Here is a 55,241-nt window from a genome sequence, read left to right as displayed (position 1 = left end):
ATTACGCCAAGGTCGCCAAGGCCGACGCGCCCGATCCCCTCACTGTCCGCTTCGATCTTGCGGGGGCCAATGACCGCGAGCTGCCGCTGATCCTCGGCCTGATGCCGGTCCTGCCGAAGCACGCGGTCGACGTCGCAACCTTCGAGGAGACGACGCTATCGGGGCCGATTGCCTCGGGTCCCTACCGCGTCACGGCGGTGAAGCCCGGTGCCAGCGTGACGCTCACGCGCAATCCCGATTATTGGGGCCGCGATCTTCCGGTCAATCGCGGGCTGTTCAATTTCGACGAGATCCGGCTCGATTATTATCGCGAGGCCAATGGCCAGTTCGAAGCCTTCAAGCGCGGCCTCTATGATTTCCGCGTCGAGAACGAGCCGCTGCGCTGGCACAGCGGCTATGATTTTCCCGCCGCCATGAGCGGCGAGGTGATCCGCGACACCTTCAAGCCCGGCGTGCCACAGCCTTCGGAATTTCTGGTGTTCAACACCAGGCGTCCTTTATTCGCGGACATCCGCGTGCGCCAGGCGCTGACGCTGCTGTTCGACTTCGAGCTGGTCAACCGCAACTATTTCTTCTCGCTCTATTCGCGCGCCGCCGGTTACTTTGCGGGCTCCGAGCTGTCGGCCTATGCACGGCCCGCAGATGCGCGCGAGCGCGAGCTGCTCAAACCGTTCGCGGCACAGATTCCCGAAGACATCATGGATGGCAGCTATCGCCTTCCCGTCACCGACGGCTCGGGCCGCGACCGCAACACGTTGCGCGCGGCGCTGAAGCTGTTGTCGGACGCCGGCTACGATCTCGACGGCACCGTGCTGCGCAACCGCGTGACCAAGGCGCCCTTCACGTTCGAAATGCTGGTGACGACCCGCGACCAGGAGCGCATCGCACTCGCGTTCCAGCGCGACCTCAAACGCGCCGGCATCGATCCGAGCGTGCGCGCCGTCGATCCCGTGCAGTTCGACCAGCGCCGGCTGGCCTACGAGTTCGACATGATCCAGAACCGCTGGGACCAGTCGCTCTCGCCCGGCAACGAGCAGTCCTTCTATTGGGGTAGCGCGGCCGCGGACAGTCCGGGCACCCGCAACTACATGGGCGCGAAGGACCCCGCGGTCGACGCCATGATCAAGGCGCTGTTGGAGGCCCGTGATCATACGGATTTCGTCGCCGCTGTGCGGGCACTGGACCGGTCCCTGATATCAGGCTTCTACACAATCCCCCTGTTTAACGTGTCCGAGCAATGGATCGCGCGATGGAATCGGATAGAACGACCATCGACCACCGCGCTGTCCGGCTACCTGCCGGAGACCTGGTGGTCGAAGGGTGAGCCTCAAGCCAGTCCAGCGAAGTGACGCCGTGAACCAGCCAGCCGTATCGCCGACGCTCGACACGCTGTTCCAGCGGACGCTGATGCGGCAGCCGCACGCGCTCGCTCTGCTCGATCCGCTCAACAAATCCCGCATCACCGGCCACCAGCCTCGGCGCATGTCTTACGCCGAGGCCGACACCGCCATTGAGGCCCTGTCGGCGCATTTTGTCGAATCGGGCCTGCCGGCCAATTCGGTGATCGCGATCCAGCTGCCGGCGACGGTCGAGTTCGTGCTGACGGTGCTTGCTGCCCATCGCGCCGGCCTCGTGGTTGCGGTGCTGCCGCTGCTGTGGCGGCAGGCGGAGCTCGCGGTCGCGCTCAACCGCACGGCGGCACGCGCCATCGTCACCATGAGCAAGGTCGATAGCGTCAGCTACGCCGACCTTGCCATGCACGCAGCCGCCGAGGCCTTCTCGATTCGCCACGTTTTCGGCTTTGGTGCCGATCTGCCCGAGGGCATGGCCTCGCTCGACGAGGTGTTGGCGCGTCCGCCCGGCACCACGCGTGCCGTGATCCAGGACGGCCGCAAGGCGGCGATGATCTCCTTCGACGTCACGGCCGAGGGTTTCCGCCCGGTGCCACGGCCGCATTTCAGCCTGATCGCAGGCGGGCTGGCGATGTCGCTGGAAGCCGACATCCAGCAGGGTGCGACCGTCATGGCCGCGTTCGCACCGATGTCGTTCGCGGGCCTCGCCTCTTCGCTGGCGGTGTGGCTGCTCTGCGGCGGTGCGCTGGCGCTGCATCATCCGTTCGAGAGCGAGGTGCTGGAGCAGCAGATCAACGAGCACAGATGCGACGTGCTGATCGCGCCGGCGCAGCTTGCTTTGCGGCTCGGCGATTCCGGTCCGGCGGCGCGGATGCCGACCTTGCGCAACGTCATCGGGCTCTGGCGCGCGCCGGAGCAGGTGGCCACCAGCGAAGCCTGGATCGCGCCGCATGCGCCGCTCACGGACGTCTATCTGTTCGGCGAGGCCGGGCTGTTCGGGGCCCGGCGCGGCGAGGACGGCATGCCTGTCGCGGTGATGCCCGGGCCACACGGCGCGCCCCGCGAGCAATCCGGCTCTTCGATCGCGGGTGATATCCTGCTGACGCCGAAGGGCACGCTGGGCCTGCGCGGCCCGATGGTGCCGATTGCCGCCTACGCGCCGCCCCAGCCGGTCGGAGAGACGCTGACGGCGCAGCCGCCGCGCGACTATGTCGACACCGGCTATGCCGCACGGATCGACCGCGCCAGCGGCGCCATCTGTATCACCGCACCTCCATCAGGTATCATGGCCGTTGGCGGCTACCGGTTCCTCTCCAACGACCTGCAGGAATGGGCGCGCCGGCTCGGCCAGGGCGCGCTGCTCACCGCCCTGCCCGACCGCCTCTCCGGCCATCGGCTGGCAGGCCGGGCCCAGGACAATGCCCGCGCCCGTGAGGCGCTCAGCGAGCTTGGCCTTAACCCCCTGATGGTCGAGGCTTTTCGCGACCGCTCGGGCCCGGTCTAGCCACAGTTTTGCTGGGAACATTGACGCCGCATTAAGGCGGCCGGACTACATTGCGCAGCATTGACCGCGTGAACAGAGTCTTCGAATGTCCCAGGCGGGCCCGATCCTGTTTGTCTCCAATGCCGAGCGCCCCGCCTTCCTTGCGGCGCTGGACGAAGCCCGTCTCTTTCCTGTCGTCGACAGCGATTGGTCGAGCGCTGCGCGCGCCGTCGACGAGGTGCAGCCGGCTGCCGTGCTTGCCGCGATGTCCGGCGGGCACGAGCCGCATATGCCGCTCCTCGCAAAGAAGATCGCCGATCAGCCGCTATACCTCCCGCTGGTCGCGCTGGATGCACAGGGATCGCTCCCCCACAACGCACTCCCCTTCGCAACGCGCGCCAATGCTGCCGAGCGCCTGATTGCACGCCTGCGCGCGGCAATCCGCGTTCGCACGCTTCATGCCACCGTGCTGCGTCGCCTGCCGGAGGCGAAGGTCACGCTGCCTGAGAGCGATCCGGTGCGCGATGCAATCGTGCTTCTGATCGGCCGTGGCGCGTCCTATCCTGCGCTGTCCGTGAAGCTTGGCGAACGCGCTGGCGTCGTCGGCGCGCTCTCGATCGAGGCTGCGGCAAAGCATCTCAACACAAGGGACATCGACGGCGTCGTGCTCACTGACGGGTTTACGCCGCGCGTCACCGATGCATTCCTCACCGTGCTCGCGGAAGACACCCGCTTCCGCAACCTGCCCGTGGTCGTTACCGCGCACCAGCTCACCCAGAGCTACGACCTGCCCAATCTCGAACTGATCGCAGGCGAGCCCGCCAAGGTCGCGGCCAACGCGCTGCCCTTGATCCGCCAGCATGCGATGGAAGCGCAATTGAGCCGCACGCTGCGCTCGATCGATGCCGGCGGCTGGCTCGATCCGCGCACCGGTCTGTTGACGCTCGAAGCCTTCGCCCGTGATTTTTCCAATGCGGTCGAGCAGGCGCTTGCCCGAGGCGGCGGCCTGTCGGTGGCGCGCTTCGCCTTCGATCCCGGCAACCCCCGCGCGCAGCTCGATGCCGCCCGTATCCTCAGCCGGCTGATGCGGCAGATGGACTTTGGCGCGGCGCAGAAGGATGGGTCAGTGATCGTGGTGTTCGCCGAGACGGATTTCCGCACCGCGCACATGATCGCCCGCCGCTTGTCGGCGGTGATGAAGCACACCTCGAACGGCAAGCACGAGATGCGCAGCGACCCCGTCGTCAGCGTGGATTCGCTGTCGCCGTCGGATACGGCACGCTCGCTGCTGGGGCGGCTTTCGGCCGACGCCTCGCGGGCGGCGTCATAGTTTTTGCCGCACCTGATTTTGCGAGTCGCCCATTCACGGGACCTCGACTGCCCATGAGATCCCACAAATCCGAAAAACAACCCCATGCAAAGTACCGTCAATGGCAAAATGGGAGCTGCTACGGATTTTGCGAATTCTATTTGACGCGTCGGGCAAAACACCAGTATAGTGGCATCATCGAAACAGGTCAGTTGGCCCGCGCGGAGAAATCCGATGCGGGCTTTTTCATTTTGCGCAGGAGAAATCTGCATGCCGACGATTGAGAAAAAGCCTCTACCGCCGATCGGCTCCGGGTCTGTCGCGATCAATCCGTCAGACAAGGAAGACATTACCGGTCGCGCGCGCGACGTCATCGATCACTACGTGTCTGGCAAGGGCTCCTGGTGGGACGAAGGACCGCGGAAATCAGCTCAGCAGACCATCGAGGACCTCAATCGATTTAAGGACAGCGTTCTTGCTTCCGAGCAATATGTCGATGACCCCGGCTCGGTACTGAGTTCTGTAAAGAAGATGATTGACGAGGCTGTCCAGCAGGTCAGCAACGCAATGCCCAGTCTAGATGCCGACGGCCATAGCGAGATCCGTCCGCACGACCCGAACGATTCGATCATGCGAGCGCGCCCACCAATCTTTGCCCCGCCAGCGACTAACGGGAGAATACCAATTCTTGCAACGCCGAGAAATCAGGGCGTGCTCTCGACAACTTCGGCCAATCGCCCTCTCCTCGTATCCCGAGTCGAGAAAGCTCCGGATCGTGCCGACCCGAACATCCGTGTTCTCCGTCGGATCGTCCCGGATTGAGATAGTTATCAGATGATGGGGCACCCTTAGCGACATCAGCGCTGTCGCCAAAGCGCTGACTTCCTGAACCGATTGACAGCGTTCCCCATATGTTCCACAATGAGTTCGTGACAACCTTTGGGTGAAAAAACGTATGACAGTTGGATGCGCCTCAATGTCTTGTCCTGCGGCGCGATCTGTGAAATTCGCATCAGCATTCATGGCTGCGGCTCTGCTCATGGCGTCTTCCGCCTACGCAAAGGATTACAGGATAGACTACGGCATTGAAACGGCAACCGGGAGCGATGCGGGGGCGACGGCCTGCCCTTATGAAGTTTGCCATGTGAAGGTCGACAAGCTGAATCTGACGATCATCATTTTCCTGTCTCGCAATGACCTTAGCCATGCGCGCATTCAAATCGAGGGCAAGCCCGGCTGCTGTTTCTTCGAGCTTGGCGCGCGATCACAGGGGATCGTACTCAGCAACCCGCCACCGAAGCTTCGCTTCTTTACCGGCACGGCGGCGCGAGGGCTCTTGTATTTCCAGAATGAGCCGGCTGGAACCCTTTACCTGAGATTTCACTTCGATTGATCGTCTCAGCGGCGGTTCGGGCGTCGTCGCGTGGGAACTAAGACGGAGATTCTTACGCCGCCTTTTTTCGGCGCGGGCGGCGTCGTAGCCATCTGCCAGCGTTTCGCTGCCGTCGACTTCGAACGCTCAAGTCATCCTGAGCTTGCTCAGCGAAGCGGTGGCGCGCCCCCGGATGCCGGATCAGCGGGCCCGGCCGCGATCTTCCGGGCTTTCGACAGTTGCTTCGGCTCAAGGCCCGGCTGCGTGTTGCGGACCGCCTCGGTCAGCATCAGGCGCAGTTCGGCCTTCGTCATGGGTGCTTGTCGCGTGGTCGATTTCTGCCAATTTGTCATCGGCTCTATATGGGGATCCCGGCGGCCAAGCGCCACCATTCGCATTGTCAGTCGCGATCAGCGGCAACCCACGCAAAAAACCCGCGGCCGATGAACGGTCGCGGGTCCAGAAATCAGAAGCTCTGCCAGTACATCCGTGGTCAAAGCAACGTCATCGCGATTGCGGCAGCCTATACGGCGCGCAGATCATCGGCAGCAGACTTGCCGGTGCGGCGGTCTGCAACGATTTCGAATGAAACCTTCTGCCCTTCATTGAGGGTATTCATGCCGGCGCGTTCAACGGCGCTGATATGAACGAACACATCCTGGCTGCCCTGGTCCGGCTGAATGAATCCAAAACCCTTTTGGCTGTTAAACCACTTCACAGTTCCCGTCGTCATGGGGGTCGTCCTTTGAGATAGATAAGCGTTTGGCCGCGCTAAAAAACGCGGTCGGTGTCGTCGAGATCTGGAGGGAGGGTCGTCAGTCAGGCACGCTCGAAAGCGGCGAGGCCAAGTCGTTCGGCCGAAACTCGATAAGTGCAATATGACCGCTATTCGCTCATTCCGCAAGTGGCCATTCGCCGCGGTCCTCAAATAGATCCGTTCTCGTTAATGAGACCTCTCAGCTACGCCGCCTTCTTTTTCTGCGCGAGCTGGGCCAGCTGGCGCATGATCTCGGTCGTTCCGACGAGGCGCTCTTCCGGCGTCTCCCAATCTTGCAGGAACACCACCTTCATGTCGGGCCGCACCTTTGCCGCCTGACCGTAGCTGCGGATGAAGCTCACCAGGCGATCGGGATAGGCGAACGAATTGTCGCGGAAGGTGATCACTGCGCCCTTCGGGCCGGCATCGATCTTCTCGACATTGGCCTGGCGGCAAAACGCCTTGATGGCGGCGACCTTGAACAGATAGCGCACCTCGTCGGGCAGCACGCCGAAACGGTCGCGCATCTCGGCACCAAAATTCTCGATCTCCTCCTCGCTGTCGAGATCGGCGAGGCGCCGATAGAGCGACAGCCGCACCGAGAGATCGCCGACATAATCCTCCGGAATGAGCACGGGCATGCCGATGGTGATAGTCGGCGACCAGCGATCGGCGGCGGGCTCGGAGACGCCAGCCTTGAGGTTGACGATCGCCTCCTCCAGCATCGACTGATAGAGCTCGAAGCCGACTTCCTTGATGTGGCCGGACTGCTCCTCGCCAAGCAGATTGCCGGCGCCGCGGATGTCGAGGTCGTGCGAGGCGAGCTGGAAGCCGGCGCCCAGCGTTTCCAGCGATTGCAGCACGGTGAGGCGGCGCTCGGCCTGCGCCGTGATCTTCTGCTGTGCCGGCAGTGTGAACAGCGCATAGGCCCGCAGCTTCGAACGACCGACGCGGCCGCGGAGCTGGTAGAGCTGGGCGAGGCCGAACATATCGGCCCGGTGCACGATCAGCGTGTTTGCGTTGGGAATGTCGAGGCCGGATTCCACGATCGTGGTCGACAGCAGGATGTCGAACTTGCCGTCGTAGAACGCGGTCATGATGTCCTCGATCACGGCGGGCGGCATCTGCCCGTGCGCGACCGCGACCTTCATCTCCGGCAGGTTCTTGTCGAGGAAGTCCTTGACCTCGGCGAGGTCATCGATGCGCGGCACCACGTAGAACGCCTGGCCGCCGCGATAGCGCTCGCGCAAGAGGGCCTCGCGGATCATCAGGGGATCGTGCGGGGCAACGAAGGTGCGGACGGCGAGACGGTCGACCGGCGGCGAGGCAATGATCGAAAGCTCGCGCACGCCGGTCAGCGCCAGCTGCAGCGTGCGCGGGATCGGCGTTGCCGACAGCGTCAGCACGTGGACCTCGGCGCGCAGCGCCTTCAGCCGCTCCTTGTGGGTGACACCGAAATGCTGCTCCTCGTCGACGATGACGAGGCCGAGGTCGCGGAACTTGATGGCCTTGCCGAGCAGCGCATGGGTGCCGACGACGATGTCGACGGAACCATCGGCGATGCCCTTCTTGACCAGGTTCAGCTCCTTGGCCGGGATCAGGCGCGAGGCCTGCGCCACGTTCACCGGGAAGCCCTTGAAACGCTCGGTAAAGGTTCTGGCGTGCTGGCGCGCGAGCAGCGTGGTCGGCACCACGACAGCGACCTGCTTGCCTTCGAGCGCGACGGCAAAGGCGGCACGGAGCGCAACCTCGGTCTTGCCGAAGCCGACGTCGCCGCAGATCAGCCGGTCCATGGGACGGCCGAGCTCAAGGTCTTTCAAGGTGGATTCGATGGCCCCTAACTGGTCCTCGGTCTCGTCATAGGGGAAGCGTGCGCAGAACTCGTCATAGAGGCCCTGCGGAACCAGCAGCTTGGGTGCCTCGTGCAGATGGCGCGCGGCCGCGATCTTGATCAGCTCGCCCGCGATCTCGCGGATCCGGTTCTTGAGCTTCGCCTTGCGGGTCTGCCAGCCGGAGCCGCCGAGACGATCGAGCTCGACCGTGGTCTGGTCGGAGCCGTAGCGAGACAGCAGCTCGATGTTCTCGACCGGCAGGAACAGTTTTGCGTCGGCGGCATAGTGCAGCTCGAGACAGTCATGCGGCGCGCCGGCGACGTCGAGCGTCTGCAGGCCGACAAAACGGCCGATACCGTGATCGGCGTGGACGACGATGTCGCCCGCGGTGAGGCTCGTGATCTCCGAGATGAAATTGTCGAGCTTGCGGCTGGCCTTGCGTGTCCGCACCAGGCGATCGCCGAGGATGTCCTGCTCGCTGATGACAGCGATCTCGTCGGTCTCGAAACCGGCCTCCAGGCCGAGCACGGCGAGCATGGTCTCGTTGCGCGGGGTCGCCTGGACCGTCCGCCAGGCGTTGACGCTGGTGGTGTGGGTCAGCTTGTGGTCGCGCAGCATCGAGGTCATGCGGTCGCGCGAGCCTTCGCTCCACAGCGCGATCACGACCTTCTTGCGTTGGGCCTGCAAAGCCATGACGTGCGCGACAACGGATTCGAACACGTTGACCGTCGAGTCGTTGCGTTCAGGCGCGAAGTCGCGGCCCTTGCGGGCGCCGGCATCGACAACACTCACGCCATCGGCCGGCACCGAAAATGCCGTCAGCCGGATCAGCGGCACGTCGCGTTCGCGCCTGCCCCACTCGTCCTCGGTCAGATAGAGCCTGTCAGGCGGCAGCGGCTTGTAGATGGCGCCGCCACCCGGATGCTCCATCGCATCGCGGCGGGCCTCGTAATAGTCCTGGATCTGCTTGAAGCGCTCGCGGATGGCGTCCTCGGCCTGCGGCTCGATCGCAACGGCCGCCCCCTGCAGATAGTCGAACAGCGTGTCCATCCGGTCCTGGAACAGCGGCAGCCAGTGCTCCATGCCGGGATGACGGCGGCCTTCGCTGACCGCCTCGTACAGCGCGTCATCGCGCTCGGGCGCGCCGAACTCGGCGACATAGCCCATGCGGAAGCGGCGGATGGTGTCGGTGACGAGCTGGAATTCGGAGACCGGCACCAGATCGAGCGAGCGCATGTCGAGCATCGTGCGCTGGGTCTCGGCGTCGAAGGAGCGGATCGATTCCAGGCTGTCGCCGAAGAAATCGAACCGCACGGGCTGGTCGAGGCCGGCCGGAAACAGGTCGAGGATGCCGCCGCGCACGGCGTATTCGCCGGGCTCGCGCACCGTCGACGAGCGGTTGTAACCATTGTGTTCGAGCCAGGCGATAATGGTGTCCATCGGCACGACATTGCCCGGCGCGACCGACAGCGCCTGCGCCGCAACGAGCTCGCGCGCGGGCACACGCTGCACGATTGCATTCACCGTCGTCAGCACGATCAGCGGCTTGTCGCTGCCGGTGAGCGCTGCGAGCCGCGCCAGCGTGGTCAGGCGTTGCGCCAGAATGCCGCCATGCGGCGAGACGCGGTCATAGGGCTGGCAATCCCAGGCCGGAAACGTCAGCACCGGCAGATCGGGCGCAAAGAATTGCAGCGCGCGTTCGAGCTGCTGCATGCGCCCGCCATCGCGGCAGACCACGGCCAGGCTGACCGCCGGCTTCTTCGGCCGCGCCGCGATGGCGCGCGCCAGATCCGAGACGACGAGGCCCTCGGCACCTTCTGCGACATTGGCAAGCGTCAGCGCGCGGCCGGGCGTGAGCAGCTCGGCCGGAGATTTCATCCCTTGCTTCATAAATTGCCGTCCGCGATCGGATAGGCCTTGATGCGAGCGAACAACGCGCCGGTGACATCAGCTGGCAGCTGCTTGTCACCGGTGATGGCGGCGTAGAGATCGGGATCGTTGACCTCGAGCAGGGTCTCGAGCTCGGTCAGCTCGGCGTCGGAGAGATTGGCGATCTCGGCGTCGGCGAAGCGGCCGAGAATCAGGTCCATCTCGCGCGTGCCGCGGTGCCAGCAGCGGAACAGGAGCCGCTTGCGGCGGTCGTCCAGGCCCTTGCTCGATCGTGTTGTTCCCGTCATGTCTCAAATCCAGTCAAACGCCGAAAGCCCGGACGTGCCGGGCCGGGGTGATATAGCCATTCGAACCTGCCGTGTCAGCCCTCGATTTGGCATGGCCTGATGCCCGCCAAGGACCGCGAAAAAAGCCGTGGATGCCCGGCATAAAGCCGGGCATGACGGGCCGAAACGATCCTAGATTCGCATCCATGCGCCCCAGCCTGCTCAATCCGCTGTTTGCTCCCGTGACCAGCCTGCCCGGCGTCGGTCCGAAGCAGGACAAGCTGCTGCAATATCTGCTCAGCCGGAGCGAGACGCCGCGGCTGGTGGACCTGCTCTTGCATCTGCCGAGCCAGGTGATCGATCGCCGGGCACGGCCGAAAGTCCGCGATGCAGCCGTCGGAACCATGGTGACGCTGGAGGTCACCGTCGACCGTCACCGCCCGCCCCCGCCGCGCAATCCGCGCGCGCCTTATCTGGTCTTTGCCAGCGACGATACCGGCGACGTCGTGCTGACGTTCTTTCGCGCCAAGCCCGGCTACGTCGAAAAGCTGCTGCCGGTCGGCGAGAAGCGCTACGTCTCCGGTACGCTGCAGATGTATGACGGCATCCCGCAGATCGTGCATCCCGACCGCGTGCTGGACGAGGAGGCGATCTCGAAGCTCTCGGGCATCGACCCCGTCTATCCCTTGACGGAGGGCCTCGCACTTGGCTCGCTCCGCCGTGCGATCGCGCAGGCGCTGCAGAAGCTGCCGGCGCTGCCCGAATGGATCAGTCCGGAGGTGCTCAGCCGCTGCAATTTCCCGCCGGTCGCAGAAGCGCTCAATCGCGTGCATCAACCGGTCGAGCTCACCGACATCCTGCCCGACCAGCGCTACTGGTCGCGCCTGGCCTTCGACGAATTGCTCGCCGGCCAACTCGCGCTCGCTCTGATCCGCGCGCAGCTGCGGCGGCCTGCCGGCGTCCGCAATGCAGGCGACGGGCATCTGCGCCACAAGATCATCGACGCCCTGCCCTACGCGCTCACGACCTCGCAACGCGATGCCGTGGCGGCGATCGCCAACGATCTGAAACAACCGGTGCGCATGCTCCGTCTGCTCCAGGGCGACGTCGGCTCGGGCAAGACCGTGGTGGCTCTGCTGGCAGCCGCAGCCGCGGCCGAAGTCGGCAAGCAGGCCGCGCTGATGGCCCCGACCGAAATCCTGGCGCGTCAGCACATCAAGACCATTGCGCCGCTCGCCGAACGCGCCGGCATGAGGGTCGCCATCCTCACCGGGCGCGAGAAGGGCAAGGAACGGCGCGAGATCATCGCGCAGCTCGCCGAGGGCGAGATCGACCTCCTCGTCGGCACCCATGCGCTGATCCAGGACGATGTGATCTTCCATGATCTGGCGCTCGCCATCGTCGACGAACAGCACCGCTTTGGCGTCCGCGAGCGCCTCGCGCTGACGGCGAAGGGCGAAGCCGTCGATGTTCTCGTGCTCAGCGCGACGCCGATCCCGCGCACGCTGGTGCTGACCTATTTCGGCGACATGGACATCAGCGAGCTGCGCGAAAAGCCGGCCGGCCGCCAGCCGATCGACACCCGCGCCGTCGCCATGAGCCGGCTCGGTGAGGTCATGGATGGCGTCGGGCGTGCGCTGGACTCCGGCAAGTTGGTCTACTGGATCTGCCCGCTGGTCGAGGAATCCGAGGCCGAAGGCACCGAGCACCTCACCAACGCGACCAAGCGCTTCGAGAGCCTGCAAAAGCGCTTCGGAGATCGCGTCGGCCTCGTCCACGGACAGATGAAGGGCACGGAGAAGGACCGCGTCATGGGCCAGTTCGCGGCGCATGAGATCGGGCTGCTGGTCGCCACCACCGTGGTCGAGGTCGGTGTCGATGTGCCGGCCGCGACCATCATGGTGATCGAGAACGCCGAGCGTTTTGGTCTCGCCCAGCTGCACCAGCTCCGCGGCCGCATCGGACGCGGCTCGGAAGCCTCGACCTGCATCCTGCTCTACAGCGAGCCGCTCGGCGAGATGTCGAAGGCGCGGCTGAAGGTGATCCGCGAGACCACGGACGGCTTTCGCATCGCCGAAGAGGACCTGAAGCTGCGCGGCGAGGGCGACGTGCTGGGCGTGCGCCAGAGCGGCCTGCCCGGCTATCGCATCGCGCGCTCGGAGGTGCACGGCCAGCTCATCACCCAGGCGAGAGACGAAGCGCTGCGGATCATGAAGGACGATCCGAAGCTGAAGGGCGAGCGCGGCGAAGCGCTGCGCTGCCTGCTGTATCTGTACGAGCGCGACGAGGCGATCCCGCTGATCGGGGCGGGCTAACTCGCGGTCTTTTGCCACCCGGCGTATGCGTCGCGCCTTCAGCCATCGCATCCCAAGAACGGCAAGGAGAAAGCCCAAGCTTTCGCCACATCCGATTTCGTGAAAATCTCCTGGCATGCGCCGGATTATCGTCGTTGGCAGCCAGGGAAGCGGCAAAACACGTCTGGCCCGAAGACTCGGGCGAAAGCTCGGCCTGCCGGTCATTCATCTCGACGTGCTATATTGGCGGCCCGGATGGACGCCGTCCGACACGTCGAGCTTCCGCGCGCGCGTCGCTGAGGCGATCGCGAGCGACGCGTGGATCGTCGATGGCAGCTTCTCGGGGCTCGCCTTCGATCTCACGCTTGCGCATGCCGAGCTGCTTGTCGTCATTGAACGACCGCGCTGGCTGTGCCAATGGCGCATTCTCTGGCGCTCGGCCTTCCATCGCGACACCGCGCGACCCGACTTGCCGGCGGGATGTCCGGAGCAGTTCGACTGGAAATTGATGCGGGAGGCCTGGCGCTATGATGTGGAACGCGCGCCGGTGATCGAGGCAGAACGCATACGGTACAATGCTGGTGTCCCGGTCGTACGCTTGAGAAGCGACCGGGACATCGCGGAGTTCGTGGCGGTCCTCATTCGAGGTCAGGACCCGTCTTGACCGGCTGCGGCGCGGAGTCGCGATCCATGACCGCACGGCATCCAGGGCTGAGCTCGGACTTGTGTTGGATCATGCAGGCCGTGATGCGCGGGATGTTCGGGATCTCGGAGCTGCAAAGACGGAAGGCGTCGCTGGTGCACATCTGCTGGGCTTCCGCCGTATAGGCTTGCGCCGTCGTTGACACGGCAAAAGCGGAAGCGGCAAAAGCGATGGCGAAACCGATCTGACGAACTGAATTGCTCATAATCGACCCCATTGTTGATGGAGCCGACATTAGTCGGAACAGATTTCCCGGTATCTTCGCGGCCGCCAGGAATGAGCTTCGCCGGGCGTGAAAACGGCTTCTTCGGATCGCGCAATGCTTCATCGGGCTGAGGTCACGAAGTCCCCTCACGGGTTCGCGATTGGGTTCTCACAAGGTCAGCAGGACTGACGTTTTTGGACGCACCGGGCGCCCGGGAGTTCACGCACCGGGTGCGACTGCGAAGCTTTGCGGTGGGGCGCCCTGCTGCCAGGTCTCCCACATCGTGAGATAAGCCTGTTCGATGTGGCGGCGGAAGCGATCGGCATCGAACAGCGGATGGGTAAGACGGTTCGCCGCGAGCCGGGTGCTGAAGTCATCGAGCAGAGCGGGCGTCGTCGCGAGGCGGAGGGCAAGCGCTTCGTAGTCCCCGATCGTATGGGTGACGAGCTCCGGCAGGCCGACAGAGCTCACGAGGCTGGCTGCGACGCGACCTGCGAATGCCTGGCCCAGCTGTGTCACCACCGGCAGACCGGCCCACAACGCCTCACTTGCCGTCGTGTGGGCGTTGTAGGGGAGCGTGTCGAGGAAGAGGTCGGCAAGCCGATAGCGCGCGAGATGATCGGCGGGCGCCACCCTGCCCGCGAAAACGAGCCGGTCGGGATCGACGCCATGCGCTTCGGCCGCCCGGCGGAGATTGGCAACGGCGAATTCGTTGTCGCGGAAAAGCCAGAGCACACTGCCGTCAACGGCCCGGAGCAGGCGCATCCAGACCGCGAAAATGTCAGGCGCAATCTTGTAGCTCTGGTTGAAGCAGCAGAACACGAACCCCTGCTCCGGAAGGCCCAATTCCTGTCGCGTCGGCGTCAGCTCGGCGATCTCGCGCTTGGTGTCGTTGGCCTGATAGGCGTCGGGCAGCTGGACGATCCGTTCGCTGTAGAATGGCTGGTGCGCGAAAGGCGCTATGATCGGATCGGCAATGATGTAGTCGATGAAGGAGGCTCCGATCGTGCCGGGATAGCCGAGATAGTTGACCTGGATGGGTGCGGGCCGGAAGGCCAGAATGCCGGGGCGCGCATCTTCGGTGTGCCCCTTCAGATCGACCGCGATGTCGACCTGCATCTCGTGCAGGCAACGCGCGACCGCTTCGTCGCTCATGGCGCTGACGTCGATGAACCGGTCGAACGCCGCGACGAGCCGCGCGCGCATCGCGCTTGCGTCGTCTATTCCGTACGACACGGCGATCACTTCGAAGCGAGCACGGTCATGCCGCTCGAACAGCTCCGCCATCAGTTGCGCCGTCGCGTGCAGATGAAAGTCGGCGGAGAGATAGGCGATCCGGATCCTGTCATTCCGCCAGGTCCCGCCGCCCCACATCGGCGGCGGCATCGCGGAAAAACGCTCTGCGACGAACGTTTCCGCGCAGCGCCGCTGCAGCAGCGGATCGTCGAAAGTACCGACGGCCGCAAATGGAAAAACGCCCACGGTCCCCTCGGAGATGCGCGCGGCGAAATCCGCCGCGAGCGCGGTTCGACGTTCGAAATCGCACATCGCGTTGACGATGGAAGCGATCTCGCCGAACGCCTTGGCGTGATCCGGTTCGACTGCAACCGCTTGCTCGAAGCTCCTCAGTGCCTCGTCCAGGCGCTTCAAGCGGCGCAGCGCCACGCCGCGATTGTGCAGGGCGTCGGCAAAGGCCGGCCGCAAGGTCAGCGCCCTGTCGTGACAGGCAACAGCCTCTTCATCGCGCTTCAACTGCTGCAGCGCGCAGCCGAGATTGTTGAGCACCTCGGTACTGTCGGGCCGAAGATGCAGCGCCCGGTGATGGAAGGCGAGCGCGTCGCCGGGCCGATGCAGCGCCTGCAGGACCGAGCCGCGGCCATCAAGTGCGTCGGCATAATCGGGCCGAATCCCCAGTGCCGCGTCGAAACCGGCAAGCGCCGCATCGAATTGGCCAAGCGCCTGCAGGACGGTGGCGCGATAAGAGTGCGTCTCGGCAAGCCCAGGATTGATCGCGAGCGCACGGTCATAGCTCGCAAGCGCCTCGTTGAACCGATTGAGGGAGAACAGCGCAACGCCGCGATTGTGGAGGGCCTCCACATAGTCCGGCCGCAGGGCCAGCGCCTTGTCGCAGCTCGCAAGCGCCGCCTCGAAACGGCCGAGAGCCAGCAGCGTGACGCCATGGTTGCACACGGCCTCCGCGAAATCGGATCGCAACGAGAACGCGCGCTCGAAGCTCGCGAGCGCGTCGCTCGTCCGATCGAGCGCCCGCAACGTCATGCCACGGTTGAAGTGGATCTCGGCAATCCCCGGCGCGAGCGCGAGTGCACGGTCGTAGCCGGCCAGCGCCTCGCCAAACCGTCCGATTTCATGCAGCGCGGTTGCATGATTGAGCAGGCAGAGAAGATGGCGTCCATTGCCACGCAGGGCGCGAGCGAAAAGATCGACGGCGAGATCGGGGCGCCCCGCGGCGTGCGCGATCCGTCCAAGCAAGAACAAGGCGTCGGCATGCTCGGGGGCTGCCGCAAGGATCGCGCGGCTGCACGCTTCGGCATCGGCAAGCCGTCCGCTGCCGTAGTGTGTTTCTCCCGCTGCCAGCAAAGACGCGATGTCCGGCGCTGCCCGGCCGGGTGCGGCGGCCGCCGCGGAACGCATTGGAGATCGGCCAAGTTTTTCCGCGGCGCGGCGCTCCTTGCGATTCATCGACGGCTCCTCGGCTCCTCAAGGGGACGAGGGATCGCATAGAGGGCGAGTGCGACAGGTGTGTTACGTCCAGCTCCGGCCGAGGCCGACGCCCTAAGCCTTTTTCTGTGGCATGCGCGCGGCGAACGCCTTCAGCAGCGACGCGTCAACCGCCTCGCCCTTCGCGTCAGCGGCCAGATGTTCGAACCATTTGGCAAAGCCTTCGTAGATCTGGCTCGCCGGATGATCCGGTCCAAGAAAACCGGAAATCTCCCGCATCTCGGCGACCCAGCGATAGGCCTTCGGGATCATATCGGGCAGCGCAACCTCCAGCCGCGCCAGGATCGCGGGCTGGCTGAGCGCGAGCTCGTCGCGGAGCGCGTCCGCAGCTCCCGCCTTCGTTGCCGCGACGACCATGGCCGAGCCGATCCCGGCGAGCCCCTTGACGATGCCGGCATAGGACATTTTGAGCGCGGAGGCCGCACCGACCGGCCCCTCGACGATGCGCAGGTCGATCCCGAAATCCTTCAGCATCGCGACATCCCCGGCGTGCTCGCCGGAGACGTAGAAGGCCGGACTCTTGCCGCCCGGCTGCGGCGGGAAGCCGATGATGCCGCCGTCGACGAAGGGCGCCTGCGCCGATCCGATGATGTCCTCGATCCGCTTCACCGTGTCGACATTGACGGCGTTGCAATCGACCACGATCGGCTTCTTGGTGCGCTTCACGATCAGGGCAGCGAGCCGCTCAGCCAGCGCCACGGCCTCGCCCGGCGGCACGATCGAGAGGATGATGTCGGCCTCCGCGATCGCATCGTCCTCGGCACCGACCATTCCGGCATCCGCGGCCCGCTTCAGCGTCGCCTCGCTTCGCCCTTTCAACGACGTCAGCACGCGCGCACCGTTCTCGCCCAGACGGCGCGCCACGGCGCTGCCCATCGCGCCGGGTGCGAGGATTGCAATGGTCTTTGACATCGGAGCGCTCCAGTTCGAATTCCGAGCTACGCTCGGTTCGAAACAGACAATAGCAGACGATGCGAAGGCCCGCGTGACATCAGGCCATCCCGCGCGGGAATGGCCCTACTCCGCCTTCGCAGCCTCGGGCTGGAGCGTGGAGGCATTGGCAATGCGCGCGGCATTGGCCATGCCGGCAAGCGCGGCGGCTTTCTTCGGATCCGGCGCCACGCCAGGCTGCACCACGCCGGCGGACATGATCAGCGTCGCGGCATCCTCGGCGCTGAGGTCGACCTCGACGATCTTGCTCTTGGGCACGTAGAAGAAGAAGCCGGTGGTCGGGTTCGGCGAGCACGGCAGAAACACCGAGACATGTTCCTCCTGCCCCGGCAGGCTTCGCGAAACCTCTTCATTCGGCGATTGCGAGATCAGCACGATCGACCACATGCCGGGCGATGGAAACTCCACGAGACCCACTTTTCGGAAGCTCGAACCCTTGCCCGAGAACAAGGTCTCGAAAACCTGCTTCAGGCCGCGATAAATCGCGCGCACCGCCGGAATCCGGCCGAGGAAGGTCTCGCCGACATCAACCAACGTGCGGCCGATCAGGTTGGCGGCAAGGAAGCCGACCAGTGTCAGCGTGAAGAAAGCGACAATCAGTCCCCAGCCGGGAACGCCATAGGGCAAGTAGGTTTCCGGCCGATAGGCCAGTGGAACGAATGGCCGCACCACGCCGTCGACCCAGGTGACGAACCACCAGACCAGATACAGCGTGATCGCAATCGGTCCGGTAACGATCAGTCCGGTCAGGAAATAATTGCGAAAACGGCCCATCAGGCCGGTATGAGGTTCCGGGGCGGGATCAAGAGGCGCAGGCGCGTCGTCGCGGGTGGTCATTCGGGTTCCAGGTCAGTCGCTTCGTCCAAGCTAGGAGCTTCTAGCAGGTTTTGGAAGAGCGCGACCTGATCCGTTCTGCCTATTCCACCGTCACTGATTTCGCGAGATTGCGCGGCTGATCGACGTCCGTGCCCATGACCACCGCCGTATGATAGGCGAGCAGTTGCACAGGGACGGCGTAGACCATCGGCGTGAACGCCGCGGCCATGTCAGGCATGACGATGGTGACGAGCGAATTCACCGTTGCCTCGGCTGCCCCCTTGGCGTCGGTCATCAGGATGATGTTGCCGCCGCGGGCGGCGACCTCCTGCATGTTGGAGACGGTCTTTTCGAACACGCGGTCGTAGGGCGCGATCACCACGACGGGCATGGTCTCGTCGATCAGCGCGATCGGGCCGTGTTTCAGCTCGCCGGCAGCGTAGCCTTCGGCGTGAATGTAGGAGATTTCCTTCAGCTTCAACGCGCCTTCGAGCGCCAGCGGGAAGCTGGTGCCGCGGCCGAGATAGAGTACATCGCGCGACTTGGCGATGCGCTGCGCGAGCTTCTCGATCTGGGGCTCGGTGGTGAGCGCGTCCGACATGAGACGCGGAATCTCGACGAGGCCGTGGACCAGCTTGGTCTCGTCCTCATCGGACAAGACACCGCGGGCCTTGCCGGCCGCGATGGCGAGATTGGCCAGCACCATGAGCTGACAAGTGAAAGCCTTGGTCGAGGCAACGCCGATCTCGGGGCCGGCGAGCGTCTGCAGCACGGTCTCGCTTTCGCGCGCGATCGTCGAAGTCGGCACGTTGACCACGGCAATCGTGTGCGCGCCCTCCGCCTTGGCATAGCGCAGCGCCGCGAGCGTGTCGGCGGTCTCGCCGGATTGCGAGATGAAGACCGCAAGATCGCCCTTGCGCAAGGGCGCTTCGCGGTAGCGGAATTCGGAGGCGACATCGACCTCGACCGGCACACGCGCAAAGCGCTCGAACCAGTACTTTGCAACGATGCCGGCGTAGCTCGCGGTGCCGCAGGCCGTGATGTTGATGCGCTGGATGTCCTTGAAGTCGAACGGCAGCTTGACCGGCAGCGACACGCGCTCGGTCGCCATGTCGACATAGCGCGCCAGGGTGTGGCCGACCACTTCCGGCTGCTCGTGGATCTCCTTGGCCATGAAGTGGCGGTAGTTGGCCTTGTCGACCAGCGAGGTCGAGGCGGCGTGCTTGATCTTGTCGCGCTGGACGGCGTGGCCGTCCTTATCGAAGATCGTGGCGCTCTTGCGGGTCAGCACGGCCCAGTCGCCGTCCTCGAGATAGCTGATCGTATCGGTGAATGGACCAAGCGCAATCGCGTCCGAGCCGAGATACATCTCGCCGTCGCCATAGCCGATCGCCAGCGGCGGGCCGTTGCGGGCGCCGATCATGAGGTCGCCGTCGCCGGCGAAGATGAAGCCGAGGGCAAAGGCGCCGCGCAGCCGTGTCAGCGCCAGCTTCACCGCTTCGACCGGCTTGTTGCCCCGCGCCAGGAGATCGTCGACGAGGTGCAGCACGATCTCGGTGTCGGTCTCGGTCTGAAACACCGCGCCCTTCTTCTCGAGCTCTTCGCGCAGCTCGCGGAAATTCTCGATGATGCCGTTGTGGACCACCGCAACCCGATCGGTCGCATGCGGATGGGCGTTATTGACGGTCGGCTTGCCATGCGTGGCCCAGCGGGTATGGCCGATGCCGGTCGTGCCCTTCAGCGGCTCGGCTTCCAGCCGCTTCTCGAGATTCTTCAGCTTGCCCTCGGCGCGCCGGCGCTCGATATGCTTGCCCTCAAGCGTGGCGACGCCCGCGGAATCGTAGCCGCGATATTCAAGACGTTTGAGCGAGTCCACCAATTGCTCTGCAACCGGCTCGCGCCCGAGAATGCCGACAATCCCGCACATGCGGATCAATATCCCCCAAATCGTCGAAAAATCGCCTAAACGACGCGCTCGGTTTTTAGCCAAGTTCCTAAGGAACCAGATACTCAATAATTATGACCGATTGCGACAGCGTCCGACGGCCGCAAGCACCTGCGTCGATGCGGACGGCTTTATTAACTCATTGTCAATAAGTTTGACCAACGATTTGCGGGTCAGGAGGATTCAAGCCATGAAAGGCTCGTCCGACCGTAGAGGTTTGTCATCGCTGTCGGTGAGCGCCAGCGAAACCACCGGAACGCATCTTGCGCATTGGCCGCCGCCTCAGCGCGCCATGGAGCGAGGCAAGGAAAGCAAGCCTGTCCTCGTCACGCAGGCTGCCGGCGAACCAGCAAAGCGCGCCAGGTCACGTGGCTGGCGCCTGATGCGCGCGATGTTCTCGGAAGTCGCCGACGACGACTAGCGAAAGTCCCTACCCGCCAGGACCAAGGCAAGCACTAAGGCAACGCCGAGCGGGCGGCATTCGGCCGCCCATGCCCCAGACTACTTTTCAGTTTTCTTGCCGCCCGTCTTCATCTCGCGATAGCGCGCCGCGCCGCCTTCCCTGATGGTCTGCTGGTTGCGCTCCAGCGCCATCGCATCATCGGGCACGTCGCGTGTGATCACCGAGCCCGAGCCGATATAGGCGCCGTTGCCGATCTTCACGGGCGCGACGAGTGACGAGTTGGTGCCGACGAAGGCGCCCTGCCCGATCACCGTCTTGTGCTTCTTGAAGCCATCGTAATTGCAGGTGATGGTGCCGGCACCGATGTTGGAATTGGCGCCGACGGTGGCGTCCCCGATGTAAGACAGATGGTTGACCTTGACGCCGGCCTCCAGCGTCGCGGCCTTGGTCTCGACGAAATTGCCGATCCGCGCGCCGTCGCCCAGCGAAGTGCCTGGCCGCAGCCGCGCGTATGGGCCGATCGAGACCTTCTTGCCGAGCGTGGTCTCGACGATGTGCGAGAAGGAGTGGATCACGGTGCCGTCGGCGATCGACACGCCGGGGCCAATCACCACGAACGGCTCGATGGTGACGTCCTTGCCGAACACGGTGTCGGCGGCGAGAAAGACGGTTTCCGGGGCGATCAACGTGACGCCGGCCTCCATTGCGGCCTTGCGCAGCCGCGCCTGCATGACGGCTTCTGCTTCCGCGAGCTGGGCCTTGGTGTTGATGCCGCGCACTTCGTCCTCGCTGGTCTCGATCACCACGGACTCCCATCCATTGTCGTTGGTCAGGCCGACCGCGTCGGTCAGATAAAACTCGCCTTTGGAATTTGCATTGCCGATCTTGTCGAGGATCGCGAGCGCGCGGCGCCCATCGATCGCCATCACGCCGGCATTGCACAGATCGATCCTGCGCTCCTCGGCGCTGGCATCGGCGTGCTCACGGATCGCGACCAGGCGATTGCCCTCGACGATGAAGCGGCCGTAGCCGGTCGGATCCGCCGCGCGGAAGCCGAGCGCGGCGATCGCCGCACCGCTCGCGAGTGGCGCGCGCAGCCGTGCGAAGGTTTGGGCCGAGATCAGCGGCGTGTCGCCGAACGCGATCAGAACATCGTCCGCACCGCGCGCGATGGCCTCTCGCGCCGCAAGCACGGCATGCGCCGTGCCAAGCCGTTCGCGCTGCACGAAGATGAGCGCGTCGGGGCGAATGCGTTTTGCCTCGTCGGCGACCGCCTGGTGATCGGGACCGATCACGACCGCAAGAGTGGTGCCGGTTCCACTCGGCGCGGCGCCGAGCACATGGGCCAGCAGCGTCTGATGTGCGACGGGATGCAACACTTTCGGCAGGCTGGATCGCATGCGCGTGCCTTCGCCGGCGGCGAGCACGATCGTGAGGCTTGAGCGGGCGGTCATCGCAATCCTGTCAAATATGGCCGAATCGATCGTCACATCGACGGGCGACAAGCCGTTGCCTTGCTACCCCCGCAAACGCCCGGAATTCAAGTGCGAGTGGGTTTTCCTGTTAATGTTCCTTGATTGATTCGGGGACGCCAGACAGGGCTGGGCACTCAACGTTCATGGCAAAGGATTCCGACCCACTGGCGGATGCCTTCGGCGACAAGGAGACCGGCGGGCTGTTCTCCGGACTTTTGGCCGAGGAAAACGCCCTCGATCGACGTATGCTGTGGCGACTGGGCTCATGGGGCGTGGCCGCCGTCGGTGCCGTCGTGGTTGCCGTCATGGCCAATCAGGCCCAGCTCGGCTGGCGGCGCGACCAGGTCGCCGCTGCCGATCTCGCACGCCAGTCCGACCGGCTGCAGGTGTTGACCAAGGAAAGCCAGCTCGAAGCCCGCCGCCTCGCCTCCGCCATCGAGACCCTGAACAGCGATCGCGACCGGCTGTATTCGCGCGTGAGCGTACTCGAGCAAGGGCTTGATTCCGTCACTGGCGCCATCGCCAAGCAGAACGCGACATCGCAACAGGCGCCGGCCTCGAAGCCGCAGGACGCGTCCGTCGCCGCCGCGCAGCCGGCACCTGAGGTCGCACCCGTCTCCTCGACTGCGGCCGCGCTGGTCGACAAGCCGCGCGTGAGCCCTGGCAGGGAGCCCAAGGAAAGTGCGAACAAGGACGCGTTGATCAAGGACGGTTCGAAAGAGGCTGCAAAGGATCAGTCGAGCCCGCCGCCGCAGACGGCGGCGGGCTCGTCGCTCATGCCGCAGTCACCGCCCCCGCCTGCGGCGCTGCCGACCGTTCCGCTCGTCGCTTCCAAATCGATCATGGCGCCGCCTGATCCGGCCGCGTCAAAACTGGTCCAAACCGAGACCGCCGAGAAGAAGCCCGAGCCGGCCCCGACCGAGATCGCCGCCGCATCGGCCAAGCCGCAGGAGACGACCGAGCCTGAGTCCTCTGCGATCACGGTCCAGCAGACACGCTTTGCCATCGACCTCGGCAGTGCGAATTCGGTCGACGGCCTGCGCGCACTCTGGCGCGGCCTGTCCAAATCCAATCCGGAGATCGCCGCACTTCGGCCGATCATCATGATCAAGGAAGGCAATAACGGCCTCGGCATGCAGCTTCGCCTCGGCGCCGGCCCGCTGGTCAATGCGGCGGCCGCTGCCAGACTCTGCGCAGGCCTTGCCGAGAATGACCGCCATTGCGAGACAACCGTGTTCGACGGCCAGCGCCTGTCGATGCGCGGAGGCTCGGACAAGGGCCAAGACAAGAGTCAAGACAAGAACCAGGATAAGAGTCAGGACAAGAGTTCCGAGAAAAATCAGGACCAGGTGCCGCAAGCCGAAACCGCCCCGGCGCCGGGGCCCGCCGCGAAGCCGGACAAGCACCGTCGCGGCTATTCCTCCAAGCGCTCGTCAAGGCGCGAAGAGGCCGCCCCCGCACCGCAGCCTGCCGCGCCCGCAGCCAAGCCGGAAACGGCGTCCGCGGGATCGACGCTATCGTCGTTCTTCAGACGCTAGGACAATCAGAGCTTTTGATTGAAATTGACGACGCGAACGCCCCCTCGTCGGACGCCATGCCGCGCCGTCAGAAGGCGGCGACCATATGGCTGATCTTGATTGCCGCGCAAATGATCATGCCCCAAAGCGCAAAATTGATCTGCAACGCCTCAGTCATCGCCGTCCCCGCTCGTGTCCTCGTAGTCGCGTTCTTGAGCGACATGATCTGATCCTGATCGAATCAGCAGTCACGCCCGCGCGTCGAGGCAAATCTGAGGCAAGGTCGGTGTTATCGCAATTCCGTATCGCTACGGCTTCGGCGCCTCGTCCTGCCGACGAACAATGCAGCAGCGGCCGTAGTGCAAAAATCCGTGCACCCCTGTTGCTCCCACCTGACATCCCGACCATATTGCGCCGCATGACAAAGAAGCCGTTTCGCCTCACGCCTTATCAGGTCCAGTTTCTCATCGTCGTCGGTTTCGTCACCGTCGGCTGGGCGCTCTATGTGCGCTATCTCGCGATCGAGTTCTCGACGGTGGCGCTCGCATGCGACGCCGGCTTGCAGACCGTGATCTGCAAAGCGCGCTCAGTGTCGACGTCGCTGTTCAAGAACTCGGTGTTCGGCATCGTCGCGCTTGTGATCGCGACGCTGAACCTGATGCGGCCCTCGATCGTGCTGCTGACGCTCGGCGTGGTCGCGGCCGGCCTTGGCATCGTGCTTTACAACATCGTGCTGGCGGGCCTTGCGATCGGCCTGCTCATCCTTGGCTTTGCTCGGCCCGCGCCCGCCACAGCGTAAGCGCGAACAACAGATAGATCGCGCAGGTCCACATCGCCTGCCAGTTCTCGCGGCCCTCGTTCAGGATCACATAAACAGCCGATAGCGCCAGCAGCCCTGCGAACACGGCTTCCGCGATCGGGCGCACGCCGATCTGCGGCCGGTTCAGCATCAGCAGCGCGAACGGCACCACCGCCATCGTCAGCGAGGCATATGGGAAGTCGCGGTAGCGCGGGTCGAACACGAAGCCGAGCGCTGTCTCGGCTGCGATCACCGCCGTCACCGCCAGGGTCAGGCCAAGCACCGCCGAGAGCTTCGACCATTTCCGTCCCTCGCGCGGTCCGAGCAGGTCGAGGAAACTCGGCAGGTTGCGGCCGATGACGAGCGCCTGGGCGCAGAAGATCGGAGAGAAGATGCCGGCGAGCAGCAATACGCCCCATTGCAGCCATCCGCCCCAGCCGTAACTCTCGTAATACATCTTGTCGGCGGCAATCCCGAGCAGAATGCCCGCCGACGTCGCGGAGATACCGACGGCAAGCCAGGCCGAGAAGCGCGGCGTCCAGGGCCGGCGGCGCAGCGTGATGCCGGCGACCGCGAACACGAGAACGCTCAGCCCCATGCCTGATCCCATGTACCATTTCCAGTAAGGGAAATTGCTGATCGGCTGACCCGGCGGATATTTCAGCTGGCGCTGCACGGAATCGAGCAGGCCCCAATAGCCCCCCACAGTGCCTTCGAGCCGCCGCTTCCACGGCTGGTCGTAGGCCTCGATCAGGTTGACCCGAAACTTCTGCGCCTTTGCGAGTGCCAGGATCTCCGAGACGACTCGCGCCTGGTTGGTGCGTGACGGCAGCGCGCCCTCGCGCATGCGGCCTTCGCTCGGCCAGCCGGTCTCACCGATCAGAATCTCCTTGTCGGGAAACGCCACCGCCATGCGCTCGCGGATCGTCTCGACATGGGATGAGGCGAATTTCGCCTTGACAGGGACATCCTCCCAGTAAGGCAGAATGTGGATGGTGACGAAGTCGACGGACTCATAGACCTCGCGGTTCTTCAGCCAATACTCCCAGACGTCGGCATAGGTCACGGGCACCGTGACCTGCGCCTTCACCGAGCGGATGATCGCGGTGAGGTCCTGCGTCGTCATCTCGCCGCGCAGCAACACCTCGTTGCCGACGACGAGCGCGGAGATGGTGGCGGGGAATTCCTTGGTGAGGCGGACCGCGGTCGCCACCTGCGCAAAGTTCTTGGCGCGGTTGCTGCCAAGCCAGATGCCCTGGATCACCTTCAGCCCGCCGACCTTGGTCGCCACCGCCGGCACCTGGTCGAGCCCATTCTCAATGGAGTAGGTGCGGACACAGTCGGTGATCTCTTTGAGCTGGCGCAGATCCTTCTCGATCTGGTCGGCCTCGATATGGGTCCATGCGTTGAGCGGCGTCTGCTCGCCGCGGAACGGCGCGTAGGAGACGCACTGGACCTTGTCATTGGGATCGATGGGGGCGCGCGCAAGCGTGATCGGCGTGGCAAGCCACCACCACACGGCAGCAATCGCACCCAGGGAAACGAGCAGGAGCGCCAGTGGCGTACGAAGTGAAATCGGTTCCGTCCTCCGCGAAGGGTCCGTCGATTACCTGCTCGCACGCCATCTGCCAAGGGGGTGACCGAGGTCGGACAGGTCCTCTCCCCGACCAATTGGACTGCGGCAGTTCGACCGCGTCCTAGGATTGTGACTTTGCTGGACAAAAATCCAAATACAGGCCATGGGATTCCGCGGGACTTTTCTGCCGCATTGGAGACCCATTTGGACCCCATCACGGTGGTGTCCGCGAGGTCCTCCCGCGCGGGCGGATGGCTGAGACATTGGGGAATTCATGCGGCGACGGGTGTTCGAGTTACGAAATGCGGTCCTGCGGCAGTTCGCCGCCACTTTGGCCGTTTCCTCCCTTGTCCTTCTCGCCGGCCTCGGCGGCGCCTCCGCCCAGAGCGGGACTCCTGCCCCCGACCAGGGCAAGACCGCCGCCCAGCCCGCCGACGCTGCCGCCAAGGACGCCGCTCAGAGCCAGCGCCGCACCGACGAATTCGCCGAGGCCGCCCAGGTTATCAACGGCCCGGCCGGAAACCCCGAATGCGTCTGGCTCGGCCGGCGCGTGGTACGGCTGATGTGGCGGGATGACCTCGATACCGCCTTCCGCCATCTCGACCTCTACGACCGTTTCGGCTGCCCCGGCGGTCACATCCAGGCCGCGTTCCGCTGCCTGACCCGCTTCGGTGCCCAGATCGATCCCAAGATCGCCGAGACGCTGGACAGTCGTGTGCACGCTTGTTGGATCAACCCGGCTGCCCAGCCGCAGCAGGCTGCGGCCGCATCCCAGCCGCCGGCACAGACCAACGGCAGCGCCGCGCCGGCGCCCCAGCCGGCCACGAGCCCGGCACCTGCGGCGAGTCCGTCACCGGCGCCCCAGAAATAGCCGCGAACGTTTCAGCCTTCGTTCAGGAACGATCGGCGATATCTGCTGACGGCACTGCCGTGCGTTGACCGAAAAAGGCCATGCCCTGATAAGGACATGAGGCCATGACAGTTGAGAAACCGCGCGGCAGAGGTATGCTCCATTTGCCGCGGACTTGGTCGGATCTCGGGGTCGGATCCGCTTCCCTGCCTCCTCAGCCCCTTTTGGTTTAGCCGCGATGCGCGTTGTCGCCGCCGTTCTGTTGCTCGTGTCCGTGCTTCACGCCGGCCTATGGGGAGTCCTGCGCGACAAGGAACCCGCGCCTGATTTCAAGGGCCTGTTGCCAAGCGTCTCCTACGCACCGTTCGAAGGCTCGGCCCACCCCGATATCGACAACATCCCGAGCATCGAGAAAATCCGCTCGGACCTGAAGACGCTGTCGACGATGACGCGCGCGATCCGCCTCTATTCGTCGACCGGCGGTGTCGAACTGGTACCGCCGATCGCCGCCGAGTTCGGCCTGAAGGTTACCGTCGGCGCGTGGATCGACAAGGACCCGGACCGCAACGAGCGCGAGATCAAAGCCGCGATCGAGCTGGCCCGCAAGAACAGCAACGTCAACGGCGTCGTCGTCGGCAACGAGGTGATCTACCGCGGTGAGCAAAAGGTCGAAGACCTCATCGAGATGATCAAGAAGGTGAAGAGCGCGGTCCGTGTGCCCGTCACCACCGGCGAGATCTGGAACATCTGGCGCGACAATCCGGACCTCGCCTCCAATGTCGATTTCATCGCCGCCCACGTTCTTCCCTATTGGGAAAACTTCCGCTCGGACCAGGCCGTCGACCAGGCGGTCGACCGCTACAACCTCTTGCGCAACCAGTTCCCGGGCAAGCGCATCGTCATCGCCGAATTCGGCTGGCCGAGCGCCGGCTACAATTTGCGCAATGCCGACCCCGGTCCGTTCCAACAGGCGCTGACCCTGCGCAACTTCGTCAGCCGCGCCGAAGCGCTCGGAATGGAATACAACATCGTCGAAGCGATCGATCAGCCCTGGAAGTATTTCGAAGGCGGCGTCGGTCCTTACTGGGGCATCCTCAACGCCAGCCGCGAGCCGAAATTCGCCTGGACCGGCCCGGTCGAGAATCCCGACTATTGGAAGCTGATGGCAATCGCGCTGCTGGTCGGCATTCTGCTGTCGCTACCGATCCTGCGGCTGCAGCAGCCGACCGCCAAACAGGCGTTCCTGCTGTCGGCCACCGCCAACGGCGTCGGCGCCTGGGCCGCGACCGTGTTCGCGTTCTGGAACGGGCACTATTTCATCTTCGGCTCGGCTTTCGCGCTGACGCTCGGCATGATCCTGCTTGTTCCGCTCGTCCTCATCGCGATGGCTCGCATCGACGAGATCGCGGCCGTCGCGCTGGGCCGGCCGCCGCAGCGGCTGCTCACCAAGGGCAAGCCGATCGCGAACGTGCCTGACAATTACTACCCAAAGGTCTCGATCCACATCCCCGCCTATTACGAGCCGGTCGAGATGCTCAAGCAGACGCTCGATGCGCTGTCGCGGCTCGACTATCCCAACTACGAATGCGTTGTCATCATCAACAACACGCCGGATCCGGCGTTCTGGCAGCCGATCCAGGACCACTGCCGCGCGCTCGGTGAACGCTTCAAGTTCATCAACGCCGAGAAGGTGCAGGGTTTCAAGGCCGGCGCGCTGCGCATTGCCATGGACCGCACCGCCGTGGATGCCGAAATCATCGGCATCCTCGATGCCGACTATGTCGTCGAGCCCGACTGGCTGAAGGACCTCGTGCCCGCGTTCGCCGATCCGCGCGTCGGCCTCGTGCAGGCCCCGCAGGAGCATCGCGACGGCGATCTATCGATCATGCACTACATCATGAACGGCGAATATGCCGGCTTCTTCGACATCGGCATGGTCCAGCGCAACGAGCTCAACGCCGTGATCGTGCACGGCACGATGTGCCTGATCCGTCGCGCTGCGATGGACATGGCCGGCGGCTGGTCGTCCGACACGATCTGCGAGGATTCGGATCTCGGCCTTGCGATCCAGGAACTCGGCTGGACCACCCACTACACCAACACGCGCTATGGCAAGGGGCTGCTGCCCGACACCTACGAGGCGTTCAAGAAGCAACGTCACCGCTGGGCCTATGGCGGCCTGCAGATCGTCAAGAAGCACTGGCGCCAATTCCTGCCGGGCAAGAGCCGGCTGACGCCCGACCAGAAGCGCGAATATGGCCTGGGCTGGCTCAACTGGCTGGGCGCCGAAAGCCTTGGCGTCGTCGTGGCGCTGCTCAACCTCGTCTGGGTTCCGATCGTGGCGTTCGCCGACATCGCCATCCCCGACAGGATCCTGACGCTGCCGATCATTGGCGCTTTCGTCGTCTCGCTCGTGCACTTCCTGTCGATGTACCGCGCCCGCGTCGCGATCAAACCCGGCCAGATGCTGGGCGCCATGATCGCCGCGATGAGTGTGCAATGGACGGTGTCGCGCGCGGTGGCGCAAGGCCTGATCACCGAGCACATCGCGTTCGCGCGCACCTCCAAGGGCGGCCTGTCCAGGATGTCGATTGAGTTCCAGGCGTTCTGGGAGGCCGTGATCGGCGCCCTGCTCCTGATCGGCTCCGGCGTGCTGATCGCCTCCAACAGCTTCCGCCAGATCACCGAGATCTACATCTTCGCCGGCGTCCTGGTGCTGCAGAGCCTGCCGTTCCTGGCCGCGGTCGCGATCGCGATCCTCGAGCTCAGCCGCATCAACTCGTTCCAGTTCTGGCGCGACAGCGCGATTCGCACCGCCGAACTGATCGGCCTGCGCCCCGTTGCCCTGCCGACACCAGGCAACGTGCAGCCGGTGCCGAGCGAGGTGGTGCGGCCGGAAGCGAACTGATGGCCGAGCCCGGCCGCCCGCGACCCCGTGATTAAAAGACATGGGGTCGTCGGACGTGGATGACGGCTCGCCAATTCAGTTCAAAACCCCGGTGTAAGCGCCGGAAACAGCGAGACAATCCCTGCCCCTGCCGCGTGTTTTGGCAGCCACGCCCGCTATTGACCTTGGCGCCCCATCCCCCTACACAGCGCGGGCCGAAAGCATGATCCGGAAACAGCCGGTTTTCCCCGCGACGCAAGTCCAGGCGTCGCGGCAAGACATGCTTCTCGAATGTCCGAAGACGATGGCACTCTCTCACGCCATCAGCGGCCATGGGAGCGCGTAGCTCAGCCGGTAGAGCACGTGACTTTTAATCACGGGGTCCTGGGTTCGAGCCCCAGCGCGCTCACCAAGCCAAACAGACGCCCCTGCTCTGCCGGGACACCCGGCCTGACCGTCACCCGTGACGCCGTCGCACGGTGGATTTTGTATCCCTAATCGCAGCATGCTGCTGTAAGATGTCTGCAGGGTTGCCACTCACAGTTTGCTTCTGGAGTGCATGATGCAGAATTTCGTGACCGGATGCGTTGTGTTGGCTGTAGGCCTCATGGTCCTGCTTGCCTACTCCCAAAAGCACCATCAATGCTGGAATGGGCACGTGCTCGAAGACTTGCACGAACACGTGCTAACTCATCAGCCCTGTGGATCCCTCAGTAGTACCTCCATGTAGGAGCCCGCCGCTCGCGGGAGCTTTCGGCGCTTCGCTTGCACCGTTTTCAGCTCTCCGGCCCCGCAACCGTCGCCGGCGCCGTCAGCGGGGCGCCCCCGATCGACACGGGTCCAATCGACACGGGCGCGCTCGGTTTCGGCTGCCGGGCAATCCGCTTGCGCAACAACAGCCGATCGCGCGCGTTCATTCTCGGGATCGATGAGGTGAATTCCGACGACATTGCATTTTGCAGCGAGTCGATCTTCGCGATCAGCGTCGAGAGCTGCGGCGAGATCTTCTTCACGTCGCCCCGCTCCTCCGTAATGCTCTGTCGGAGCGACAGGAGCGTCGTCGAGTCCTGCTGACGCAGGGCCGTGTTTTGCTGCAAGGAGGAGCTGATCTCCTGCAGCGCGGCCTGCTGCTGCTGCTGCTGCGACTGAATCTCCTTCAGGGCGGCGACAACAGGATCCGGCTTCGGCGCCGGCTCTTCCTGGCGCGGAAACAGCGAGGCCAGGTTGCTGAGGTCCGGCGAGGGAAGCTCATACGGCGATGTATAGACGGCCGCTGCGCCGTTGATCGCGAGCGCACATATCGCGAAGGCAACAACCGATTTTCGGCTGGAGCGCTTGAGCGGCGCTGGAGCCTCCAGGGCTTCGGCGTGATTTTCGGATGCTGCCGCTGCAAGGGCTGCGGCGTCGAGGTGCTCGGCAAAGCCCAGCGTTTCGGATGTCGTGGTCATGCGCATCGACCTCATGAGCGAGCAAAAGGAGGCCGTCGCCGGAACGTCGTCGCGACGCCTCCCTTACGCAGCACTCACTTACACAACTGCCTCAAATTGTGGGCGTTTTGGATTAATTCCAGGTTAGCGGCGGGGCCGCCTGGCCTTCCCTCGAACCCCGGCCGATTACGGGACCGGTGTCACTTCAGCGCGATCAATCGCGCGAGCGGCGCTTCTTCGCTGCACCGCGCTAATCCTGTCCCCTGTTCCGTCGTTCCCGCTCCAAAAAGCCAGAAGACAACCCGCCGGAAAGGTGTAGGATTCGACCAAACGGGAGGAACGGCATGTTTGAAATCACCGGTTTCGACACGGCAGGCGTCGTCAACCTCAAGCGGGAGTCACTCGCCGCCGCGCTGAAAAAGGCCCGCGAGTTGATCGCGGACGGATGCCGGGATGTCCAGATCGTCGATCCTCAGGGCCGGGTGTACACGTCATTTGAGGAGCAGGCAGCCTAGCCGCTTCGCGCCATTGGCGTTGTAATCGAAATGAGATCCCAGCGCCCGGGAGTGCGGGGTTGTCGCGACGTCGTTGCCAATCAACTGATTTGAGCGCACCCTTCGGCGAGGCGCGCAGACGCCGCACAGGGAGTGCCTCATGAAGGAACCGGGCCTGGATGGTCGCCATCGGGATAAGGATGGCGCAATCAGCAAGAAGCACGGCAATACGCTGGTCGGTACCTTGCGCAAGATCTACGGCAAGGGGTTTGCTGCCGGCTATCCGGATACGACAACACTCAGTGAAGTCCTGCATCAGCTGAACGAGACCTCGCTGAGCCAGTTGCGTCGCGATCACGACACCGGGCATTTGGGGCACAAGATCGACCACGCTCCGAAGTGACGTCGTTGGGACGGGCTGCGCCGCCGGTTTGACCGGCTACGCGATCTGTCGGACGCGCCATTGAGCCACCCGTCCCCCGGAGCTAAAGTGGGCCTTTTTACGGAGGGCTCATTTGAAACAGGTCATGATTGCTGTCGCAGCCGTCGCGCTGCTCTTCACCTCGCCTGCCAGATCCCAGGCGCTCGTCGATCCCAGCAAGGTTGCGCCGGAATACCGCGAGGCCGCCGAGAAGCGCCGCGCCGAGCAGATCCGTCAGCGCGAATGCGCCCAGAAAGCGGATCTGGTGAAGGTGCTGCCGCGGGATCGGGCCGACTTTGTCAATCACTGCCTGGATGCGATGGCTGCCAAGCAATAGCGGCTGGCCTTCAGGCTTTCTTCAGACATTCGGCTCACCTTGGCCGCCGATTTCCAGTGTTCATCGTTGTCAGCGCATGAGTTCCGTCCAGATCCAGTGCACGCGCTGCAAGACGATGTTTCGCGATCGGGCGGGACGGCTGCAGGACGGCTATTCCAGACAATGTCCCAGCTGCGAGGTGGTGCTGTTCTTCGCCGACGACTCGCCCCATCCCTTCATCAAGCGCGCCCTGAAAAGCGCGCGCAAGGTCCGGAAAGAACAGCGCGAAGCCGATACGTTCAGGATCACTGCCCCGCAGGAAGAGCGCGTGACTCCCCGGTCGAGATCGTCGATCGGCCGCGCACGGGCGCAAGGCCGATCGGAAGAGCATTGATCAGGCCGCCTCGATCCAGATCCCGGCATCGGACTGCGCGCGGATGTGGTCGACCAGAAAGTCCGAAAACACCCTGATTTTCGCCGGCAGCCGGACGCGGTTCTGGTACGCGACGTTCATCGTGAGTAGCGGCAGCTCCCAATCCGTCAGAACAGGCACGAGCTTGCCGGAGGCGATGTCGCTTTGGACGATGTAAAGCGGCTGGATCAGGACGCCGAGGCCCGCGCGCGCAGCGCCGCAGATGATCTGGCCGTCATTGCTGTCGAGTGTCGGCGCGATACGGACGGTCTGCGTCGTGCCGCCTTTGCTCAATCGCAGCGAATAGGGATCGTTGGCGAGGTTGTAGACCAGCATGTCGTGCCGCGCGAGATCGGCGGGATGCGCAGGCGTGCCGTGCGTCTCCAGATAGGATGGCGCGGCCGCCAGCACGCGGCGCATCTGTCCGATGCGGCGGATGATGATGTTGGAGTCGGGCTCCTGTTCCCGCGTGCGGATCGCAACGTCGATGCCGGCCTCGATGAAATCAGGATAGCGATTGGCGGCGATGATCTGGACGTCGAGCTTCGGATAGAGCTTGCGAAAGGCCGGCAGCATCGGCGCCATGTAGATCATCGCAAAGGACAGCGAGCTGGTGACGCGCAGCATGCCCTTGGGCGACAGCGCGCGATCGCTGACGGCGTCTTCGGCTTCGGCAAGCTCGTTCAGAAGCGTGCTGCAACGCTGCAGCAGCTCCTGGCCGGCCTCGGTCAGCCACTGCCGGCGGGTGTTGCGCTCGATCAGCCGGACCGCGAGCCGCTCTTCCAGCGCGCTGAGGTGCCGGCTCGCCGCCGCGTTCGACATCCGCAAGATTTCGGCGGCCTTGGACAGGCTGCCGAGCTCGGCCGTCTTCGAAAACACCTCGAGCTGGAGCAGCCGGTCCATTCTTCCTCATTGCGGAAAAGAGACTTACGATTTTTCGCCTTTATTTCCGATTTCTGCAAGGCAAAATGGAGCCAACAAGCAAGACATCAGGCGAGGAATTCAGGGAAATGTCGTGTCCGATCAAGCACATCGTGATGTGGCGGCTGCGCGGGGAGACCGCGACGGAGCGCCAGGCGGCCCGGACCAAGGTCAAAACCCTGTTTGAGGGGCTCAAAGGCCGGATCGACGGCCTCACCCATATCGAGGTCGGGGTCGATGTCAGCGATGTCGACTATGCCTGCGACGTGGTCCTCGTCTCCGAGTTTACCGATCGCGCGGCGCTTAAGGCCTATGCGACCCATCCCGAACATCTGCGGGTGCGCGAGGAGCTCGGCGACTTGCGGATCGGCCGCTTCCAGGTCGATTATCCGGTTCAACAAGAGACCGGCGCATGATCGGTTCGTTCACCTTTGAAAATTTGCCCTGCCGCGTCGTGTTCGGCAGCGGAACGCTTGATACGGCCAGGGCCGAGGTCGAGCGGCTCGGCGGCAAGCGCGCGCTGGTGCTGACGACGCCGCAGCAGGAGGCGCAGGGCAAGGCGCTCGGCGCCGCGCTCGGGCCGCTCTATGCCGGCCTATTTGCCGGCGCCACGATGCACACACCCGTCGAGGTCACCGAGCGCGCGATTGCGGCGATGAAGGCGTGCGACGCCGATTGCGTGGTCGCGCTCGGCGGCGGCTCGACGACCGGCCTCGGCAAGGCGCTCGCCTTGCGTACCGGAATCAACCAGCTCTGCATTCCCACCACCTATGCCGGCTCGGAAATGACGCCGATCCTCGGCCAGACCGAAAACGGGCTAAAGACCACGGTGCGCGACGTGGCCGTGCTGCCGGAGACCGTGATCTACGACGTCGACCTGACAATGACGCTGCCGGTTGGCCTCACCGCCACGTCGGGCATCAACGCCATCGCCCATGCGGTCGAGTCGCTTTATGCGCGCGACACCAACCCCGTCACATCGCTGATGGCGGAGGAAGGCATCCGCGCGCTGGCGCGTGCCCTGCCCGCGATCGCGGCCAGGCCTGACGACCGCCCCGCGCGCAGCGATGCGCTTTACGGCGCATGGCTGTGCGGTGTCTGCCTCGGCACAGTCGGCATGGCGCTGCATCACAAGCTCTGTCACGCGCTCGGCGGCACGTTCGACCTGCCCCATGCGGAAACGCACACGATCGTGCTGCCGCATGCGCTGGCCTATAACGCACCGGCGGTGCCTGACGCGATGACGCGGATCGCGCGTGCAATCGGTGCAGCCGATGCGGCGGAGGGACTGTTCGATCTGGCGAGGCGGCTGGGCGCCAGGGTCGCACTGCGCGATATCGGCATGCCCGAGAGCGGCATCGACAAGGCGGCTGACCTCGCGGTCACCAACGCCTACTGGAATCCGCGCCCGCTCGAGCGGGGCGCCATCCGCGACCTCATCGCGCGCGCCTGGGCCGGCGAGCCGCCGGTCGCCACCAAAGAGGCGGCGTGAGCGACATGAAGCGCACCCTCATCCGATCAGCAACGATCATCAGCATGGACGATCGCATTGGCGATCTCCGTGCTGGCGATGTGCTGGTGGAGAACGGGCGGATTGCCGAGGTGCGTCCTGATATCGACGCCGCCGACGCCGAGATCGTCGACGGGCGCGGGCGCATCGTCATCCCCGGGCTGATCAACGCACATATGCACACCTGGCAGACGGGCTTGCGCGGGTATGCTGCGAACTGGACGCTGCTGGAATATTTCCGCCGCATGCATGCCGGGCTCGCGACCCTGTTCTCGCCCGACGACATCTATATCGCCACGCTCGTCGGCGCGCTGAACCAGATCAATTGCGGCGCCACCACGCTGGTCGACTGGTGCCACAACAACCCGACGCCGGCGCATACGGACGCTGCCGTGCGAGGCCTGGTCGAGAGCGGCATCCGCGCGGCCTTCTTCCACGGCTCGCCAAAGCCGGAGCCGAAACCGGGCGAACCGCACTTTTCGGAGGTGCCGCATCCCCGCCGCGAGGTCGAGCGGCTGCTGGCCGGTCCCCTCGCCGACCGCAACGGCCTCGTCACGCTCGGGCTTGCCGTCCTTGGTCCGCATTACGCGACGCTCGACGTGTCCATGCATGATTTCAGACTGGCGCGGGAGCACGGCCTGATCGCCTCGATGCATCAGGGCGGCGGTCCGGCGAAGACCCCCGGTGGCTGGGAGCAGCTGATCGAGGCCGGCCTCGTCGGCCCCTTTGTCAACATCGTTCATGGCAACGACCTGCCCGACGAGCTCCTGCAAAAGCTGATCGATCTCGGCGTCACCTTCTCGGTGACTCCCGAGAACGAGATGATTCAGGGCCATGGCTTTCCGATCACCGGACGGCTGCTCAAGCGCGGTGTGCGCCCGACCATCGGCATCGACCTGGAATCGGTGCTGGCGGGCGATCTGTTCTCCGCGGCCCGCGTCGCGCTGTCGATGCAGCGCGCGCTCGACAATGCGCAGATGCGCAAGAACGAAGGCACGATCCCTGCGACGACCACGATTTCGGCGCGCGAGGCGCTGGCCTGGGTCACGACTTCGGGCGCCCGCATGCTGGGCCGCGAGAGCCAGATCGGATCGCTGACGCCAGGCAAACTCGCCGATCTCGTGATCATCAACGCCGATGATCTCAACCTCGTCCCGGTTCACGACCCCGTCGCCACAGTGGTGATGCAGACGAGCCTTGCCAACATCGAGGCCGTCATGATTGGCGGCGTCTGGAAGAAGCGGAACGGGAAACTGCTGGCCGAAGGGCTCGAGGCGAAGAACGAGCTGCTCGCGCAATCCGGCCGGCGGCTGGTGCGAGACATCGAACGACAAGGGCACGCCGCGCAATAGCGGCCAATGGACAACACCAATGAGTGATACGAGCAAACATGTCGCCTTCATCGGTATCGGCAAGATGGGCCTGCCGATGTCGCAACTCGTCGCCAAGGCCGGCTACGGCGTTACCGCCTTCGACCAGAGCGCAGCAAGGCTCGACGAAGCGCGCGGGCACGGCATTGCGGTTGCGAACTCGCCGGCCGACGCCGCGAGCGGCCGTCCGCTCGTCATCACATCGCTCCCCGACGATGCCGCCTTGCGCGCCGTCATGCTCGGCCCGACGGGTTTGATCGGCGCGATGGCGCCGAAGGCGGTGCTGATCGAAACCAGCACTGTCAGCGCGGAAGCCTCCGCCGAAGTCGATGCCGCCGCGCAGGCGCGTGGCGTCGCCTATCTGCGCGCGCCGGTCTCGGGCAATGCCAGCATTGTGCATACCGGCGCGCTGAGCTGCTTCGTGTCGGGGCCGAAGGACAGCTTCGAGAAAGCAAAACCGCTGTTCGAAAGCTTCACGCGCGCGCAGACCTATCTGGGCCCGGGCGAAGAAGCGCGCTACGCAAAACTCGCGGTCAATTTGATGATCGCGGTGTCGGCGGCCATGATGGCCGAGAGCCTGGCGCTGGCGCGCAAGGGCGGCATCGGCTGGCGGGACATGTTGAAGGTGCTGGACGAGAGCGCGGTCGCCTCGCCGATGGTGAAGTACAAGACCGCGCCGCTGAGATCCCGTGACTTCGTCTCGAGCTTCTCCTGCAAGCAGATGGCCAAGGACCTCGACCTCATCCTGGGTGCCGGCCATGCGGTCGGCGTGCCGCTGCAGCTCGCAGCCCAGGTGCGCGAGACCTACGGCGCGCTGGTCGCGCAGGGCGATGGCGAGACTGACTTCATCGCAACCGTGAAGCATATCGAACGGCTGTCCGGCCTTGGCGAACCCAAACTCTGATCGACGGAGGCGAATATGCGCAATTTCAGCGAGACCAACATCACCGACGCCGTGCTCGAGCGCATCGCCGGCGCGACCGATCCGCGCATCAAAGAGGTCAGCGAGGCGCTGGTGCGCCACCTCCACGCCTTCGTGCGCGAAATCCGGCCGACGCAGAAGGAATGGGAATACGGCATCGACTTCCTGACCCGCACCGGCCACATGTGCGACGACAAGCGGCAGGAGTTCATCCTGCTGTCCGATACGCTCGGCGTCTCCATGCTGGTCGATGCGATCAACCATCCGGTGCCGGAAGGCGCGACCGAGACGACCGTGCTCGGACCGTTCTTCGTCAAGGCCGCGCCCGAGAAGCAGAACGGCGACGACATCTCCGGCGCCATGGAAGGCGAGCCCATGATCGTCACCGGATCGGTCGCAACCGTCGACGGACGGCCGCTCGCGGGCGCGGTGGTCGATGTCTGGCACTCCGACAATGACGGCTATTACGACGTGCAGCAGCTCGACGAGATCGGCGATTTCGCGATGCGCGCGCGCTTTCACACCGATGCCAACGGCCGCTTTCGTTTCTGGTCGATCAAGCCGGCGGCCTATCCCATCCCGCATGACGGCCCGGTCGGCGAGATGCTGGAGGCGCAGGGCCGCCATCCCTGGCGTCCGGCGCATGTGCATTTCATGATCTCGGCGCCGGGCTTCGAGCAGCTCGTGACGCATGTGTTCGTCGCCGGCGATATCTATCTCGACAGCGATGTGGTGTTCGGCGTCAAGGACAGCCTGATCCATGACTTCGTGCACTGCCCGCCGGGCCGTGCGCCCGATGGTCGCACGGTGGATCGTGGCTACTATCACCTCAATTACGATTTCGGCCTGAAGCAGGCCGCAAGCAACGCGCAAGCGGCGTAGGCCAAACGTCGAATCGACGGACCGACAACGGTCCGCGACAAGGGACGACGACGGGGAGAGACGATGGGACCGCGGGTCAACAGTTCCGCATTGGCTGAACGCCTCACCGGCGTAATCGGTTTGCGTGCGACCACCGCACGCGGCGTGCTCGACCAGCATGGTCAGAGCGAATCCTATTACCGCGCCCTGCCCCCTGATATCGTCGTCTACCCCGAGACGACCGCGGAGGTCGCCGAGATCGTCAAGCTTTGCGCCGGCGCTGATATGCCGATCGTGCCGTTCGGGGCCGGCACTTCGCTCGAGGGCAATGCCTCTTCGGTCGAGGGCGGGGTCTGCATCGACTTCGCACGCATGAACAAGGTGCTCGAGGTCCACGACAGCGACATGAATGTCGTGGTCCAGCCCGGCATCACCCGCAAACAGCTCAATGCGGAACTGCGCGGCACCGGGCTTTTTTTCCCGATCGATCCCGGCGCCGACGCCTCGATCGGCGGCATGAGTTCGACGCGCGCCTCCGGCACCATGGCCGTGCGCTACGGCACCATGAAGGACAACGTCATGGCGCTCGAAGTCGTGCTGGCCGATGGTCGGGTGATCCGCACCAGCAGGCGCGCCCGCAAATCGGCGGCCGGCTACGATCTGACCCGGCTGTTCGTCGGCGCGGAAGGCACGCTCGGACTCATCACCGAGGTCACGCTGAAACTGCATCCGCTGCCGCAGGCGATCTCGGCGGCCGTGTGCAGCTTCGACACCCTGCACAACGCGGTCGACACCGCGATCGGCATCATCCAGGCCGCGATTCCGGTCGCCCGCGTCGAGCTGCTCGATGACGTCATGATGCGCGGCATCAATGCCTACGCAAAGCTCGGCTACCGCGAGGCGCCGACATTGTTCTTCGAGTTCCATGGCTCCGAGAGCGCGGTTGCCGAACAGGCCGAGCTCGCGCAGGCCATCGCTGCCGAGCATGGCGGCCGCGGCTTTGAATGGGCCAAGGCGCCGGAGGACCGCAGCCGGCTCTGGCACGCCCGCGACAACACGCTCTACGCCGGCCTTGGCCTCCGCCCCGGCGCGCGCGCGGTCATCACGGATGTCTGCGTGCCGATCTCGCGGCTCGCCGAATGCCTGACCGACACGCGTCAAGACGCCGACGAGCACGGCTTCACCGCGCCCATCGTCGGCCATGTCGGCGACGGCAATTTCCACATGCTGATCCTGGTCGATCCCGGAAAGCTGGAGGAGATCGACGGCGCCAAGGCGCTGCAGGCCCGCATGGTCGCCCGCGCCCTCGCGATGGACGGCACCTGTACCGGCGAGCACGGCATCGGGCTCGGCAAGATCGACTATCTCACCGACGAGCTTGGCGAGGCCGTCGACGTCATGCGGTCGATCAAGACCGCGCTCGATCCCCGTGGACTGATGAATCCCGGCAAGATCTTTGCGGGAGCGCGGCGATGAACGCTCACGCGAACGCACCCGGCGGGACCTCGGCGGTGCCGCTGCTTCAGCTGCGCGGCATCAGCAAGGAATTTCCCGGCGTCAAGGCGCTGGACGATGTGTCCTTTGCGCTCTACCCCGGCGAAGTGCACATGCTGCTCGGGGAGAACGGTGCGGGCAAGTCGAGCCTGATGAAGGTGCTGTGCGGGGCTTACAAGGCCGATTCCGGCGAATTTTTCTTCAAGGGCGAGAAGGTCACGATCACCTCGACGGCGGATGCACAGAAGCTCGGCATTGCCGTGATCTTCCAGGAGTTCTCGCTCGTTCCCTATCTGGACATCGCCCAGAACATCTTCCTCGGACGCGAGCCGAAGGGGCGCATTCCCGGCACCATCGACCGCCGCAAGATCCTGGCCGAAGCGAAGGGCCTGCTCGACGCCATCGGCTTCGACATCGATCCGTCTGTCGTCGTCAACACGCTCGGCGTCGCCCAGCAACAGATGGTCGAGATCGCCAAGGCCATCAGCCAGAACGCGCGCATCCTGGTCATGGACGAGCCGACTGCCGCGCTCTCCGATCGCGAGACCGAGCTGCTGTTTGCGCTGATCGCGCGGCTGAAGGCCGACGGCGTCTCCATCGTCTACATCTCGCATCGCATGGCCGAGGTGTTTGCGCTTGGCGACCGCATCACCGTGCTGCGCGATGGCCGACGCATCGACGGCGTCAAGCCGGCCGACGTCACCCCCGACCAGCTCGTGCGGATGATGGTCGGCCGCACGGTTGACATGACCTATCCGCGCAATTTTGCCGACAAGCCCGGCGAGGTGTTGCTTCAGGTGAAGAACCTGACCGCCCCGAGCGGCATCTCCGACGTCAATATCGAGGTGCGTCGCGGCGAGATCGTCGGCCTGTGCGGCCTGGTCGGATCGGGCCGCACCGAAGTCGCACGCGCGATCTTCGGCGCCGATCCGATTGCCTCGGGCGAGATCGTGTTCGATGGCAAGCCGATTTCCGGCGAGCCCGACGTCGCTTCGCGCCGCGGCATCGCACTGATCCCGGAGAGCCGCAAGAGCGAGGGGCTCGCGCTGCTGCGTTCGGTCGGGGACAACCTCGTGGTCTCGGCGCTGCGAAAGCTGTTCCCCAGCGGGCTGTTCGATCCGCGCAGCGGCCTTCGCACCGCGGACGGTCTCATCAGACAGCTCCGCATCGCCACGCCAAGCGCGCGCCAGACCGTCGGCCTGCTGTCGGGCGGCAACCAGCAGAAGGTCGTGATCGGCAAATGGCTGGCGGCCGGCGCGAAACTCTTCATCTTCGACGAGCCGACACGCGGCATCGACGTCGGCGCCAAATCCGAGATCTTCGCGCTGATCGACCGGCTGGTCGCGGAAGGCGCGGCGGCCCTGATGATCTCGTCCGAGCAGGTCGAGATCTGCCATGTCTGCGACCGCGCCTATGTGATGCGCGAGGGCCGCGTTGCCGGGCATCTGGCACGCAACGAGCTGACCGAGGAGAACATCGTGCGATTGGGGATGCATCATGCGTGAGGCCGCGGTCGTATCACAGCCCAACCCGCTCCAGCGCATTCCCGGCGTCGCCATCGTGCTCGGCGCACTCATCATTTTATTCGGTGCCATTGCGCCCGGCTTCCTCACCCCGGCCAATCTCTCCAACGTGCTGGTGCAGTCGACCATCCTGACCATGCTGGCGCTGCCGATGACGCTGATCATCATGACGGAAGGGCTCGACCTCTCGATGGGCGCGGTGCTGACGCTGACCTCGCTCTGCGTCGCCATCGTCTCGCTCGCGACCAAGTCGATGCTGCTCGGCCTCGGCGCCGGCGTGCTGGTCGGCGCGGCCTTCGGCACCGTCAATGGCTGGCTGGTCGCGATTTTGGGCATTCCGCCCTTCGTCGCGACGCTCGGCACCCTCGGCATGGCGCAGGGCCTGTCGCTGATCGTCTCCGACGCCCAGAGCGTGGTCGGCATTCCCCACAGCGTCCGCGACATCTATTCGGCGACATTGCTCGGCGTTCCCGTGCCGATCCTGCTGGCGCTCGTGACTTACGTCGTCTTTCACGGCTTGCTCTATCACACCCGCTTCGGCAGCTACGTGTTCGCGCTCGGCGGCAACCGCGAGGCGTTGCGTTATGCTGGCCTCTCGCCCAACAAACTGCTGATTGCGGTCTACGCGCTCGGCGGCACCATGGCCGGCATCGCCGGCCTCTTGATGACCGCCCGGATGAATTCGGGACATCCGACCGCGGGGCTCGGGCTCGAATTCGATGCGATTGCGGCGGTCGCGGTCGGCGGCACCTCGTTCGAGCGCGGCAATGGCTGGCTGCTCGGCACCTTGCTCGGCGTCATCGCCGTTGGCGTGTTGCGCAACGGGCTGAACCTGGTCTCGCTGCCCTCCTCGGTGCAGGTCGCAAGCGTCGGCGTCCTCGTCATCGTCGCGCTGTTCCTCGATGGCCTCAGGAGCCGGGCATGACCGACATCACCAAGGAAGCTCTGTCGCCGCCCCGCTCCTTCCTGTCGCAGGACGCGATCCAATTGTTCTACCGGCTGCTCGCCGTGCTGCTGATCTGCGCCGTTCTGGCCGTGCTGAACGATTCCTTCCTCAGCCTCGGCAACATCCTCAACGTCCTGCGCCAGGCGAGTCTCACCTTCTTCATCGCCTCCGGCCTGACGCTGGTGGTGCTCACCGCAGGCCTTGATCTCTCCGTCGGGGCCAATGTCGCGCTATCGGCTTGCATCGCCGGCACCGTGATCCACACCACGGGATCGCCCGTTCTCGGCATCCTGACCGGGCTTGCCTGCGGCGGCATCGTCGGCCTGCTCAACGGCGTGATGGTGACGGCGCTGCGCATCCCCTCCTTCATCGCCACCTACGGCATGCTCTGGGTCCTCAACGGCCTGACCTATTGGTATATGGCCGGCGAAACCCTGCACGGTTTCCCGCCCGGCTTCCGCCAGATCGGCAGCGGCTATCTGTTCGGCCTGCCGATCCCGGTCTATCTGCTGCTGGTGTTCCTCGGGATCGGAACGCTGTTTGCCCAGCGTACGATCTGGGGCCAGGAGATTTACGCGATCGGCGCCAATCCGGTGGCCGCCCGCCTCTCCGGCATTCCGGTCAGGCGCCGGCTTCTGCTGGTCTATACGGTGTCAGGCACGATGGCCGGCCTCGCCTCGATCATCTTCCTGTCGCGGCTCAACTCCGCCGAGGCGGACATCGGCGAAAGCCTGACCTTGCCCGCGATCGCGGCCGTGCTGATCGGCGGCACCTCGTTGTTTGGCGGCGTCGGCACCGTGTTCGGCACCTTCATCGGCGCGCTGATCCTGACGCTGGTGCTGAACGGCATGAACCTGCTGTCGGTCAGCGCCAACTGGCAGCCGCTCGTCACCGGCATCATCGTCATCATCGCGGTCTGGCTCGACATGAAGACCCGCCGCCGCGCGCAATGAGTTTTCAGGCAATCCAACAAACCAAAAGAGGGATGGAGACCACATGAAACAGAGACTGGGCTACCTCGCGCTGCCACTCCTGCTCGCTGCTGCGTTCACCACGCAGGCGCGCGCCGACGGCGAGACCATCGCCGTCTTCACCAAGAACCAGACCAACCCGTTCTTCCAGACGGTACGCGTTGGCGCCGAGAACATGGCCAAGACGCTGAACGCCAAGACGCTTCAGTACATTCCGACGAAGCCGGACTCGATCCCCGAGCAGCTCAGCCAGATCGAGGACGTCGTGGTGAAGAAGCCGAGCGCGATCGTCTTCACGCCGGTCGACTACAAGGCCATGGTGCCGGGCGTCGAGAAGATCAACGACGCCAAGATTCCTGTCGTCAACATCACCGACCGCTCCGCCGGCGGCAAGTTCCTGTCCTTTGTCGGTGCCGACGATTACAGCCTCGGGCTCGAGACCGCGCGCTTCCTGCTCAAGACGCTCGGCGGCAAGGGCAACATCGTCATCATCGAAGGGGTCAAGGGATCGCTGACCAATGTCGATCGCGTCCGCGGCTTCAACGACGCCCTGAAGGAGAACCCGGGCGCCAAGCTGCTGGCCTCGCAGCCCGGCAACTATCAGCGGCTCCAGGCGCTGCAGGTCATGGAAAACCTGATGCAGTCGAACGCACAGATCGACGGCGTGCTCGCCGCCAACGACGCCATGGCGGTCGGCGCGATCGAGGCGCTCGACGGCGCCAACCGCAAGGCCCAGGTGATCGGCATCAACGGCACCAAGGAAGCGATCGACGCCATCAAGTCCGGCAAGCTGCTGGCGAGCGGCGACTACAACGGCTTCTACCAGGGCTGTCTCGGCACCATGATGGCGATCCGCGCCCTGCGCGAGCAGCCCGTCATCAGCGAGATCGTGCTGAAGCCGACCGTGATCACCAAGGACAATTACCAGCCGTTCGACCAGCCGCTCGAGCAGCGCACCTGCCCGACCTTCGAGGAAGCCAGCAAGCTCGGCGCGAAGTAAGCCTGTTTACGACAACCACGGACGGCCGCCAGCACGGCCGTCCCAAGAATCGAGCCAAAAAACAGACAAAAAACGGAGCCAACATGCTGTTCGCCATCCATGCCGTCGACCGCAGCGGTGCATTGCCGACGCGGATTGCCAATTACGACGCCCACAAGACGTTTCTCAGCGACACCTCGCGCTTCGGCGTCAAGATCGTGATGTCGGGACCGCTCGTCGCCGACGACGGCACCACCATGATCGGCAGCCTGTTCCTGATCGAAGCCCCCGGCCGCAGCGAGGTCGAAGCCTTCAACCGCGCCGACCCGTTCGCCGCGGCCGGCATCTGGGAGAAGGTCACGATCACGGGATTTTTGCGGCGGCAGGGATAAGGCTGACGGATCCGGCGTATCCCGCTGGACATGAAAAACCCCAGTGCTTTGGGGCACTGGGGCGTTTCAAACAAAATGGATTGGTAAGGCAATGACGCTTCCTTAGCAGCGACCGCGGCGACCATTTGTGAACTGGTTCACACATGCCGCAAAGTCACCGGACTATTTGTCACGCCCGCGCGGCTAGCTTCGCCGGCGCTTCCTTGGAAACAGGCGGTCACGGATGTAGCGCGAGGTCGCGGTCAGGCGGATCCCGCGGGGCTTCTGCCAGGCGGCCCTGTCGAGCTCCTTCTTGTCGCCGATCGCAAGCCGGCCCTTGGCGTTCTTGGCGATGAAGATCGCGTCGCTCATCTTGCGTCCCGAGCGCTTGTTCTTGGCCGTCACTTCCTTCCAGAGGCTGATCCGGCCGAGTTTCAGCTTCGGCAACTCTTCCCTGATCTCGCGCCGCAGGCAGTCCTTGTCGGATTCGCGCGCACGTTTGCGGCCCCCCGGGAACATCCAGAGCCCGTCCGACCTTCTCCTGACCAACAATACCTTGCCGCGCCTGGCGGCAACCAGCTTGGAAGATTTCGCCATACCTGTCGTAAACCGAGAAAAGAATCTGGTGCCATCGTAACTTGTCTATTTCATTAGACAAGTTCTATGGCCCCCCTGGTTGCCACCGCAATCCACAATTGTCCACATTCTGCGAAATGGGTGTGATCGGCGCGTGACGCGCTATCGGACCTCGTCGGAAGCAGGCAGCGCAGCAGGCCGCTTTTCCGTCTCGCTTCCGATCCAGGCCGCCGCCATTTCCCAAGCCACCGACAGGATGATCGGCCCGATGAACAGGCCGACAATGCCGTGGGCGAGCGTCCCGCCGATCACGCCGACGAAGATCACGATGGTCGGCGTATTGAGACCGCGTCCCATCACCAGCGGCTTCAGCATGGTGTCGAGGAAACCGACGACGACGAAGAACACCGTCAGCACCAGCGCCGTGGTGACGTCCTTGGCGGTCCAGATCCAGATGATGACAGGCAGCAGCACGAGGAAGGCGCCGATCTGCACGATCGACAGCAGCAGCACGATAAAGGCCAGCAGTCCGGCGCTCGGCACGGCGGCCAGCTTGAAACCGATGCCGGCAAGCAATGCCTGCACGATGGCGACGCCGATCACGCCTTGCGCGACTGCGCGGATGGTGGCGCCGCCAAGCCCGAGAAAATGCTCGCTCTGCTCGGGCACAATGCGCGACAGGAAGCCGCGCCCCGCCGCAACCAGCCGGGGCCCGTGCGGAAACAGGAAGCCGGCCACGAACACCGACACCAGGAACTGGAGCGTGCCGAGGCTGGCATCGCCCGCGAGCACCAGGAGCGGTCCCGCCAGCGGCTGAAGATAGGGTGCGACCTCGCGCACCACGGCACGGATGTTGGTGTAGGCCTGGTCCCAGAGCTCATAGAGTGTCGGGCCGATCACCGGCCACGATTTGATCGACGCCGGCGCCGACTGGAGCGCGAGGTCGCCGGTGCCAAGGTCGTGTGCGAGCTCTTTCACCCCATCGACGGCGCTGAGGCCGAGCCAGGTTGCGGGACCAAGGACAATGCCAAGCGTGATCAGAGTGAGGATGGCAGCGGCGGTCTTGGGCCGCCCCCCGAGGACCTTGGCGACCCAGCTGAAGGCCGGATAAAACGCCACCGCGAGCACAAAGCTCCAGGCCAGGATCGGCACGAACGGCCGGATGATGTAGAGCGTCCAGAGGATCAGCAGCGCCAGCAGGCCGAGCCGGATCACGAGCTGAATGACGTCATCGCCCGTCAGGAATTGACGCAGACTTTTCACAGGCACGGCTTTCCTTGCGGCATCAACCCGGGCACTTGCGCGGGCTAGCGTTATTGCCAGCCCGAGGCCGGGCGTCAAGCCGAGCAGAGGTGCGCCCGCGAGGCCGTCGCGGGGGCCCCTGGCCCGCCTGCCGACGCGATTTGGACTGTCGGGCATTTAGAATATCGGGACAATCAAGCAATGCCCGCAAGCGGAGCCAGCTTTTCCTAACGCCGATTAACCGGATTTCCTCGGGCCGGTTTACGCCGATGCAAAGGCTCGCGCCTACGCTTGGTGGAAGGTCCCCAAAACACTTGAAGTGCAATGGCCAACAGCATCTGGACGATCGAAGAATTCACCTGCACGGGTTGCAGCATGAACTACACCGCAACCCGGGAGGAGCACGCCGAGCCGCATTCAGGCCACTTCAAATGCAGCATCTGCAGCGCCGTGGTGCACAGCTGGTCCGGCAAGCATCACTTCTTCGGATGGCAGGCGGTGAAGACCAAACCGGCGGTGTTCGGTCGGCGCTGGGCGGGAGTCGGGTACTAGCCAAAGGCAGCGTTCTTCGCTGTCATTGCGAACGCGGGGCGCAAGTCAGCCTCCGCGAATAACGGCTTCTGCCAGGCTGCGGTCCGGGCTAGTTTCCCCTCCCCGCAACCGAATCCGACACGCGATGACCGCTCCTTTCGTTCCGCAGATCGCCCTCTACCGTCAGTGGCTTGCCGCGCAGCGCGGCCTCTCCTTCGCTGATTACGAGGAGATGCGGCAATGGTCGGTGCGCGATCTCGACGCGTTCTGGCGCAGCATCTGGGACTATTACGATCTGCAGTCACCGACGCCGTTTGCGGTCGCGATCGCCGAGCGCAAGATGCCCGGCGCGGTGTGGTTTCCCGGCGCGCAGGTGAATTATGCGCGGCAGGTGTTCCGGCATGTTGACGCGGCACATGCCGCCGGTCTGCCCGCGATCGTCTCCGGCGGAGAGGATGGCAAGCTGACGGAGACCAACTGGCCTGAGCTCAAGCGCAAGGCAGCCGCGCTCGCGCTGCACCTGAAGGACAAGGGCATCAAGCCCGGAGACCGCATCGCGGCGTATCTGCCCAACATCCCCGAGACCATCATCTGTTTCCTGGCAAGCGCCAGCATCGGTGCGGTCTGGAGCGTCTGCGCACCCGATATGGCCGCGCCCGCCGTGATCGACCGTTTCAAGCAGATCGAGCCGAAAGTGCTGATCGCCTGCGATGCCGTCACCTATGCCGGGCGCCGGCACGGCCGCAAGGACGTCGTCGCCGAGCTGCGACGATCGTTGCCATCCGTCGAGCACGTCATCCTGCACAGCGATGCTGCTGCTCCCACGGCACCGGACGCACTGCTCTGCGACATCACCGCAAGGACCGGCGCCGCCATCGATGCATTCGAGCCGATGTGGCTGCCGTTCGATCATCCGCTCTGGATCGTTTATTCCAGCGGCACCACGGGCCTGCCGAAGCCGATCGTGCATGGCCATGGCGGCATCGTCATCGTCGTGCTGGCGCTGCTCGGCCTGCACAACGATATCGGCTGCTCCTATCATCAAAACTCCTTCGGCGAGCGCTATCACTGGTACTCTTCGACCGGCTGGATCATGTGGAACAGCCAGGTCGGCGGCCTGCTCGGCGGCACCACCTGCTGCATTTTCGACGGCAGCCCCGGCGGCACCAAGGACAAGCCCGATTGGTCCACGCTGTGGCGTTTCGTGGCGCAATCGAAATCCACCTTCTTCGGCGCGGGCGCGGCGTTCTTTGCCAATTGCGCCAAAGCCGGGATCGATCTTTCGGCCGCCGGCGACCTGTCGCGGCTGCGCTGCCTCGGCTCGACCGGTTCGCCGCTCAGCGCCGATACACAGGCCTGGTTCGGTGACCGCTTTGCGGCCCTGTCGAAGATCAACGGCAGCAAGGCGCAGGCCGACATCTGGTGGGCGAACATCTCCGGCGGCACCGATTTCGCCGGCGCCTTCATCGGGGGTAACAGGGAATTGCCGCAGACGCCGGGCGCAATGCAGTGCCGCCTGCTCGGTGCTGCCGTGGAAGCCTTCAGCGAGCAGGGCCGCGCCGTGATCGACGAAGTCGGCGAACTCGTCTGCACCGAGCCGATGCCGTCGATGCCGCTCTATTTCTGGAACGACGAGGGCAACGCCCGCTATCTGGCGAGCTATTTCGAGACTTATCCTGATAATTTCGACGGCAGCGGCCGCGGGCCCGTGTGGCGGCACGGCGACTGGCTTAGGGTCAGCCGGGATGGCTCATGCGTGATCTACGGCCGCAGCGATGCGACCATCAACCGGCACGGCCTGCGGATGGGAACGAGCGAGCTCTATTCCGCGATCGAGGCCCTGCCGGAGGTGCTCGATAGTCTCGTCGTCGATCTCGAATATCTCGGCCGCGACAGCTACATGCCGCTGTTCGTGGTGCTGCGCGAAGGTGTCGCCCTCGACGACGCGATGCAGGCCAGGATCAACAAGGCGATCGAAACCGGCCTGTCACGCCGCTTCCTGCCGAACGAGATCTTTGCGGTCGCAGAGATTCCGCGCACGCTCTCGGGCAAGAAGCAGGAGCTGCCGATCAAGAAGCTGCTGCTCGGCCAGCCCGTTGAGAAGGTCATCAACAAGGAGGCGATGGCCAACCCGGCCTGCCTCGACTGGTATCTCGCCTTTGCGCGCGACTATCTGGCGCGGACGGCGGCCTGATCCCGGGCCGATCGGCCCAATTGCAGCTTCGGCATTTGCACTCCGTTCACCGATCGCCGGTAGACGGGTCGGGCTTCCCTGTCACGATACGAAGCCATGGCCGACCTCAACGCTGTCCTCTCCCGGCTCAACGACCGCCTGCTCCGCCTCGAGGGCGAGCTGTTCGTGCTGCGCTCCCTGGCGCGCGCGACGCTGACGGCGGGCGACGACCACGCGGCGCGGATGCGCAAGCTGGTGGAGGCGGCAAAAGTCGCGCTCGACGATGAGGCCCAACGCGAGCTCGACAAGCCGACGCGCAAATACGTCGATGCGGCAACCGCACTGGTGGAGGAATTGCTGGTCGAGCCGACCCAGGCGCGACCGCTGTTCACCGTGATCGATGGCGGACGGCGCGACTGAGCCCTGTCAGCGGGACCGCGTTGCGCCAGGGTCAGGCGCATCGGCCGCCAGCCGGGCCAGTCCGGCCTCGATGATCGCGATTTCCTCATCGATCTTGTCGATCGACAGGCTGAAATCAAAGCTGCCTGATGCCCGGCTCTTCAGATCGACCGCAAGCCGCTGCCTGTGCATCATCAGCTCGTCGAGGCCACGGCGGTTCTTCAGCCGCACATAGGCGTCCACGATCTGCGCGATTGCGTTCGACATGAAAATAGGTCCCGGCAAAAATGCCCGCGCGACGCACCCACGCCGGCGGGACATTTTTGGTGTCGCGGTACGCAATACAAATCCGCGACGGATTCGTCGATACGACAGCGAGGTTGAGAACGCGTTACCGTTTGATGATGTTGCGATGGGGCCAATAAAAAAGCCGCTGGCGATCTCGCCAGCGGCCAAAGCCGGGTTCGAAAACGGATCCGGAATGAAATTTGTCCAGCCCCGGTTGGGCACGTTCTACGGCACATGCCGGTTCCCTTCCGTTAAAAATGACGCAGAGGAACCGGTGCATTTATCATTTGCTGCCGACCGTGGCCGCGCGGCAACGGTTGGAGCGTGCCGCAGACATCTTTGAGCGGCCGTTGGCGACCGGCGCTGCATGCGCATTGTTGATAACCGGCGCAGACGCCGCGCGGGTGGTGACAGGGCGGCCGGACGTGTTATCGGGGGATAACGCGGCTGCGAGACGGATCAGACACCCATGCGCATTACCCTCGTCGGCTCCCGCCATTTCGGCGTGACCACACTGAACATGCTCCGCGAACACGGCGTCGGGGTCGTGCGGGTCGTGGTGGCCGATGCCGAGGACCGCCTCGCCGCGACCGCCAAGGCCGCCGGCATCGAGGTGGTGGTGCAGGCCAATCCCAAGCTGGTGGTCGCCTCCGAAATCGCCCCCGACACCGATCTGATCATCACCGCCCACAGCCATGCCCGGATCGGCAAGGACGCGCTGGCCGCGGCCAAGCTCGGCGGCATCGGCTATCACCCCTCGCTGCTGCCGCGCCATCGCGGCAAGGCGGCGGTGGAATGGACCATCAAGGAAGGCGATCCCATCGCCGGCGGCACGATCTATCACCTCGCCGACCGCATGGACGCCGGCGCCATCGCCGCCCAGGACTGGTGCTTCGTGAAGAAGGGCGAGACCGCCCGCGAGCTCTGGGAGCGGGCACTGGCCCCGCTCGGCCTCAAGCTGCTCGCCGACGTGATCGATTATGCGAAGGTCCACAAGGCCTTGCCTGCGAAAGCTCAGGACGAGCAGTTCGCGACCTCGGCACCTGCTCTCTCCTGAGTCGCCGCGCTGAAGTTAAGGATGAACGCGAAGCCGCATTGATCCTGCTTCGAAAATTGGAATCAAGAACGCAAATAAACCATTGTTCCAGCAGGAACAATTTTCAGATTTGCAACGCAACAAATTTCCGTCACATTTCGTCCGAATAAGGGTCAGCATATCAGACAGATTCAAGGACGAAATTCATGCGTTTGGCTCGCATTGCGGCGTTCTGCGCCGTTTCAGTTTTTACCGCTGCCCTCGCAGCACCCGCGGTGGCCCAGACCCCCTATGACGGCAATTGGCAGGTCACCATCGTGACCAAGACGGGTTCGTGCGAGCCGACCGCAAGCTCCACGCTGACGGTTGCCGATGGCAAGATCACCGCGCCCGGCGCTAACGTTTCCGGCACTATCGGCAGCGGGGGTCTTGTTAAAGTTTCGATCAATGGTGCATATGCCAACGGTCAACTCAGCGGCAACGCCGGATCGGGGAAGTGGAATGGAGCATCTGCAGGCATACCGTGCAGCGGGCGGTGGGAAGCATCGCGCCAATAAGCTATTCGGAACTAACGTTCTCAATCGGCGGCTGCTGATGGCGGCCGCCGTTCTGTTTGTGACGGCTGTTGCCGGCAGCACGGAGAGCAAGGCCCAGGCCGGCCCGTTCGCGCCGCTGGCCGGCACCTGGAGCGGCGGCGGCACCGTCAGCCTCGAAGACGGCTCGACCGAGCGGATTCGCTGCCGGGCCAAATACGCTCCGATCGGTCCGACCATGGAAATGTCGCTGACCTGCGCCAGCGATGCCTACAAGTTCAACCTTGGCGCCAACGTCAAGGCCGAGGGCAGCGCCATCAGCGGAAGCTGGAGCGAGTCCAGCCGCAACATCAGCGGCTCGCTGCAGGGCAAGGGCGCTGGCGGGAACTACGAGCTGGTCGCCGCGACCGCAGGCTTCAACGCCAACATCACGCTGCGGACGTCGGGCAGCAAGCAGAGCGTGACGATGCGCGCCGACAGCCAGTTCCGCGGCGCCAACATCTCGCTGTCGAAATAACACGATAGCACGGTAGCGGAATCATCGACCCGGCGCCCCGCGCCGGGTCTTTTTCATGCGTTCGGGACGAACGCCGTGACCTCGATCTCGACCTTGGCGCGATCGTCGACGAGCCCGCCGATATAAAGCAGCGTCGACGGCGGGAAGTTGCGTCCGAGCGTCTCCTTCCAGGCAGCTCCGATACCGGCGCCTGCGGCCTCATATTCGCTGCGGCTGGTCAGATACCAGGTCAGACGCACGATGTGCTCGGGGCCGGCACCGGCTTCCGCGAGAAGCTTGACGATCCGCTTCAGCGCGGTCGCGACCTGAGCGGCCATGTCGGGTGCGTATTCGCCGCTCTCGTCGGCGCCGGTCTGTCCCGCCAGCACGACCCAGCGGCCGGGCCCCTCCGCCACCACGCCATGTGAAAAGCCGCGCGGTTTTTTCCATTCGGCCGGCTGCAAGATGCGCATGAGCGGAGCTCTCCCGATTTTCTTGTTGGGTCTCTGCTTGGCTTAGCACGCCGCCGTGCATCGCTGCACCGGCAGTTTTGGCCGTTGCAAACCCTGCCGATGTCGCCGATACCGGCCTCCCCTCTGGATTCCCGCCTCCTTCATGAGCACGACACCGTCCAAAACCATGGCAGCCTTCTGGATGGCCGGCTGGCTGTCGCTGATGCTGATCATGGCGGTGGCCGGGCGCGAAACCACGCGCGAGCTCAACGTCTTCCAGATCATGGAGGTGCGGTCGCTGGCCGGTTTCGTGCTGCTGTCGCCGATCATTTTCCGCGCCGGCGGCTTCAAGGCGCTGAAGACGATGCGCCTGCCCATGCATATCGGGCGCAATTTCGTTCACTACGTCGCCCAGCTCGGCTGGTTCTTCGCGCTGACGCTGATCCCGATCGGCCAGGTCGTGGCGATCGAGTTCACCATGCCGATCTGGACCGCGATCCTCGCGGCCAGCTTCCTGTCCGAACGCATGACGCCGTGGAAGATCGCCGCGATCATGCTCGGCCTTGTCGGCGTGATCGTCATCGTCCGGCCCGCAACCGGCGAGATCAATCCAGGCCAGCTGATCGCGCTCGGCGCCGCCATGGGCTTTGGCGTGTCCATGGCACTGGTCAAATCGCTGACCCGCACCGAAAGTGCGCTCTCGATCCTGTTCTGGATGATCGTGGTGCAATCGGTGGCGGGCTTGGTGCCGACGCTGTTCGTCTGGACCTGGCCGTCGGCCTATGTTTGGGCCTGGATGGGTGTCATCGCGGTCTGCGGCACTTTTTCGCACTACTGCCTTGCCAGTGCGATGCGCTACGCCGACGCGACGATCGTCGTTCCCATGGACTTCCTGCGCGTCCCCCTCACCGCAACCGCCGGTTGGCTGCTCTATTCCGAGCGGCTCGACGCCTGGACCGTGCTCGGCGCGGCCCTGATCCTCTTCGGCAATCTCCTAAATTTGAAGCCGGCCGCACCAGTTCCCGCCCGCGCCCAGTGAACCGCCACGCGGCTTAAGGCGACACATCAGCGTGGTCGAGCGTGATTTGGATCACGCTGTAAGCGCCTTCCTTCGGGCACACTCGATCGCAAGGCAATGGGTTGGGTCAGTCGGGTTATAAGTCGTTTTGCTAGCGCGAGTCCGGGTGCTTTCGTGTAGGTTCGACGCCAATTTGTTGCTGCCCGTCATTCGATTCTGTTGGGGAATTCAGATGCGCACTCTCACCATCATCGTTTCGCTGATGTGCATGGCGCTGTCGATCAGCGCCGCAAAGGCCGACCGCCGCGTCGCCTTCGTCGTCGGCAACGGCGCCTACAAGAACGTCGCGCAATTGCCGAACCCGCCGATCGATGCCAAGGCGATGGCATCGACGCTGCGCAATGTCGGCTTCGAGGTGATCGAAGGATCGAACCTCACCCGCGACCAGATGACCGAAAAGCTCCTCGATTTCGGCCGCAAGGCACAGGGCTCCGACATCGCAGTGTTCTACTACGCCGGCCACGGCATAGCCGTCGGCGGCACCAACTACCTCCTGCCCGTCGATGCGGACATCAAGTCGGAGATGGACGTCAAGCTTGGCGCCGCCATCAACATCGACCTCACGCTCGACCAGACCATGGGCGATGCCAAGGTGAAGCTGGTGTTCCTCGATGCCTGCCGCGACAACCCGTTCGCCGCCAAGATCAAGTCGAATTCGGCCACCCGCAGCGTCAATGTCGGCAGCGGGCTTGCCGAGATGAAGTCCGGCGAAGGCACGCTGATCGCGTTCGCCACCGGCCCGGGCCAGACCGCGCTCGACGGCCAGGAGGGCAACAACAGCCCGTTCACCCGCGCGCTGATCGACAACATCACCAAGCCCGGCGTCGAGATCCAGCAGGCGATGACCTCGGTGCGCGCCCAGGTCAATGAGGAAACCCACAAGGGACAGCTGCCTTGGGGCCATACCAATCTGATCGGCGCGGTCTATCTCAATCCGCCGCAGCCGGGTCAGCAAGTTGCCAACGCCGCTCCGACCGCCCCGAGCAGCGCGCCGACGGCTGTGGCGACCAGCAGCTCCGACGGTGTCGAGCTCGAATACTGGCGCTCGGTGAAGGAAACCAACAAGCCTGAAGAGCTCAACGCCTATCTGTCGGCCTATCCGAACGGCCAGTTCAAGGCGCTGGCACTGGCGCGGCTCGCCGCGATCCAGAACGGACCGTCGACCACGACCCGCAACCTCAATGCCGGCGTCGATCCCGCAACCTTCACCGATGACGCCACCCAGCTGACCGAGGACCAGATCGGCCTCGACAAGGGCCAGCGCCGCGACGTGCAGCGCCGTCTCACCGGCCTCGGCTTCGACACCAAGGTCACCGGCGTGTTCAGCGACGACACCCGCACGGTGCTCAAGCGCTGGCAGGCCGCCCGCGGTTACCCGTCGACGGGCTTCCTCAACAAGTTCCAGCACAAGGCCCTGCTCTCCGAGATCGTGGCGTCGACGACGACCGCGAGCGACGACGGCCCAAGGCCGGCCCGTCGCGCCGCGCCCGTACAGAGCAGCGGCGGCGGTGGCGGCCACCGCGGCGGCGGCGATGCCGGCGCGGCCTTCATGGGCGGTGTGGTCGGCGGCATGATGGGCGGCATGTTCCGCCACTAAGACGAGGCTGGATTGCAAACCAAAAGCCCGGCTCACGCCGGGCTTTTTCGTTGCTGCGACGATGACGCCACCTAGCTCACCGAGGACCAGCCTTGACCGGAGCCTACTTCCCCGCGGCCTTGCGCAGCGCCGCGTTGATGCGGTCCTGCCAGCCGGGGCCGCCCTCCTGGAAGAACTCCAGCACGTCCTGGTCGATGCGCAGCGTGACCTGCTCCTTGATCCCGGGCGCCACGTTCTGCTTCGGCAAGGGCGCGGCAACCTTGGCGGTCACCTTCTTGAATGCCGCCTCGGCTTCGGTCCTGGCATCGCCTAGCGTGCGCGGCCGCCGCGGTGGTTGATCCGCCATGTCCTAGATTCCCTCAAACAGTGCCGTCGAAAGATAGCGCTCGGAGAACGACGGCACGATAGCCAGAATGGTTTTTCCCGCGGCTTCCGGCCGCTTGCCGATCTCGATAGCCGCTGCGATTGCCGCACCCGAGGA

General features: G+C 64.5%; 55 protein-coding genes and 1 tRNA gene (2 of these 56 cut by a window edge). 37 read left to right on the top strand and 19 right to left on the bottom strand.

The annotated features are described in order from the left end of the window. The 5 genes from JQ621_RS01935 to JQ621_RS01915 all read left to right on the top strand — a co-directional run. Positions 1-1,349 carry the 3' portion of an extracellular solute-binding protein gene (locus JQ621_RS01935; RefSeq protein WP_212232730.1) on the top strand. 532 nt of this gene lie to the left of the window's left edge, so the window shows 1,349 of its 1,881 coding nt (coding positions 533-1,881); its start codon lies off the left edge, out of view; the stop codon is at positions 1,347-1,349. Between the two features lie 4 nt (positions 1,350-1,353). Further along, complete coding sequence (locus JQ621_RS01930) at positions 1,354-2,856, top strand: AMP-binding protein (RefSeq protein ID WP_212232729.1); 1,503 nt, start codon at positions 1,354-1,356, stop codon at positions 2,854-2,856. 85 nt (positions 2,857-2,941) lie between these two features. Then, positions 2,942-4,165 carry a GGDEF domain-containing protein gene (locus JQ621_RS01925; RefSeq protein WP_212232728.1) on the top strand — a complete coding sequence of 408 codons (1,224 nt, stop codon included), beginning with the start codon at positions 2,942-2,944 and terminating at the stop codon, positions 4,163-4,165. Between the two features lie 249 nt (positions 4,166-4,414). Then, on the top strand, positions 4,415-4,966 hold the full coding sequence (locus JQ621_RS01920; RefSeq protein WP_212232727.1) for a hypothetical protein: 552 nt from the start codon (positions 4,415-4,417) through the stop codon (positions 4,964-4,966). Between the two features lie 178 nt (positions 4,967-5,144). After that, positions 5,145-5,537 (top strand): hypothetical protein, encoded by a 393-nt coding sequence (locus tag JQ621_RS01915; RefSeq protein ID WP_212232726.1) that lies wholly within the window; start codon positions 5,145-5,147, stop codon positions 5,535-5,537. A gap of 146 nt (positions 5,538-5,683) precedes the next feature. On the opposite strand, the gene JQ621_RS01910 is transcribed toward JQ621_RS01915, so the two are convergent. From JQ621_RS01910 to JQ621_RS01895, 4 genes are all read right to left on the bottom strand, one after another. Next, positions 5,684-5,830, bottom strand: a complete 147-nt coding sequence (locus JQ621_RS01910; RefSeq protein WP_212232725.1) for a hypothetical protein — start codon at positions 5,828-5,830, stop codon at positions 5,684-5,686. Between the two features lie 209 nt (positions 5,831-6,039). Then, positions 6,040-6,249, bottom strand: a complete 210-nt coding sequence (locus tag JQ621_RS01905) for a cold-shock protein (protein ID WP_212232724.1) — start codon at positions 6,247-6,249, stop codon at positions 6,040-6,042. Positions 6,250-6,476: 227 nt separating this feature from the next. Beyond that, positions 6,477-9,995 (bottom strand): transcription-repair coupling factor, encoded by a 3,519-nt coding sequence (mfd, locus tag JQ621_RS01900; protein WP_212232723.1) that lies wholly within the window; start codon positions 9,993-9,995, stop codon positions 6,477-6,479. Continuing rightward, positions 9,992-10,282 (bottom strand): FAD assembly factor SdhE, encoded by a 291-nt coding sequence (locus tag JQ621_RS01895; protein ID WP_212232722.1) that lies wholly within the window; start codon positions 10,280-10,282, stop codon positions 9,992-9,994. Before JQ621_RS01895 ends, mfd begins: the two co-directional genes overlap by 4 nt. Before the next feature lie 185 nt (positions 10,283-10,467). Here JQ621_RS01895 and recG point away from each other — a divergent pair, with 185 nt between their 5' ends. Further along, positions 10,468-12,576, top strand: a complete 2,109-nt coding sequence (gene recG, locus JQ621_RS01890; RefSeq protein ID WP_212232721.1) for an ATP-dependent DNA helicase RecG — start codon at positions 10,468-10,470, stop codon at positions 12,574-12,576. Between the two features lie 115 nt (positions 12,577-12,691). Continuing rightward, on the top strand, positions 12,692-13,219 hold the full coding sequence (locus tag JQ621_RS01885; RefSeq protein WP_212232720.1) for a P-loop NTPase family protein: 528 nt from the start codon (positions 12,692-12,694) through the stop codon (positions 13,217-13,219). On the opposite strand, the gene JQ621_RS01880 is transcribed toward JQ621_RS01885, so the two are convergent. The 5 genes from JQ621_RS01880 to glmS all read right to left on the bottom strand — a co-directional run bounded on the left by JQ621_RS01880 (position 13,194) and on the right by glmS (position 19,896). Continuing rightward, entirely contained in the window at positions 13,194-13,463 is a 270-nt protein-coding gene (locus tag JQ621_RS01880) for a hypothetical protein (RefSeq protein WP_249124586.1), read from the bottom strand. The two genes, JQ621_RS01885 and JQ621_RS01880, sit on opposite strands and share 26 nt — an antisense overlap. 219 nt (positions 13,464-13,682) lie before the next feature. Continuing rightward, entirely contained in the window at positions 13,683-16,163 is a 2,481-nt protein-coding gene (locus JQ621_RS01875) for a tetratricopeptide repeat protein (RefSeq protein ID WP_212232719.1), read from the bottom strand. Between the two features lie 93 nt (positions 16,164-16,256). Beyond that, positions 16,257-17,114, bottom strand: coding sequence for an NAD(P)-dependent oxidoreductase (locus JQ621_RS01870; RefSeq protein ID WP_212232718.1), 858 nt, complete (start codon positions 17,112-17,114; stop codon positions 16,257-16,259). 105 nt (positions 17,115-17,219) lie between these two features. Next, positions 17,220-17,990: a DUF502 domain-containing protein gene (locus JQ621_RS01865; protein ID WP_212232717.1), complete on the bottom strand. Its 771-nt coding sequence runs from the start codon at positions 17,988-17,990 to the stop codon at positions 17,220-17,222. 79 nt (positions 17,991-18,069) lie between these two features. After that, positions 18,070-19,896 carry a glutamine--fructose-6-phosphate transaminase (isomerizing) gene (gene glmS / locus JQ621_RS01860; protein ID WP_212232716.1) on the bottom strand — a complete coding sequence of 609 codons (1,827 nt, stop codon included), beginning with the start codon at positions 19,894-19,896 and terminating at the stop codon, positions 18,070-18,072. Positions 19,897-20,104: 208 nt separating this feature from the next. Between glmS and JQ621_RS01855 the strand changes: the two genes are divergently transcribed. Next, a complete protein-coding gene (locus JQ621_RS01855) occupies positions 20,105-20,335 on the top strand; it encodes a hypothetical protein (protein WP_212233766.1) in 231 nt (76 codons plus the stop codon). Between the two features lie 80 nt (positions 20,336-20,415). Here the strand turns inward: JQ621_RS01855 and glmU are convergent, their stop codons facing one another. Beyond that, a complete protein-coding gene (glmU, locus tag JQ621_RS01850; protein WP_212232715.1) occupies positions 20,416-21,771 on the bottom strand; it encodes a bifunctional UDP-N-acetylglucosamine diphosphorylase/glucosamine-1-phosphate N-acetyltransferase GlmU in 1,356 nt (451 codons plus the stop codon). 164 nt (positions 21,772-21,935) lie between these two features. On the opposite strand from glmU, the gene JQ621_RS01845 reads away from it, so the two are divergent. From JQ621_RS01845 to JQ621_RS01835, 3 genes are all read left to right on the top strand, one after another. Beyond that, complete coding sequence (locus tag JQ621_RS01845; protein WP_212232714.1) at positions 21,936-23,330, top strand: hypothetical protein; 1,395 nt, start codon at positions 21,936-21,938, stop codon at positions 23,328-23,330. 14 nt (positions 23,331-23,344) lie between these two features. Further along, complete coding sequence (locus JQ621_RS01840) at positions 23,345-23,539, top strand: hypothetical protein (protein WP_212232713.1); 195 nt, start codon at positions 23,345-23,347, stop codon at positions 23,537-23,539. A 188-nt stretch (positions 23,540-23,727) separates the two neighbouring features. Continuing rightward, positions 23,728-24,108: a hypothetical protein gene (locus JQ621_RS01835; protein ID WP_212232712.1), complete on the top strand. Its 381-nt coding sequence runs from the start codon at positions 23,728-23,730 to the stop codon at positions 24,106-24,108. On the opposite strand, the gene JQ621_RS01830 is transcribed toward JQ621_RS01835, so the two are convergent. After that, complete coding sequence (locus JQ621_RS01830) at positions 24,068-25,627, bottom strand: glycoside hydrolase family 17 protein (RefSeq protein WP_212232711.1); 1,560 nt, start codon at positions 25,625-25,627, stop codon at positions 24,068-24,070. The genes JQ621_RS01835 and JQ621_RS01830 overlap by 41 nt on opposite strands. A 331-nt stretch (positions 25,628-25,958) precedes the next feature. On the opposite strand from JQ621_RS01830, the gene JQ621_RS01825 reads away from it, so the two are divergent. From JQ621_RS01825 to JQ621_RS01815, 3 genes are all read left to right on the top strand, one after another. Beyond that, complete coding sequence (locus JQ621_RS01825) at positions 25,959-26,555, top strand: beta-1-3, beta-1-6-glucan biosynthesis protein (protein ID WP_212232710.1); 597 nt, start codon at positions 25,959-25,961, stop codon at positions 26,553-26,555. Between the two features lie 217 nt (positions 26,556-26,772). Then, positions 26,773-29,442 (top strand): glycosyltransferase, encoded by a 2,670-nt coding sequence (locus JQ621_RS01820; RefSeq protein WP_212232709.1) that lies wholly within the window; start codon positions 26,773-26,775, stop codon positions 29,440-29,442. Between the two features lie 315 nt (positions 29,443-29,757). Beyond that, positions 29,758-29,833, top strand: a tRNA-Lys gene (locus tag JQ621_RS01815). 364 nt (positions 29,834-30,197) lie between these two features. On the opposite strand, the gene JQ621_RS01810 is transcribed toward JQ621_RS01815, so the two are convergent. Next, positions 30,198-30,869 (bottom strand): hypothetical protein, encoded by a 672-nt coding sequence (locus JQ621_RS01810; RefSeq protein ID WP_312015384.1) that lies wholly within the window; start codon positions 30,867-30,869, stop codon positions 30,198-30,200. A gap of 323 nt (positions 30,870-31,192) precedes the next feature. On the opposite strand from JQ621_RS01810, the gene JQ621_RS01805 reads away from it, so the two are divergent. The 4 genes from JQ621_RS01805 (at position 31,193) to JQ621_RS01790 (ending at position 32,473) form a co-directional block, all read left to right on the top strand. Further along, positions 31,193-31,363: a hypothetical protein gene (locus tag JQ621_RS01805; RefSeq protein WP_187436856.1), complete on the top strand. Its 171-nt coding sequence runs from the start codon at positions 31,193-31,195 to the stop codon at positions 31,361-31,363. A 139-nt stretch (positions 31,364-31,502) separates the two neighbouring features. Then, complete coding sequence (locus tag JQ621_RS01800; RefSeq protein ID WP_212232707.1) at positions 31,503-31,745, top strand: hypothetical protein; 243 nt, start codon at positions 31,503-31,505, stop codon at positions 31,743-31,745. Positions 31,746-31,869: 124 nt separating this feature from the next. Then, positions 31,870-32,100 (top strand): hypothetical protein, encoded by a 231-nt coding sequence (locus JQ621_RS01795; protein ID WP_212232706.1) that lies wholly within the window; start codon positions 31,870-31,872, stop codon positions 32,098-32,100. After that, positions 32,060-32,473, top strand: a complete 414-nt coding sequence (locus tag JQ621_RS01790; RefSeq protein WP_249124585.1) for a Zn-ribbon domain-containing protein — start codon at positions 32,060-32,062, stop codon at positions 32,471-32,473. The genes JQ621_RS01795 and JQ621_RS01790 overlap by 41 nt, the downstream gene beginning before the upstream one ends. On the opposite strand, the gene JQ621_RS01785 is transcribed toward JQ621_RS01790, so the two are convergent. Continuing rightward, the gene (locus JQ621_RS01785) at positions 32,474-33,394 is read right to left on the bottom strand and encodes a LysR family transcriptional regulator (RefSeq protein ID WP_212232705.1); all 921 of its coding nucleotides are present in this window, start codon (positions 33,392-33,394) and stop codon (positions 32,474-32,476) included. A gap of 107 nt (positions 33,395-33,501) precedes the next feature. Here JQ621_RS01785 and JQ621_RS01780 point away from each other — a divergent pair, with 107 nt between their 5' ends. The 11 genes from JQ621_RS01780 to JQ621_RS01730 all read left to right on the top strand — a co-directional run bounded on the left by JQ621_RS01780 (position 33,502) and on the right by JQ621_RS01730 (position 44,380). Continuing rightward, the gene (locus JQ621_RS01780) at positions 33,502-33,828 is read left to right on the top strand and encodes a Dabb family protein (protein ID WP_212232704.1); all 327 of its coding nucleotides are present in this window, start codon (positions 33,502-33,504) and stop codon (positions 33,826-33,828) included. Further along, positions 33,825-34,904 carry a maleylacetate reductase gene (locus JQ621_RS01775; protein WP_212232703.1) on the top strand — a complete coding sequence of 360 codons (1,080 nt, stop codon included), beginning with the start codon at positions 33,825-33,827 and terminating at the stop codon, positions 34,902-34,904. Before JQ621_RS01780 ends, JQ621_RS01775 begins: the two co-directional genes overlap by 4 nt. 5 nt (positions 34,905-34,909) lie before the next feature. Then, a complete protein-coding gene (locus JQ621_RS01770) occupies positions 34,910-36,274 on the top strand; it encodes an amidohydrolase family protein (protein ID WP_212232702.1) in 1,365 nt (454 codons plus the stop codon). 19 nt (positions 36,275-36,293) lie between these two features. Next, positions 36,294-37,196 carry an NAD(P)-dependent oxidoreductase gene (locus JQ621_RS01765; RefSeq protein WP_212232701.1) on the top strand — a complete coding sequence of 301 codons (903 nt, stop codon included), beginning with the start codon at positions 36,294-36,296 and terminating at the stop codon, positions 37,194-37,196. A 15-nt stretch (positions 37,197-37,211) separates the two neighbouring features. Next, complete coding sequence (locus tag JQ621_RS01760) at positions 37,212-38,096, top strand: intradiol ring-cleavage dioxygenase (RefSeq protein WP_212232700.1); 885 nt, start codon at positions 37,212-37,214, stop codon at positions 38,094-38,096. Between the two features lie 63 nt (positions 38,097-38,159). Then, positions 38,160-39,551 carry an FAD-linked oxidase C-terminal domain-containing protein gene (locus JQ621_RS01755; protein WP_212232699.1) on the top strand — a complete coding sequence of 464 codons (1,392 nt, stop codon included), beginning with the start codon at positions 38,160-38,162 and terminating at the stop codon, positions 39,549-39,551. Continuing rightward, the gene (locus JQ621_RS01750) at positions 39,548-41,074 is read left to right on the top strand and encodes a sugar ABC transporter ATP-binding protein (RefSeq protein ID WP_212232698.1); all 1,527 of its coding nucleotides are present in this window, start codon (positions 39,548-39,550) and stop codon (positions 41,072-41,074) included. The genes JQ621_RS01755 and JQ621_RS01750 overlap by 4 nt, the downstream gene beginning before the upstream one ends. After that, entirely contained in the window at positions 41,067-42,017 is a 951-nt protein-coding gene (locus JQ621_RS01745; protein WP_212232697.1) for an ABC transporter permease, read from the top strand. The genes JQ621_RS01750 and JQ621_RS01745 overlap by 8 nt, the downstream gene beginning before the upstream one ends. Beyond that, a complete protein-coding gene (locus JQ621_RS01740; protein ID WP_212232696.1) occupies positions 42,014-42,991 on the top strand; it encodes an ABC transporter permease in 978 nt (325 codons plus the stop codon). Before JQ621_RS01745 ends, JQ621_RS01740 begins: the two co-directional genes overlap by 4 nt. Positions 42,992-43,034: 43 nt before the next feature. After that, the gene (locus tag JQ621_RS01735; protein WP_212232695.1) at positions 43,035-44,009 is read left to right on the top strand and encodes a sugar ABC transporter substrate-binding protein; all 975 of its coding nucleotides are present in this window, start codon (positions 43,035-43,037) and stop codon (positions 44,007-44,009) included. An 83-nt stretch (positions 44,010-44,092) separates the two neighbouring features. Beyond that, entirely contained in the window at positions 44,093-44,380 is a 288-nt protein-coding gene (locus tag JQ621_RS01730) for a YciI family protein (protein ID WP_212232694.1), read from the top strand. Positions 44,381-44,563: 183 nt separating this feature from the next. Here the strand turns inward: JQ621_RS01730 and JQ621_RS01725 are convergent, their stop codons facing one another. Both JQ621_RS01725 and JQ621_RS01720 read right to left on the bottom strand, forming a co-directional pair. Further along, positions 44,564-44,956: an NUDIX hydrolase gene (locus tag JQ621_RS01725; RefSeq protein WP_212232693.1), complete on the bottom strand. Its 393-nt coding sequence runs from the start codon at positions 44,954-44,956 to the stop codon at positions 44,564-44,566. A 141-nt stretch (positions 44,957-45,097) separates the two neighbouring features. Continuing rightward, positions 45,098-46,204 (bottom strand): AI-2E family transporter, encoded by a 1,107-nt coding sequence (locus JQ621_RS01720; protein ID WP_212232692.1) that lies wholly within the window; start codon positions 46,202-46,204, stop codon positions 45,098-45,100. Between the two features lie 297 nt (positions 46,205-46,501). Between JQ621_RS01720 and JQ621_RS01715 the strand changes: the two genes are divergently transcribed. The 3 genes from JQ621_RS01715 to JQ621_RS01705 all read left to right on the top strand — a co-directional run bounded on the left by JQ621_RS01715 (position 46,502) and on the right by JQ621_RS01705 (position 49,301). After that, positions 46,502-46,729, top strand: a complete 228-nt coding sequence (locus JQ621_RS01715; RefSeq protein WP_212232691.1) for a hypothetical protein — start codon at positions 46,502-46,504, stop codon at positions 46,727-46,729. Between the two features lie 124 nt (positions 46,730-46,853). Continuing rightward, entirely contained in the window at positions 46,854-48,902 is a 2,049-nt protein-coding gene (locus JQ621_RS01710) for an acetoacetate--CoA ligase (protein ID WP_212232690.1), read from the top strand. Positions 48,903-48,998: 96 nt separating this feature from the next. Then, positions 48,999-49,301 (top strand): hypothetical protein, encoded by a 303-nt coding sequence (locus tag JQ621_RS01705; RefSeq protein ID WP_212232689.1) that lies wholly within the window; start codon positions 48,999-49,001, stop codon positions 49,299-49,301. Positions 49,302-49,307: 6 nt separating this feature from the next. On the opposite strand, the gene JQ621_RS01700 is transcribed toward JQ621_RS01705, so the two are convergent. Beyond that, positions 49,308-49,547 (bottom strand): hypothetical protein, encoded by a 240-nt coding sequence (locus JQ621_RS01700; protein WP_212232688.1) that lies wholly within the window; start codon positions 49,545-49,547, stop codon positions 49,308-49,310. A gap of 490 nt (positions 49,548-50,037) precedes the next feature. Between JQ621_RS01700 and JQ621_RS01695 the strand changes: the two genes are divergently transcribed. The 3 genes from JQ621_RS01695 to JQ621_RS01685 all read left to right on the top strand — a co-directional run bounded on the left by JQ621_RS01695 (position 50,038) and on the right by JQ621_RS01685 (position 51,654). Further along, positions 50,038-50,625, top strand: coding sequence for a formyltransferase family protein (locus JQ621_RS01695; protein ID WP_212232687.1), 588 nt, complete (start codon positions 50,038-50,040; stop codon positions 50,623-50,625). A gap of 185 nt (positions 50,626-50,810) precedes the next feature. Next, a complete protein-coding gene (locus JQ621_RS01690; protein ID WP_212232686.1) occupies positions 50,811-51,161 on the top strand; it encodes a hypothetical protein in 351 nt (116 codons plus the stop codon). Beyond that, positions 51,106-51,654: a hypothetical protein gene (locus JQ621_RS01685; RefSeq protein ID WP_212232685.1), complete on the top strand. Its 549-nt coding sequence runs from the start codon at positions 51,106-51,108 to the stop codon at positions 51,652-51,654. The genes JQ621_RS01690 and JQ621_RS01685 overlap by 56 nt, the downstream gene beginning before the upstream one ends. A gap of 53 nt (positions 51,655-51,707) precedes the next feature. Here JQ621_RS01685 and JQ621_RS01680 read toward each other — a convergent pair whose 3' ends face one another. Beyond that, positions 51,708-52,106, bottom strand: a complete 399-nt coding sequence (locus JQ621_RS01680) for a RidA family protein (protein WP_212232684.1) — start codon at positions 52,104-52,106, stop codon at positions 51,708-51,710. A gap of 142 nt (positions 52,107-52,248) precedes the next feature. Between JQ621_RS01680 and JQ621_RS01675 the strand changes: the two genes are divergently transcribed. Further along, a complete protein-coding gene (locus JQ621_RS01675; protein ID WP_212232683.1) occupies positions 52,249-53,124 on the top strand; it encodes a DMT family transporter in 876 nt (291 codons plus the stop codon). 211 nt (positions 53,125-53,335) lie between these two features. Then, the gene (locus JQ621_RS01670) at positions 53,336-54,760 is read left to right on the top strand and encodes a caspase family protein (RefSeq protein WP_212232682.1); all 1,425 of its coding nucleotides are present in this window, start codon (positions 53,336-53,338) and stop codon (positions 54,758-54,760) included. Positions 54,761-54,863: 103 nt separating this feature from the next. On the opposite strand, the gene JQ621_RS01665 is transcribed toward JQ621_RS01670, so the two are convergent. Together JQ621_RS01665 and cysK are read right to left on the bottom strand one after the other, a co-directional pair. After that, entirely contained in the window at positions 54,864-55,106 is a 243-nt protein-coding gene (locus tag JQ621_RS01665; protein ID WP_212232681.1) for a BrnA antitoxin family protein, read from the bottom strand. Positions 55,107-55,109: 3 nt separating this feature from the next. Then, a protein-coding gene (cysK, locus tag JQ621_RS01660) for a cysteine synthase A (RefSeq protein ID WP_212232680.1) crosses the window boundary here: on the bottom strand, positions 55,110-55,241 show its end. Its footprint extends 834 nt past the window's final position; only the last 132 of its 966 coding nucleotides appear in the window; its start codon lies beyond the right edge, outside the window — the gene reads right to left on this strand; it ends in the stop codon at positions 55,110-55,112.

The sequence above is a fragment of the Bradyrhizobium manausense genome, from assembly GCF_018129685.1.
Classification (GTDB): domain Bacteria; phylum Pseudomonadota; class Alphaproteobacteria; order Rhizobiales; family Xanthobacteraceae; genus Bradyrhizobium; species Bradyrhizobium manausense_D.
This window is presented reverse-complemented; position numbering and strand designations above follow the sequence as displayed.

What these genes read in the sequence shown, in the direction of transcription:
- JQ621_RS01895 (WP_212232722.1), bottom strand. Translation starts at nt 10,282, where the DNA reads ATGACGGGAACAACACGATCGAGCAAGGGCCTGGACGACCGCCGCAAG.
- JQ621_RS01835 (WP_212232712.1), top strand. Translation starts at nt 23,728, where the DNA reads ATGACAAAGAAGCCGTTTCGCCTCACGCCTTATCAGGTCCAGTTTCTC.
- JQ621_RS01695 (WP_212232687.1), top strand. Translation starts at nt 50,038, where the DNA reads ATGCGCATTACCCTCGTCGGCTCCCGCCATTTCGGCGTGACCACACTG.
- JQ621_RS01805 (WP_187436856.1), top strand. Translation starts at nt 31,193, where the DNA reads ATGTTTGAAATCACCGGTTTCGACACGGCAGGCGTCGTCAACCTCAAG.
- JQ621_RS01725 (WP_212232693.1), bottom strand. Translation starts at nt 44,956, where the DNA reads ATGGCGAAATCTTCCAAGCTGGTTGCCGCCAGGCGCGGCAAGGTATTG.
- recG (WP_212232721.1), top strand. Translation starts at nt 10,468, where the DNA reads ATGCGCCCCAGCCTGCTCAATCCGCTGTTTGCTCCCGTGACCAGCCTG.
- JQ621_RS01875 (WP_212232719.1), bottom strand. Translation starts at nt 16,163, where the DNA reads ATGAATCGCAAGGAGCGCCGCGCCGCGGAAAAACTTGGCCGATCTCCA.
- JQ621_RS01730 (WP_212232694.1), top strand. Translation starts at nt 44,093, where the DNA reads ATGCTGTTCGCCATCCATGCCGTCGACCGCAGCGGTGCATTGCCGACG.
- JQ621_RS01770 (WP_212232702.1), top strand. Translation starts at nt 34,910, where the DNA reads ATGAAGCGCACCCTCATCCGATCAGCAACGATCATCAGCATGGACGAT.
- JQ621_RS01855 (WP_212233766.1), top strand. Translation starts at nt 20,105, where the DNA reads ATGAAAGGCTCGTCCGACCGTAGAGGTTTGTCATCGCTGTCGGTGAGC.
- JQ621_RS01665 (WP_212232681.1), bottom strand. Translation starts at nt 55,106, where the DNA reads ATGGCGGATCAACCACCGCGGCGGCCGCGCACGCTAGGCGATGCCAGG.
- JQ621_RS01820 (WP_212232709.1), top strand. Translation starts at nt 26,773, where the DNA reads ATGCGCGTTGTCGCCGCCGTTCTGTTGCTCGTGTCCGTGCTTCACGCC.
- JQ621_RS01690 (WP_212232686.1), top strand. Translation starts at nt 50,811, where the DNA reads ATGCGTTTGGCTCGCATTGCGGCGTTCTGCGCCGTTTCAGTTTTTACC.
- JQ621_RS01765 (WP_212232701.1), top strand. Translation starts at nt 36,294, where the DNA reads ATGAGTGATACGAGCAAACATGTCGCCTTCATCGGTATCGGCAAGATG.
- JQ621_RS01700 (WP_212232688.1), bottom strand. Translation starts at nt 49,547, where the DNA reads ATGTCGAACGCAATCGCGCAGATCGTGGACGCCTATGTGCGGCTGAAG.
- JQ621_RS01735 (WP_212232695.1), top strand. Translation starts at nt 43,035, where the DNA reads ATGAAACAGAGACTGGGCTACCTCGCGCTGCCACTCCTGCTCGCTGCT.
- glmS (WP_212232716.1), bottom strand. Translation starts at nt 19,896, where the DNA reads ATGTGCGGGATTGTCGGCATTCTCGGGCGCGAGCCGGTTGCAGAGCAA.
- JQ621_RS01715 (WP_212232691.1), top strand. Translation starts at nt 46,502, where the DNA reads ATGGCCAACAGCATCTGGACGATCGAAGAATTCACCTGCACGGGTTGC.
- JQ621_RS01750 (WP_212232698.1), top strand. Translation starts at nt 39,548, where the DNA reads ATGAACGCTCACGCGAACGCACCCGGCGGGACCTCGGCGGTGCCGCTG.
- JQ621_RS01795 (WP_212232706.1), top strand. Translation starts at nt 31,870, where the DNA reads ATGATTGCTGTCGCAGCCGTCGCGCTGCTCTTCACCTCGCCTGCCAGA.
- glmU (WP_212232715.1), bottom strand. Translation starts at nt 21,771, where the DNA reads ATGACCGCCCGCTCAAGCCTCACGATCGTGCTCGCCGCCGGCGAAGGC.
- JQ621_RS01905 (WP_212232724.1), bottom strand. Translation starts at nt 6,249, where the DNA reads ATGACGACGGGAACTGTGAAGTGGTTTAACAGCCAAAAGGGTTTTGGA.
- JQ621_RS01810 (WP_312015384.1), bottom strand. Translation starts at nt 30,869, where the DNA reads ATGACCACGACATCCGAAACGCTGGGCTTTGCCGAGCACCTCGACGCC.
- JQ621_RS01800 (WP_212232707.1), top strand. Translation starts at nt 31,503, where the DNA reads ATGAAGGAACCGGGCCTGGATGGTCGCCATCGGGATAAGGATGGCGCA.
- mfd (WP_212232723.1), bottom strand. Translation starts at nt 9,995, where the DNA reads ATGAAGCAAGGGATGAAATCTCCGGCCGAGCTGCTCACGCCCGGCCGC.
- JQ621_RS01785 (WP_212232705.1), bottom strand. Translation starts at nt 33,394, where the DNA reads ATGGACCGGCTGCTCCAGCTCGAGGTGTTTTCGAAGACGGCCGAGCTC.
- JQ621_RS01845 (WP_212232714.1), top strand. Translation starts at nt 21,936, where the DNA reads ATGGCAAAGGATTCCGACCCACTGGCGGATGCCTTCGGCGACAAGGAG.
- JQ621_RS01685 (WP_212232685.1), top strand. Translation starts at nt 51,106, where the DNA reads ATGGAGCATCTGCAGGCATACCGTGCAGCGGGCGGTGGGAAGCATCGC.
- JQ621_RS01775 (WP_212232703.1), top strand. Translation starts at nt 33,825, where the DNA reads ATGATCGGTTCGTTCACCTTTGAAAATTTGCCCTGCCGCGTCGTGTTC.
- JQ621_RS01745 (WP_212232697.1), top strand. Translation starts at nt 41,067, where the DNA reads ATGCGTGAGGCCGCGGTCGTATCACAGCCCAACCCGCTCCAGCGCATT.
- JQ621_RS01870 (WP_212232718.1), bottom strand. Translation starts at nt 17,114, where the DNA reads ATGTCAAAGACCATTGCAATCCTCGCACCCGGCGCGATGGGCAGCGCC.
- JQ621_RS01885 (WP_212232720.1), top strand. Translation starts at nt 12,692, where the DNA reads ATGCGCCGGATTATCGTCGTTGGCAGCCAGGGAAGCGGCAAAACACGT.
- JQ621_RS01675 (WP_212232683.1), top strand. Translation starts at nt 52,249, where the DNA reads ATGAGCACGACACCGTCCAAAACCATGGCAGCCTTCTGGATGGCCGGC.
- JQ621_RS01755 (WP_212232699.1), top strand. Translation starts at nt 38,160, where the DNA reads ATGGGACCGCGGGTCAACAGTTCCGCATTGGCTGAACGCCTCACCGGC.
- JQ621_RS01780 (WP_212232704.1), top strand. Translation starts at nt 33,502, where the DNA reads ATGTCGTGTCCGATCAAGCACATCGTGATGTGGCGGCTGCGCGGGGAG.
- JQ621_RS01925 (WP_212232728.1), top strand. Translation starts at nt 2,942, where the DNA reads ATGTCCCAGGCGGGCCCGATCCTGTTTGTCTCCAATGCCGAGCGCCCC.
- JQ621_RS01740 (WP_212232696.1), top strand. Translation starts at nt 42,014, where the DNA reads ATGACCGACATCACCAAGGAAGCTCTGTCGCCGCCCCGCTCCTTCCTG.
- JQ621_RS01920 (WP_212232727.1), top strand. Translation starts at nt 4,415, where the DNA reads ATGCCGACGATTGAGAAAAAGCCTCTACCGCCGATCGGCTCCGGGTCT.
- JQ621_RS01880 (WP_249124586.1), bottom strand. Translation starts at nt 13,463, where the DNA reads ATGAGCAATTCAGTTCGTCAGATCGGTTTCGCCATCGCTTTTGCCGCT.
- JQ621_RS01865 (WP_212232717.1), bottom strand. Translation starts at nt 17,990, where the DNA reads ATGACCACCCGCGACGACGCGCCTGCGCCTCTTGATCCCGCCCCGGAA.
- JQ621_RS01710 (WP_212232690.1), top strand. Translation starts at nt 46,854, where the DNA reads ATGACCGCTCCTTTCGTTCCGCAGATCGCCCTCTACCGTCAGTGGCTT.
- JQ621_RS01910 (WP_212232725.1), bottom strand. Translation starts at nt 5,830, where the DNA reads ATGACGAAGGCCGAACTGCGCCTGATGCTGACCGAGGCGGTCCGCAAC.
- JQ621_RS01680 (WP_212232684.1), bottom strand. Translation starts at nt 52,106, where the DNA reads ATGCGCATCTTGCAGCCGGCCGAATGGAAAAAACCGCGCGGCTTTTCA.
- JQ621_RS01670 (WP_212232682.1), top strand. Translation starts at nt 53,336, where the DNA reads ATGCGCACTCTCACCATCATCGTTTCGCTGATGTGCATGGCGCTGTCG.
- JQ621_RS01760 (WP_212232700.1), top strand. Translation starts at nt 37,212, where the DNA reads ATGCGCAATTTCAGCGAGACCAACATCACCGACGCCGTGCTCGAGCGC.
- JQ621_RS01705 (WP_212232689.1), top strand. Translation starts at nt 48,999, where the DNA reads ATGGCCGACCTCAACGCTGTCCTCTCCCGGCTCAACGACCGCCTGCTC.
- JQ621_RS01825 (WP_212232710.1), top strand. Translation starts at nt 25,959, where the DNA reads ATGCGGCGACGGGTGTTCGAGTTACGAAATGCGGTCCTGCGGCAGTTC.